This window comes from Streptomyces sp. NPDC048636 (genome assembly GCF_040650655.1).
Lineage (GTDB): Bacteria > Actinomycetota > Actinomycetes > Streptomycetales > Streptomycetaceae > Streptomyces.
Window position 1 is genome coordinate 1 of the sequence record NZ_JBEZHR010000006.1, and the last position, 57,002, is coordinate 57,002.

Consider the following 57,002-nt stretch of genomic DNA (forward strand, 5'->3'; position numbering starts at 1 on the left):
GTGGCGCGGGCGGCGACGAGTCGGCAGGCGTCGGGGAGGTCGAAGACTCCGGCGATATGGGCCGCGGCGACTTCTCCGATGGAGTGGCCGATGACCGCGTCGGGATGGACGCCTACGGAGGCGAGCAGTCTGGTCAGGGCGATGTGCAGCGCGAACAGACCTGCCTGCGCATACGTCGTGTGATCCAGCAACCCGGTCCGCTCGGCATCAGGGTCGAATACCACCTGCCGTAGCGGGTGTTCGAGATGCGGATCGAGGAGTGCGCACACCTCGTCGAAGGCTTCGGCGAAGACGGGGAAACGCTCGTAGAGCTCGGCGCCCATGCCCGCTCGCTGGCTGCCCTGGCCGCTGAAGAGGAACACCGTCCGGCCTTCGCCGGCCGCGGCGTCGCCCGGCCCCACCACACCCGGGTGCGGTTCATCTGCGGCCAACGCCGCCAGGCCCGCCGTCAGCTCTTCGCGGTCGGCTCCCACCACCACGGCCCGGTGGTCGAACAGCGTCCGTGAGGTCAGCAGTGACCAGCCCACGTCCAGTGGAGACAGCTCCGCGTCGCCGCTCACACGACCGGCCAGTGCGGCCGCCTGTCCGCGCAACGCCTCCGTGCTTCGCGCGGACACCACCCACGGCAGTGGTCCGTCCCCCACCCCGGACACCTCGGCCGACACCTCCGGCTCGGGTGCCTGCTCCAGGATCAGATGGGCATTGGTACCGGAGATCCCGAAGGAGGACACTCCCGCCCGGCGTGGATGGCCGGTCCATGCCCACGGTGCGGCCTCGGTGAGCAGCCGGATGTCCCCGGCGCTCCAGTCCACGTGCGGAGTCGGTTCGTTGATGTGCAGTGAGGCGGGCAGCAGTTCATGCCGCATCGCCATCACCATCTTGATCACACCTGCCGCACCCGCGGCCATCTGCGCATGGCCGATGTTCGACTTGATGGACCCCAGCATCAGCGGTTGCCCGTCGGGGCGTTCCTGGCCGTAGGTGGCCAGCAGCGCCTGGGCCTCGATCGGGTCGCCCAGGGGGGTCCCGGTGCCGTGCGCCTCGACGGCGTCCACTTCCGAGGGGGACAGCCGGGCGTTCTCGAGTGCCTGTCGGATCACCCGCTGCTGCGAGGGCCCGTTGGGCGCCGTCAGACCGTTGCTCGCACCGTCCTGGTTGACGGCCGTGCCCCGGATCACGGCCAGTACCCGGTGGCCGTTGCGCCGTGCGTCGGACAGCCGCTCCAGCAGCAGCACCCCTACGCCTTCGGACAGCGTCATCCCGTCGCTGTCGGCCGAGAACGCCTTGGACCGTCCGTCCGGGGCGAGGCCCCGCAGCTCGCTGAAGCCGATGAAGGGTGCCGTCGAGGACATCACGGCGACACCGCCCGCCAGGGCCAGTTCACATTCGCCCTGCCGGATCGCCTGGCATGCCAGATGCATGGCCACCAGCGACGAGGAGCAGGCGGTGTCCACCGTCACCGCGGCTCCTTCGAGACCGAGGGCGTACGCCACCCGGCCGGATACCACACTGGCCGAGTTGCCGATGGTGAAGTAGCCCGCCGAACCCTCGGGCACCTGTGAGGCATCGGAGCAGTAGTCGAGGTGGTCACAGCCGATGAAGGTGCCGGTGCGGCTGGACCGCAGCGACTCGGGGTCGATACCGGCGTGCTCGATGGCCTCCCAGGACGCCTCCAGGGCCAGCCGCTGCTGCGGTGCCATCCCCAGCGCCTCGCGCGGGCTGATGCCGAAGAAGGCGGCGTCGAATCCGGCCGGGTCGTCGAGGAAACCGCCCTCGCGGCAATAGCTGGTGCCGGGGTGTTCCGGGTCGGGGTGGAAGAGGCCGTCCAGGTCCCAATTGCGGTCCGCCGGCAGCTCGGTGATGGCGTCCCGCTCCGCGGCCACCAGCTCCCACAGTTCCTCGGGGGACCGTACGCCCCCGGGGAATCGACAGGCCATCCCGACAATGGCGACCGGCTCGTGCCCGGCCGACTCCGCGTCCTTCAGACGGCGCTGAGTCTGACGCAGGTCCGCCGTGACGCGCTTCAGGTAGTCGAGAAGCCTCTCTTCGTTGTTCGCCATTGGCGGCGTACCCACTTCCCTCGACGAGAACCGGCGGAACGTGTTGTCGGGACCGAGCGGTGAACGCGGTGAACGCGGTGGTGCGGGGGCCGGGCGGGGCCGGAACGCGCCCGGTCAGGGCCGTGCGCCCGGCCCCTGTGCCGCGTCAGCCGCGGCGGCAGTCGTAGCTGCCCCGCAGCACATTTCCATCGGGGAAGGTGAAGCTCGTGTTGTCCCTGAAATGTCCCGGTCCGAGGATCTGGTAGTCGTCGACCAGCCCCAGTTTGATTCCCTCGGTGCTGCCGCTGGCATCCGGAGTCACCACCTGGTTGAGCGGGCCCTTGAAAATGAGGTGACCGTTTTTCCAGCCAGCGGAGGTGTAACTGCCCGAGGAGCCCCAGTTGTCGTGGTACTGGTTGAGGAAGGTTTTGTCGACGGGATTCCAGCCGAAGGAGGAACGCCCGACAACCTTTCCCGGTTCCAATGTGGCGTCCGTGTAGTAGTAATGGCCGCCCATGGCCTTTTTCGTGGTCATGCGCAACACCGCGGGCTTTCCGCCCGGCGGCGGGGTGTAGTCACAGGTGTAGGTGCCGAGCAGGAAGTCCAGATCGCGCATCTGGGGCGGCGCGGGCAGCGGATTGGTGGACCGCGGCGGCTTCTTGTGCTTGCTGTCGGGTTCGGCGTTCACCGGGCTCACGGTGAGCGCGACCACGCTCACGGCGGCCAGGCCGACCACGCCGACGGGGACATGCCGCCGGATCCACCTCGCCCCGCGGGCCGGGTGATGCGGATCCTGTCCTTCTGTTCTGTGGGTACGCACACTCAACTCCACCATTAATCGGGGCCTGACCTCCGGTCCGGCGCCCGCGATCCCACGGAGTGCCGATACCGCGACCATCATTTGCGTCGTCACTAAAGGTGAGCTAACGCGCGGCTAGGTCCATGGCCTTAGCCCAGCTTTAGTGATATCGCCGACCATGAACCGGACGTTCGCGATGAGGAGGATGGCGATGGGCGATTCTGGCGGACTGGGCGAGTCCTCGGTCACACACGGCTGGCCGGCCCTGGAAAAGTACATCGACCGGGCACCCAGCTCGAAGGAGATGATGAGCTGGATCGAATTGATCGTCGGCCAGGGCATTCGCCGGGCGGGATATCCGGCCGACAGCTGGACCGAGCAGTGGGCCGCCGACCAGTTCCGGGAGACCGGTCTCGAGGACGTCCGGCTGGAGCCGCTGGACACGCCGATCTGGCGGCCGCGGTCCGCCACCTTCGAGATCTGGCCGACTGACCGGCCCGACGACATCACCCGCTTCTCCGGGCTCGCCCTGCCGTACACCACCCCCACCGAGGGGACCGAGGGCCACCTCGTCCGCATGGAGGAGGGGGAGGTACGCGGGCGCATCGCCGTACAGGAGATCGGCTTCACCCGGCTCCCGCAGACGGAGGTGCAGGCCCGCGCCACCGACTGTTACGACCCCGAGGGCGTGTTCCCCGATCTCGTCCAGACCGTCCCGTTCGACCTTCCCCATGTGCTCGACTTCGACATCGCCATCAAGAACGGCGCGACCGCCTATGTCGGTCTGCTCACCGGACTGCCCTGGGAGACCAGTGACTTCTACTGGCCGTACGACGCCGAGCGGCGGTCGATCCCCGGTATCTGGCTGAGCGGCCAGGACGGGGCGAAGGTCCGTGAGCTGATGGCGTCCGGGGCGTGTGAGGGGCGGATCGTCTCCGATGCCACGATCACCGAGGAGACCACCCATAACGTGGTGGGAACACTTCCCGGCGCCTCGGACCACTGGGTCATCGTCGGCTCCCACCACGACGGTCCGTGGGCCTCGGCGGTCGAGGACGCCTCCGGGGTCGCCCTCGTTCTGGCACAGGCCAGGTTCTGGGCGTCGGTGCCGCGGGAACTGCGGCCGCACAACATGCTGTTCGTGCTGACGTCCGGCCATATGGCGGGCGCCGCGGGCACCCAGGCCTTCATCGCCGCGCATCCGGAGCTGTTTCCGGACGTCGTCCTGGAGATGCATCTGGAACACGCCGCGCGCGAAGCGGTGGTGGTCGACGGGGAGGTCGTACCCACCGACGATCCCGAGGTGCGGTGGTGGTTCACCACCCAGGCGCCTCAGCTGGAGCAGCTGGTGGCCGAGTCCATCGCGGCGGAGGACCTGCGGCGCTCATGGATCCTGTCGCCGACGGCCTTCGCGCCCAACCCCGCCACCGATGGCGCGTACTTCTACTACACCGGTGTGCCACTGGTGCAGTTGATCACCACACCGATGTACATCTTCGATCCACGGGACACCCCGGACAAGGTCGATCAGCAGAGCCTGGTGCCGCTCACCATGGGAGCGGCGCGCATCATCGCCGGGACCGTCGGCTGCGAACCGGACACCCTACGGGTGCCGATCGAGAACGCGCAGGCCCCGACGGGCCCGCAGGCCACGACGGACGCCCAGGACGCGACGGGGTAGCGCGCGGGGAGCGGCGGAGAGCGTGCGAGGACGGCCCGCCGAAGACCCCGCGGGCCGTCCTCCGTTGTGCCGGCGCGGCTAGCGGCCGCCCGACGCCGTCAGTGCGCAGCGGGCCGTGGCGGTCTTGTCCGGGTCGCTCTCGGAACGCGCGGTGAGAACCACCGTGCCGTGCCGGGCGGCCCCCTTCTTCGCGGTCGCGGCCACCTCCACATCCGTCGAGGCCCCGGCCTCGGCGGTGGCGAGCCGGCTGGGCAGCCAGGCGGACCAGCCGCGCCCGGTGGCCGTGGCCGACAGCCGGTACACATCGGATGTGGTGGAAGCGTTGGCCTTCCCCGGCCGGTCGCCCTGAGAGGACGTGGCGTCGCCGGTGTTGGCGAGGTCGAAGGTGCACCGGGCCCGGCCGCCGGACGGTTCGCCCGTCGCCTGGCCACGGCCGACGGTCAGCCCCCGCCGCTGCGCCCCGTCACCGTCGAGGGAGCGGACGGCCACGGTGTACGACAGCACCCCGGACCGGCTGCGGTGCGGATCGAGGACGTAGAAGTGCAGCCGGTTCGCCTTGTCGATGTACTCGTACTGGCTGCCGGAGTCGGCCCCTGCGTGGAAGAGGGCATCGCTGAGCTGGCGGTAGTCCCCCATGGTGATCTTCTGCTGGGTGCCATCGGGGCGCTCGAAGTCCACCAGGTCGATGTCTTCGGGGTGTGCGTCGACGACCCAGGCGAACGGTGCCCGGTCCTGCTCCTTGGTCTTGCTGAGCAGCACTCCGTTGTCCGGGGTGAAGGAGTCCATGCCCATCCGGTCCACGACCTCGAGCGTGTAGTGGTCGTAGCCGCCGCCGTCGCACAGCGGATCGGTGCCGCGGTCGCAGGACGGGGAGAGATCCTTGTCCATCGCGACGGTGACACCGGACAGCCCCTCTTTGCCCGGTGGCGCCGAGCGTGCGGTGACCCGGGCGGTGACGAGCCCGGAATCCTTGAGGGTGGTGCGGTCCAGACTCAGGACGTTGTCCTTGTCCACGATGCCCAGCTTCAGCTTGTCGCGCAGGACGTGCTGGGCGCCCATGGAACCACCCGCAGTGGCGGGTATCCGCCAGCGGGTGTGCGGCCCTCCGGGACCGTTGAACGAGCCCCGGGACAGCATGCCCCAGATACCGGTGTAGGAGCGGCTGAGCGGGGTGCCGTACGGGTTGTTGTAGTTGTCCCCGATGCCCAGGATGTGGCTCAACTCATGGGCGTACACGGCCATACCGGAACTCTCGGCCTGGAGGGACGAGCCGTCCGCGGCGTTCGGCCAGATACGGGCGGCGGCCTGCCACGAGGTCCACGGGACATAGCGGGTCCTGGCCGTGTTGTTCCCGGTGGGGATCGGCGGGCCCCACGCCGCGGGGACGTCGCCCGCGCTCGCGAACTTCATCTGCCCGAACTCCTGCCAGGTGGCGGACTCGTCCTCCCCGGCCGTGAGGTAGAAGACGAAGTCGAACTTCCCCGCCTCGCCGGAGCCGATATCGCCGGTCCACGCCGCCTTGGCGTCCGCGCGGATGTCCTTGCCACAGGTGTCCCCGGCCGGGCAGGCGCCCGGGTTCATCGACCCCTCGACGCCGTACTGGTACGACTTGGACGGCATGCGGTACACACCGAAGGAGGTCAGATCGACACCTATGCGGCCGCCGGAGTCCTCCATCCAGTACTCGTTGATGGTGTGACCGTGGTTCAGCGGACCCGGTTCATTGAGGAAGTCCCGGTAGAAGGCGGGGAGGCGGTCACGGGGGATCCCGGCGGCGGTGGGCTGCGGATTGCCGAACCGGTTCGATCCGGCGGGCCGGCTGACCGTGAACTGCTCATCGGGATAGTCCAGGAGCACCAGCGCGCCCTTGAAGGTGCGCTGGGTGGGTTCGACCGATGGGTCGGCCCAGTCGGTGCCGGGGACCGCGCGGTAGTCGGCCCAGGTCATATCGTCCGGATTGCGCCAGTTCTGAGGGTCGATCGGCTGGACGAGCGGTGTCCCGGCGGGCCGGGCCGACGGTGCGTTGTCGGCGGTGGCGCGGGCGGGTCCGGCGGCGACTGCCGCCAGGGTGGCGAGGACGGTGGCGACGAGCGCTGAGCGACGGGCTCGTCTTCGGCGGAGGAACAAGGCTCACCTCTTGTCGTGCGGCTTGGGGCTCAGACATGACAAGCCATGCGAACGGTATGCCTTACCGCTGCCAAGGTAAGCCGGGGGAAGGGGTGGCGCCAGAGTGCCGCTGTGGCGGGCGCGCGCGGTGAACCGAGGGATCCGGCCGCCGAACCCGAAGGACCCTGCCGCGGACCCCGGGGGACCCGCCGCGGGCTCACACCGGCCGCAGCCGCCGGACGCGGTCCAGGTCCCCCGCGAGCAGATCCTCGTGCGCCAGCGTGAAGTCCCCATTGGGCAGGGCGTCCTGTCCGTAGTAGGCACCCATCACGGTGTCGGGGAGGAACCCGCGGAGCTCATGGCGCATATCCGCGGGATAGTCGACGGGTTCGCCCCAGCCCTCCGGAGCCTCGTCGGTGCCGAACAGCACCCAGTGGTCCACCGGCACCTCGGCGTCGAGATCCGGGGGCCCGCCGGTGTGACAGTCCAGCGCGGGCAGCGTCAACTGGTCCGGCTCCAGCGGCTCGTACCACATCAACAGGGGCTTGGCGCGCTGCGCGTCGGCGTTGTCGAAGCAGCACACCGCGATGGTGTGGCACGGATACCGCTCCGCGTAGAACTCCAGCAGCCGCGGATCGAGCCGGGGCCGTCTGCGGGGCTCCACCCGGTACAGCGCCTCGGGGATGGCGGTGGCATCGCGAGCGAGCAGCACCGTGTAGACGTCGTGGTCGAACACCTCTACCTGAGGTGCCGAGTCCGCGCCCATCCAGTCGATCGTCGAGCGCGTGGCCACCGGGACCGGACGCACCGCCTCCACCATGCGCTCCAGGATGTCATCGGACCTCCCCGCCGAGAGGAAGTTCTCCCGGGTCATGGGGAGGGCGGGCAGATGCAGCAGCATCGCGTTGGGCCCGGTGGCCAGATTGGCCGAAGTGTTCTGATAACCCAGGACATGGATCAGACCGTGCTCCGGATGGTGACGGCGCCCCGTGTACACCGTGGTGCCGGAGAACCTGGCGGGGGCCATCGAGATGCACATGGGAGACACGCTACCCACGCCGTGAGCGGTGCGGCGTACCGGGATGTCCGCCGATGAGACCGGGCCTTGCGGGCGTTGGGGGCGAAGCGGACGCTGATGGGTGTCATATGGCCTTCCGCTACCCGTAGACCGCTGCCGAGCAGCTCATAAAGCGCGATAGCGTGTACAAGCCAACGGGAGGCTGCCGAACGGCCCGGGAACGCGGTCCCGCCCACCCGGGATCAGCACACCCGGGAGGCGAGGTGCGCCCGCGCCCCTCCGGTCCGGGCGGTCTCACCCACCGGCTTCCCGTCCGGCGCGACTCGTGGATACCAGCACTAGGAGCCCTCTTGACCAGCCCGGAACAGCGCATGGCTGACCTGCTCAAGACCTTCGGTGAGCCAGCGGCGAGCACCGCGTACCTGCTGTGCGACAGGCACCCCGCCGACGCCGTGGCGTTCACGTTGGTGGGCAAGGACCTGACCGGCCACGACATGACGTTCGGTGAGTTGCGCGACCGCTCGGCGCGCATGGCGAGCGCGCTGGCCGGTCTGGGCGTCGGGGTCGGCGACCGCGTCGCCACCTTGATGGGCAAGTCCGCCGAGCTGCTGGTCGCGACGCTCGCGATCTGGCGCCTCGGAGCCGTCCAGGTACCGCTGTTCACCGCCTTCGCACCGCCCGCCATCGCATTGCGCACCACGGGCAACGGCACCAAGGTCGTGATCACCGATACCGATCAGCGCGCGAAGCTGAACCCGGAGTCCGGCTTCACCGCGGAGCGGCCGTGGCGGATCGTCACCGCCGGTCCGGTCGAGGGGGACGACCTGGGCTTCGCCGAGCTGGAGGCGGCACACGACCCGCAGGCCGAGCCGGTGGCCCTGGGCGGTGACGCGATCATCGTGGAGCTGTTCACCTCCGGTACCGCGGGCAACCCCAAGGCCGTCCCGATCCCACTGCGCGCCGTCGCGGGCTTCGCCATGTACCAGGAATTCGGCCTGGATCAGCGGCCCGAGGACGTGTTCTGGAACGCCGCAGACCCGGGCTGGGCCTACGGTCTCTACTACGCCCTCATCGGACCGCTCGCCCTCGGCCGGCGCAGCCTGCTGTTCAACAGCCTGTTCTCCGCGGAGTCCACCTGGGCGGTGCTCTCCCGCTTCGGCGTCACCAACTTCGCCGCCGGACCGACCGTTTACCGTAAGCTGCGCGCCTCGGACCTGCCCGTCCCCGATGACCTGCGGCTGCGCTGCTGCTCCGCGGCCGGTGAACCGCTGCCCCCGGACGTCGTGGAGTGGGCGCGGGAGACGCTCGGTGTCCCGGTGCGCGACCACTACGGCTCCACCGAACTGGGCATGGCCGTCTGCCATGCGTGGCATCCGGCCCTGCGCACCGATATCAAGCCCGGAGCCATGGGCCGTCCGATGCCCGGCTGGGAGGTCAAGGTGCTCCGCGAGGACACCAACTCCGCTCTGGCCAGGACGGATGTCCCCGGGCGCGTGGTGATCGATATCCCCGCCAGCCCGCTGATGTGGTTCCAGGGCTATCGGGAGGCCCCCGAGCAGACGGCCGAGAAGTTCAGCCCCGACGGACGCTGGTTCTACACCGGTGACACCGCCGCGCGCGACGAGGAGGGCGACCTGTTCTTCTCCGGACGCGGTGACGATGTGATCCTCATGGCGGGCTACCGCATCGGCCCGTTCGAAGTGGAGAGTGTGTTGCTGGAACACCCGGCGGTGGCGGAAGCGGCCGCGGTCGGTGTGCCCCACGAGGAGTACGGCGAGGTCGTGGAGGCGTTCGTGGTGCTGCGCCCCGGCGCCGCGGAGCCCGGCGACACGCTCGCCGCCGAGCTCCAGCGGTTGGTGAGGGAGCGGTTCGCCAAGCACGCGTACCCGCGGGCCATCCACTTCGTGGCGGAACTCCCCAAGACCTCCAGCGGCAAGACACAGCGCTTCCTGCTGCGTCCACAGCAGAGCTCCGGCCGGGGCCGCTGAGCCACCGGAGCCCGACCGCCGCCCCGGCTTGCCGTACACCGCACGCGAGCCGGGGCCGCTTCCACGGGTGCGCGGCCGCGACCGGGACAGGCCACCCGCTTCAGGACCGGGAGCGTGCCAGCGCCTCCCGCACCGCCTCCTCCGAACGCCCGACCACGGCCGAGCCGTCGTCCGCCGTGATGAGCGGCCGCTGAATCAGCTTGGGGTGTTCCGCGAGCGCCGCGATCCACCGGTCCCGCGCGCCGTCCTCGCGTGGCCAGTCCTTCAGCCCGAGCTCCTTCGCGGCCGCCTCCTGGGTCCGGGTGATGTCCCACGGCTCGAGCCCGAGCCGCTCGAGCACCGCCCGGATCTCGTCCTGGCTCGGCACATCCTCGAGATAGCGGCGGACGGTGTAACCCGCGCCCTCCGCGTCGAGCAGGGTGAGCGCGCTACGGCACTTCGAGCACGCCGGGTTGATCCAGATCTCCATACCGCACACCGTACCGCGAGACCGCCAAGAGCCGGTCTGACCAGGACGCTTGTCAGTGCCCGGCAGTAGAATGGAGGCAGTGAAAGGGAAGGTTCCCCACTGTCTCAGGAGGATGCCGATGGCCACTGCCGCAACACCTCTTCCGGACCTGCCGAGCTTTCCGACCCTGCCGAGGAAGCGGATGCCCGCGGGCCGTCCGCGCGAGTGGTACGAGTCCCACAACCGTCGGCTGAAGGCCATGCGCCTGGCCATCGCCCTGCTCAACTCCGGGGTGTACCGCGCCGAGCAGGCGCCCAACCGCAGGATACGCACCACCGCGGTCCGGATCGGAGTACATCCGCCCTCCGACACCACCTGCCGGATGGTGCGCTCCCTCATCCGCCACGACAACCGCTGACCACCCGTGCTGCCCGCCGCGCCCCTCCCGGGAGCGGCGGGCAGGACCCCGGCGGGCCAGCACCCGCGCCGGGGGTCAGCCGAACCCCGGCAGGCTCCGCAGTTCGCCGATGCGCAGCACCCGGGCCAGCACGACGAACAGCAGCGCCATGGTGACGCACCCTCCGGCCAGACCCAGTACGGGAGCCCAGGCCGGGGAGTCCACGGCGGTGGCGAAGGTGTGGGCCACCAGCCAGCCGAGCCCGGCGGCCGCCACCGCGGCCGCGGTCAGCTTGCCGTACGTGCGGCACAGCCGTTTGCCGTCCAGCCGTCCTTCCAGCCTGCGGCGCAGCCGCAGCGCGGTGAACAGCAGCCCCACCGCGTAGGACACGGCGTAGCCCGCCGCCATACCGGTCACCGACCAGCGTGCCGGGAGCAGCAGATGGCAGGCCACGGCCAGGGCGATGTTCACCCCGCTGATCCACACCGCCATCCAGAACGGAGTGCGGGTGTCCTCGAAGGCGTAGAAGCCGCGCAGCAGCAGATACTGGGCGGAGTACGGAATGAGCCCGAGGCCGAACGCCTGGATCATCTGGCCCAGTGGCAGGGCGTTGGCGGCGTCCGAGGAGCCGTGCGCGAACAGCAGTTGGGCGATCTGCGGACCGAAGGCCAGGAAGAAGAAGGCGGCGGGCACGATCACCACGCCACTGGTCCGCAGCGCGCGGGAGAGGTCATGGCGCAGGTCGTCCAGCCGGTGTTCGGCCACCGCCAGGCTCATCCGCGGCAACAGCGCCGTGACCAGCGATACCGTCACGATCGACTGTGGCAGCAACCAGATGGTCTGCGCATAGGAGTACGCGGAGTAGCCCACCCCGGAGGTGGGCATCCGCTGGTCGGCCGCGTTGGCGAAGTTGGTCACCACCGTCAGCGCCACCAGGTTGGCCACCACGAGCAGCAGCGTCCAGCGGGCCGCCACCAGGCTCTTGCGCAGCCCCGTACCCCGCCAGTCGAAGCGGGGCCGGAAGCGGAAGCCCGCGGCACGGACGTACGGAACGAGTGCCAGGGCCTGGAGCGCGATGCCGATGGTGGTGCCGACCCCCAGCAGCCGTACCTGCGCCCCGGTGATGTCCTCCACCCGCTCGGGCACGGCGAGCAGTCCGACGTACCACCCGAACATGGCGATGAGCACCACGTTGTTGAGCACCGGGGTCCACATCATCGCCCCGAACTTGCCCCGGGCGTTGAGGACTTGGCTCATCATGAAGTACACGCCGTAGAAGAAGATCTGCGGCAGCAGGAAGCGTGCGAAGACCACGGTCAGCTCGAAGGCGGCGTGGGTTTCGGGGGAGTCCTGCCGGTAGATGCTGACGATCTCCGGAGCGGCCCATACGGAGAGCAGGGTGCCGACCCCGAGCACACAGAGGACCAGGGTGACCAGGCGCTGCTCGTACGCCTGGCCGCCGTCGGGCTGTTGGGCGCGGGCGCGCACCAGCTGGGGCACCAGTACGGAGTTGAGGGCCCCGCCGATCAGCAGGGTGTACAGGCTCATCGGCACGGTGTTGGCCGTGTTGTACGTACTGGCCAGCAGACCGGTGCCGAGCGCGGCGGCCTGGAGCACCTGCCGGATCAGCCCCGTGGCCCGGGACACCATCGTGCCGAGCGCCATCAGCAGGGACGACCGCATCAGCCCGTTTGGGGCCCCGCCTCCGGTCCGGGCGGCGTGCCGTCTCCGTGCCCGCTTCCCCCGTGACCGTGAATCCGTCTCAGCCCCTGTCTTCTCGATCATGAGGGGCAATGTACCGGGGCGCGCGAGATGCCTTTTCCGCGGGGAGGCCATTCCGCGAGGACCGGCAAGGGGAGAAAAACGCAGGGAGACGACGCGCGGGGGAATGCCCCGGAATTCCGTCGGCAACGGGATACCGGAAGGCGGTGGCGAGCCGTGTCGCTGCTTCGAGTGCCGAGGCATTGTAGGTGATATATGCCGCTATGTCGCTTCCCGTTGCGAGGGGAGCGGTGTGGACGCAGGCTCTCCTTGACGGAGGGAGTCCTGCGATGACCACCCAGCAACCGCCCTCGGCGGTGGTCGACCGTCCTGTCGTCGGCTCGTACGCGACCTACGCCGGAGCCCAGCGCGCGGTCGACTTCCTGTCCGACAGCAAGTTCCCGGTGGAACACACGGCGATCATCGGCTCGGATCTGCGCATGATCGAAACGGTGCTCGGACGGCTCACCCGTGGCCGTGCCGCGCTGGCCGGTGCCGGTACCGGTGCCTGGTTCGGTCTGCTGATCGGGCTGCTGCTGTCGGTGTTCGCGGCCGGTGAGCACAACGTGATCGTGCTGATCATCAGCGGTCTCGTCTACGGTGCGGTGTTCGGCGCGATCTTCGGCTTCGTGGGCCACGCCCTCAGCGGGGGGCGGCGCGATTTCGCCTCGCGCAGTCAGATCGTGGCCGCCAGGTACGACGTGGTCGCCGATACCGAGGTGGCCGAAGAGGCGAAGAACATGCTGATCAAACTCGACTGGCGGGAGGGCTGACCGGCCCCGGCCGCCCTTGTGTCACCCCGCTCGTACGTACTAATCGCTTTAGGAGTACGGTGTCCCTCCGGGGCGGGACGTGCCGGTAGCGGAGGGGACAGGAGTGAACATCGGCGGACGGGTGCGCGGGGGAGTGGTCCCGCGGCTTCTGCTGGTGGTCCTGCTGGCCATGGGCGTCTTTGTGATGCACACCGTGGGCCATCCCGATGGTGGATCCGGCTCGGGCACGGGCGGCTCGGCGCATCATGTCACCGCTGCCTCGTATGCGGCCCTCAGTCGCGGTGAGCACGGTGGTCACGGCCACGTCGCGGCCGTCCAGGGCGGAGGCCATGGCGCGGCGCCCGTGGCCGCGGAGCCGCGTGGGCCCGTGGCCGAGACCCGAGAGCCCATGGCCGTGATGGACATGGCCTCGCTGTGTGTGGCGGTGCTCGGTGCCTGGGTGCTCATGGGGCTGCTGCGCGCGGCCCTCACGCGCCGCCGTGGGTCTCCCCCGGGGCCTTCCGCCCCGCCCTCCGTCGCCGTGCGACCCCGCCCTCCTTCACCCGGGCCCGACCTCGTCGCCCTGTCAGTTCTGCGGATATAGGCCGAATCGCGTCACCCCGCCGGAAAAGCCACAGAACCGACCCTCACCGACAGACGAGGTACCTCGACATGACCGCAATCACCCATGCCCGCCGACGGCCGCTCCGCCGCCGTGTCGCGGTGGCTGGCGCCGCCATCACGGCGGGGCTGCTCCTTGCCGCATGTGGCGGCCAGAACGGCAAGGAGGATGCCGGGCACGGGGGCGCACACCCCTCGGCGTCCTCCTCGGCGGCTCCCCGCTCCGCGAAGGACGCCTTCAATGACGTGGATGTCCATTTCGCACAGATGATGATTCCGCATCATCAGCAGGCCCTGGACATGGCCCGGCTGGCGCGCGGCCGGACGTCGGACGCGCGGATCGGGCGCCTGGCCGGAAGGATCGAGAAGGCTCAGGGGCCGGAGATCAGGACCATGAGGTCCTGGCTGAAGTCCTGGGGCGCTCCGCGGCCGTCTGCCGGGGACGGTATGCCGGGCATGGACCACGGCTCGGGCGGCGCGCACGGCGAGGGCGGCATGATGTCGCGGAAGGAGATGGACCGGCTCAAGGCGGCCGACGGCGTCGCCTTCGACCGTACCTTCGCCCGGCTGATGATCGAGCACCACAAGGGCGCCATCGCGATGGCGAAGGACGAACGGCGGAAGGGGCGAAGCGCCGCGGCCACGAAGCTCGCCGGTGACGTCATCGCCGGTCAGTCCGCGGAGGTGGCGACCTTGCGCACCCTCCTCGACCGGATCTGAACCACATCGTCCCTGTCGCTCCGGGCCCACCGGGTCCGGAGCGACGGCGCTCGCGGTCGCGGATTCGTGGCCTAGCCGAGGCCCGGAAGGCAGCAGGTCACGAGCGGAAGCAGCGGTACGGCCCCGGCCCCGGCGGCCACCGCTCCCCGCACCACCGGATGCACCGGTCCGCGCGGAGCCAGCATCCGACGCAGCCGGACCACGGCGTCCGCGCCCCCGGCCGGGAACGCGCCCCGCGGCGCTCGGCCCTCCGCCATGGCGTACAGGGCCGACGCGAGCACCTCGCGTGGATGGCGGCGCAGCGCCCGGTCGTCCGCGGCCATCTCGAGCAGCAACGCCGTCTGCTCCCTGACGACGCGCGCCAGGGGCAGCCACCGGAAAACCGTCGCGAACGCCTCGGCCGCGGCCAGCGCCAGATGGTGGCGGCCCGCGACATGTGCGCGCTCATGCTCCAGCACGGTGTCCAGCTGGGCGGGTGACAGCACCCGCAGTGCGCCGGAGCTCACGACGATCCGGGGGCGGCGGCCCGGCAGCGCGTACGCCACCGGTGTCTCGTGGTCGAGCACCGTGGCACCCAGCCGCGCCGAGCGTCGGCCCACCAGGTCCAGCATGCCGCGGTGGCGGGTGCGGGCGCGCCGGGCCCGCAGGAGGTGATGGCCGAAGCACAGCAGTGGGAGAAGAGTCACGCCGAGCGGTACGGCGATGGCCGGAACGCCCGTGAAAACAGGGACATATGTGTTCAGTGCCAGACCACAGAAGCGGAGCAAGCCGGACATTCCATTATGAAGATGCCCGGTTGGGGCGATGAGGTGGTAACTGGCCAATGACGCCGCGAGAGTGAACGAGGCGGCCAGACCCTGCCACATCGCGACAGCCAGGGCGGGGAAGCGATACGACCAGGTGCCGCGGGACAGCGCTCTCGGGGTCAGAACGCCGACCACCGCCGCGTAGCAGACCAGCGCGAGCGCGTCGGTCACGTCTGCGGCCGCCGTCCGGTGCCCCGCAGCGCCTTGCGGAGGGCGTTGACCTCCTCCGGCCCCATCTGCCGCACGAAGTGGGCGAGGGCGGCCGTCCGGTCGTCGCTGGTGCCGAGCGCGTCCTCCATCAGCGCGGCGGTGTACTCCTCGCGGCTGCGCACCGGCGAGTACACCCAGGCGCGGCCCTCCTTGGCGCGCAGCAGCCAGCCCTTGTTGTAGAGGATGCCGGCCACCGTCATCACTGTGGTATAGGCGACGGGACGGTGCTCATTGATGTCATCCACGATCTCCCGCACCGTCGTGGGACGCCGCCATGCCCAGAGGCGGTCCATGATCTCCGCCTCGAGCTCCCCCAACCTTCGCATGGCCGCTTCCTTCCTCCGTTTGTACGCAGCTCCATAGTAGAGACCCCTCATCGGCGCCCTGCGGGCGGCTCCCGGAAATGCTCAACTCCCCTTGCCGCGCGATAGGATTGACGGGATCCGTACGCGACATCGGAGAACGATCCGAGGAAGGGAAGTCTGGGTGACTGGTCTCAGTAAGGGTCTCCGGAAAATCGAGGTGGCACTCAAGTGGGATCCGAGCCCCACGGGTGAGGCGCCCAATGATCTCGACATCGTCGCCGCGACCTACCCCGCCGCCGATCCGTTCGGCGAGCCCGCCTATCTTGTCCACTTCGACAGCCGCTCTCCCGACGGCACCATCAATCTCAACAGGGACAGCCGTACCGGTCAGGGCTTTGGTGTGGACGAGGCCATGACCCTGGAGCTCGACCGGCTGTCGGCCGAGTACTCCCGCGTCGTCGTGGGCGTGGCCATCCAGCAGGGGGCCGGGCGGAAGACCTTCGGCGACGTCGCGAGCACCAGCGTCCGCATTGCCGAGGGGTACACCGAGCTGATAAAGAGCGACTTCTCCGGTGTCTCCGGGGCCACCGCCGCCACCGTCGCCGTATTCACCCGTGACGACGCGGGGGAATGGGTAATGCGCAGCACCATTCGCGGTTTCGATACCGAGCCGGGGGAATTCGCGCGGCTGATGGGCAAGGATTATTCCTGAGCGACGACTCGCCCGGTCGCCCTCACGGTCCGATAGGAATCATTGACGCCCGGAACCACGGTGCCTGGTATTCCGGTTGGGTGCGCAGCGTGTGGGTCGCCCGGTGCGGGGCGTACGCCTCGGCGCCACCTCGCATGGCCCCGCCGTCCGGGGGGCGTTCGCGTCGTGGATGCCGAGGGCGGTCACGCGGGAGAGCGGGAAAAGTGGCGGTGCCGCTGTTCCGCCCGGCACAGGCGGAACAGCGGCACGTACGGGAGATCCGGTCAGCCGTCGGCCGGTGGGCGGCCCGAGCCCGTGCCCGCGGCGCGCGGCCCCCGGGTCAGGGTGTAGCCGCCCACCGCGGCGAGCGCCCCGAGCGCCCCGCCACTCGCGGTCCACACCCAGCGGTCGGACCACCAGCCGGAGCCCCAGCCGTCCTCCGGCTCGGCGACCGCCCGCGGCGGCTCCTCACCGGAAGCGCCGGAAGCGCCGGAAGCGTCTGCATCGCCGGAATCATCGGCATCCGTGGAATCGTCGGTGCCGACCGTACCCGCCCGCAGCGACGGGTTGAGCGGCTCGGCCAGCTCGCCGCCGTCCGCGTGCTTGCCGCCCGCGTCCCGCGCCGTCGCCGTGACCTCCGCGTCGATGGGCAGTCCGAGGTCCTGTTCGGGCAGGTCCACCACGGTGAGCCGCAGGTAATAGGCGCCGGGCAGCGGATCGTTGGCCCAGCGCTCGGACCACGACCGCACCTGGCGCACCGTGCAGCTCAGGCTCACGGAGGTGTCCTGCTGGTCCGCGCGGTGCGTCGGGCCGCCCGACGCACACGGCTGGTGACGGCGCAGTCCGTCGTAGACGTCGAGCTGCCAGGTGGCGCCGCCGTGCCGGGCGGAGCCGTCCGGCAGCTTCACCTTCGCCTCGACGGCGGGGATCTGCCCGGCTGCCACCGGGACCACCCAGTACAGATAGTCGCCCGTGGAGGCCGGGGCGGTGGCCTTCTCACCCTGCTCGAGCGCGGTGGCGGTACGGAAGTTCGTCCCCGCCTCGGTCAGACCGTCCTTGCCGCCCCGGTCGTCCTTGCCGCCGTCGCCGTCCGCGACGGCCGGGGCGACGGCGGTGAGCAGCGCCGCCGCGCACAGGGCGAGCACGGCGCCCGCCTTACGAAGGGCTCGCATCAGTTGGACCTCCAGACGGTGATACGCCAGCGGGCCACCCAGCCCCAGATCAATCCCACGACCAGGCCGGTCACCGCGAGCACACCCAGCAGCACCCAGCCACGGCCGAGACCGAAGGCGGCCACATCCGCCGGAGGCTCGTCGTTGTCGACCACGTCCACGGCCAGCTCGACCGGCAGCCCCGGAGTGCGCTTGACGCCCGCGGGCGCCGAAAACGACTGGCTCAGCTCCAGACACACCGTCCGTGCCGTGGTGTCCTCGTCGTCATCCGCGTCGGCGACGGGATAGCGCAGCCCGGTGGAGATGACGTCCGTACGGCCGCTGCCCGCCTCGCTGCCGCGCACCAGCTCCCGGCCGCCCGGTGTCACCGCGCGCAGCAGGATGCCGTAGTCGGGGTCGACGGCACGGTCGGCGGCCACGCTCACCGAGGCCCGCAGTTCCTTGCCGGGCGCCACCTTCATGCGGTACCAGCGGTGTTCGCCGAACCGCTCACGGTCGTTGTACAGACCGGTCCCCAGCTCGGGGGCCTTGGCGCACTGTGCCGCGCCCCGCACCCCCGTGGGCGTCTGCACCGGGGTCTCGGCGGAGCGGCGCACCAACTGCTTGATCCGGGACGAGAGCTGATCGGTGTGCTGGATCGCCGTATAGGTGCCACCGGTGGCCTCGGCGATACAGCTCAGCTGCTCACGGACCTTGCGGTCCAGGGTCAGCCCCAGGGTGTCCACGACCAGGTGGGTGCCGTCGGCGGCCAGCTCACGCGCGACATCACACGGGTCGGGCTGTCCGCAGGAGTCCTCGCCGTCGGTGATCAGCACGATCCGTCGGGTGGCGTCGTCGCCGGCGAGGTCCTTGGACGCCCCGCGCAGCGCCAGACCGATCGGGGTCCACCCGGTGGGGCGCAGCGTGGCCACGGCGGCCTTGGCCTCGGTACGGTCCACCTGGCCCACCGGATACAGCTGCTTGCTGTCCCGGCAGCCGACCTCGCGGTCCTTGCCCGGGTAGCTGGCGCCCAGGGTGCGGATACCGAGCCGGACCTCTTCGGGCGTGGCGTCCAGCACCTCGTTGAACGCCTGCTTCGCCGCCGACATCCGGGAGGCGCCGTCGACGTCGCGGGCCCGCATGGAGCCGCTGACGTCCAGGACCAGTTCGACCTTGGGGGAGGGGCGCGACGGTTCGTCGGCGGTGGCGGTGGGTGGGAGTATCAGGCCGCAGGCGAGGGCCGCGAGCAGCCCGGCAGCGCCTGTCACCAGACGTTTCTTTATGATCACCGCGGCATCCTATGGAGCATCATATGACTGCTCCAAAAGCCGTGACGCGGGGGCGGTGGCGCCACGGCCCGTACCGCGTCGGGTGTACGGCGCGTGTCCGGATACTCCCCCGGGAGGGGGTGAGAATCCGACCGGTGTCAGCTCCGCCGACGGCCTCACATGCCTAGGGTGCAGACATGGATCTCCGAAAGACCCGGTTGCGGCTACCGTGGCGCCGGCCGGCCCGGCCGCGGGGCCGACGGCTGCTCGCCTCGGCGGCGGCCGTCACCGTTCTCGCGGCGGCGGGCACCTTCGCGGTCGCCGCCTCCGGTGGCCAGCCGTCCGTGCACCGCGAGGACCGGGTGCTGACCATGCCGGGCGCGCGCCTGGACACCTCCTACTTCACCGAGGGCGGCGGACGCCGGCCCGCGGTACTGCTCGCCCACGGCTTCGGTGGCTCCAAGGCCGACGTCCGTGAGCAGGCCGAGGAGCTGGCCCGCGACGGCTACGCCGTACTGACCTGGTCGGCGCGTGGCTTCGGCCGCTCCACGGGGAAGATCGGGCTCAATGACCCAAACGGTGAAGTGGCCGATGTGCGTCGGCTGGTCGACTGGCTCGCCGAACGGAGAGATGTGCGGCTCGACCACCGGGGCGATCCGCGGGTCGGTGTCGCCGGTGCGTCCTACGGCGGGGCGATCTCCCTGCTCGCCGCCGGGTACGACCGGAGGGTCGATGCCATCGCGCCCGCCATCACCTACTGGAATCTGGCCGACGCGCTCTTCCCCAACGGGGTGTTCAAGAAGCTGTGGGCCGGGCTCTTCTTCACCACCGGTTCGGCCGGCCCCTCCGGGCCCGGCGAGGACGGGGGCGAGGACGGGGGCGAGGACCGGGACGGCGAGTCGCGGGAGCGGGGCGGACAGGGCACCGGGGACGGCCCGGCGGCACCCGGCGGGCCGGGCCAGGAAGGTCCGGCGCGCGGCGGGGACGGGGGCTGTGGACGGTTCGAGAAGCGGCTGTGCGAGATGTACGAGCGGGTCGCGGTCGCCGGAAAGCCGGACGCCGCGGCCCGGCGGCTGCTGGAGGAGCGCAGCCCGTCCGCCGTGGCCGACCGGATCAAGGTCCCCACACTGATCCTCCAGGGGCAGACCGACTCGCTCTTTCCGCTCGGGAACGCCGACGCCATGGCGAAGTCCGTCAAGTCCCATGGCGCACCGGTCGCCGTCGACTGGATCGCCGGTGGACACGACGGCGGTGACAGCGAGGTCTCACGTGTCCAGGGACGTGTCCGGGCCTGGTTCGACCGCCACCTCAAGAACGACCGGAGCGTGGACACCGGGCCCGCCTTCCGGGTCACCAGGACCGGCGGTGTGGACTCCACCAACGGCTCCGTCCAGATGCGCGGCGCCACCGGCGACCGCTATCCGGGTCTCATGGACGGCCCACGGACCGTAGGGCTGCGCGGACGTGAGCAGTCGTTCGCCAACCCGCCCGGTGCGGGTCCGCCGTCGGTGTCCACGGTGCCCGGGGTGGCCGGTCTTTCGCAGGCGGCCTCCCTGGGCGTCGGCCTCTCCAGCGATACCCCCGGACAGTTCGCCCGCTTCGACTCCGCGCCGCTGGACCGGCGCCTGCGCATCACCGGATCGCCGGAGGTCACCCTGCGGGTGAAAGCGGACACGGACGACGCCGTGCTCTTCGCCAAGGTGTACGACGTCGGGCCGGACGGCAAGCAGGTGCTGCCCTCGCAGCTCGTCACCCCCGTCCGGGTCTCCGACGCCACGGACGGGCGTACCGTCACCGTGCGGCTGCCCGCCATCGACCACGAGGTCATCGCGGGCCACCGGCTGCGGCTGGTGCTCGCCTCCACCGACCTCGGCTACGCCTCCCCGGCCGAGCCCGCCACGTACACCGTGGCGCTGTCCGGCCGCGGGCTCACGGTGCCCACCGCGCCCGATGTGCACACCCAGCCCGCACCGCTGCCCTGGTGGGTGTGGGGGCTGCCGCTCGGCGGAGCCGTGGTGGCGCTGGCGCTGCTGGTCACCGGGAGGCGCCGGACGGCCGCGCCCGCCCCCGACGCCCAACGGGCCGATGTGCCCCTGGAGATCACCGGTCTGAGCAAGCGCTACGCCGGGTCCGACGACCGGTACGCGGTACGGGACCTGTCCTTCCGGGTCGAGAAGGGACAGGTGCTCGGACTCCTCGGGCCGAACGGCGCGGGCAAGACCACCACGCTGCGGATGCTGATGGGGCTGATCACCCCCGACGACGGTGAGATCCGGGTCTTCGGCCAGGCCATCCGGCCGGGAGCCCCCGTGCTCTCCCGGGTCGGCGCGTTCGTCGAGGGAGCGGGCTTCCTGCCGCATCTGACCGGCAGGGCCAATCTCGAGCTCTACTGGCGGGCCACCGGACGCCCGGCCGCCGACGCACACCTCGAGGACGCGCTGGAGATCGCGGGCCTCGGCAGCGCCCTGGAGCGCGCCGTACGGACCTACTCCCAGGGCATGCGCCAGCGGCTCGCCCTCGCACAGGCCATGCTCGGCCTGCCGGATCTGCTCATCCTCGACGAACCCACCAACGGTCTCGATCCGCCGCAGATCCGGGAGATGCGCGAGGTGATGATCCGGTACGCGGCCGCCGGCCGTACGGTGATCGTCTCCAGCCATCTCCTGGCCGAGGTAGAGCAGTCCTGCACCCATCTGGTGGTCATGGACCGCGGGCGGCTGGTGCAGGCGGGGCCGGTCGGCGAGATCACCGGCACCGGTGGCAGTGTGCTGGTGGGCCATGAGGGGGAGCTGAGCGACGCCCTCGTGGACAAGGTGGCCGCGCTGCCGGGCATCGCCTCCGCCCGCCGTACCGGCGCCGGACTGCTGGTGCTGCTCGACGGGGCCGCCCCCGCGCGGCTGCTGGCCGAACTGGTGCGACTGGAGATCCCGGTGTCCAGCTTCGGGCCCCAACGGCGCCTGGAAGACGCGTTCCTGACGCTGATCGAAGGAGGAACCACATGAGTTCCGCGACGGAAGCGGCTCCCGGCTACCGGGCCCGTCACACCCTGCCCCTGCGGGTCGAGGCGGTACGGCAGCTACGGCGGCGCAGGACCCTGGTGATGGGCGCGGTGCTGGCCGCGCTGCCGTTCGTCCTCGTGGCGGCGTTCGCCGTCGGTGGCGCGCCCGAGGGGCGGAACGACCGGATCACCCTGATGACCACCGCGACCGCCTCCGGCGCCAATCTGGCCGCCACCGCGCTGTTCGTGTCCGCGGCCTTTCTGCTGGTACTGCCGGTGGCGCTGTTCTGCGGGGACACGGTGGCCTCCGAGGCCGGATGGTCGTCACTGCGCTATCTGCTGGCGGCCCCGGTACCCCGGGCGCGGCTGCTGGCGAGCAAGCTGACCATCGGCCTCGTGTTCAGCGCCGCCGCCATGGTGCTGCTGCCGCTCGTGGCGCTGGTGGTGGGCACGGCGGCCTACGGATGGGGACCGCTACGGCTCCCCACCGGGGGCGAACTGGCCGTCGGGGACAGTCTGGCCCGGCTGGGGCTGGTGGTGGCGTATCTCTTCGTGTCCCAACTCGTCACCGCGGCCCTCGCGTTCTGGCTCTCCACCGTCACCGACGCACCGCTGGGCGCGGTGGGTGGGGCGGTCGGGCTGACCATCATCGGCAGTGTGCTGGACGCCGTCACGGCGCTGGGTTCCTGGCGCGAGTTCCTCCCGGCGCACTGGCAGTTCGCCTGGGTGGACGCCCTCCAGCCACATCTGGAGTGGGGTGGCATGGTGAAGGGGGCGGCGGTGTCCGTGGCCTATGCGCTGGTGCTCTTCGCCCTCGCCTTCCGTGGCTTCGCCCGCAAGGACGTGGTGTCATGAGCGTGGGGCCGGTCAGTAGTCCTTCAGGGTGAGCGAGTTGATCACTTCCTGGAAGTCGGCCGGCCCGTCCACCAGCGCCTCGGCGCCCGCCGTGGCCGGATCCTGCTCCATCATGGCGTCCATCCGCTCCTTGTTGGACAGCGCGAAGTCCTGGTTGGCCGTCATATACGGACGCAACTCCCGCTCATAGGCGGCGAAGGCCGCGGTGTGATCGCCGCCCGCGGCCTTCAGCTCTCCCGCCAGGACGTACGCGCCCACCAGGGCCATACTGGTGCCCTGGCCCGACAGCGGTGAGCCGCAGTAGCCCGCGTCGCCCAGCAGCGCCACCCGGCCGCGTGTCCAGGAGTCCATCCGGATCTGGGACACCGAGTCGAAGTGGAAGTCGGGTGCGCCCCACATGTACTCCAGCATCCGTGGCATTTCCCAGCCCACGTCCGCATATGCCTCCGCCACCAGCCGCTTCCGGTCCGACACCGTCGAGTCGCGCAGCAGCCGGGTGGGCGGCTCGTCCGAGTGGAAGCCGATGAACACACGGGCCTCGGTGTTGTCCCGGACACTCATCACCATCCCGCCCCAGGTATTGCCACGGGTCCGGTAGATCACCTGCCAGCGGTCCAGCTCGAGGTAGTTCGGCACCGTCCACACGCCCAGATAGACACCGAGGTGGCGCAGGAAGTCCTCCTCCGGTCCGAAGACCATCGCCCGGGTGCCGGAGTGCACACCGTCCGCGGCCACCACGATGTCGAAGGAGCGCCTGGCGCCACGCAGGAAGGTGACCGCCACCTCGTCGCCGCCCTGGGCGATCGACGCGATCGAGTCGTCGAAGAGGTACTCGATCCCGCTGCCACCCGCGCTGAAGAGGATGGAGGCCAGATCGTCCCGGAGGATCTCCACATCGGGACTGTCGATATCTCCGCCGGTGGCGGTCCGTTCGGTGGTGCTGAACAGCTCCTTGCCGTCGTCGTCGACCACGGACATCCCGCGCAGCCCTGTGCTCCGGCGGCGGATCTCGGGGAGTACGCCCATGCGTGCACACACGTCGAGTGCCGGACCCCGCACATCGATCGCCTGCCCGCCCGGGCGCAGCCCCGCGGCCCGTTCCACCACGGTGACCTCGTATCCATGGCGGTCCAGCCAATAGGCGAGCGCCGGTCCGCCGATGCTGGCGCCGGAAATCAGAACCCTGGTTCCGTGCATGTGTTCCTCCGTCTCGGCCCAGGGTTTTTCCCTGGTCCCCGAAGGCTGCGGAAACACACCGACAGATCACCGACGTCGGGCCGACGTCCGCCGATTCCCACCGACGTGGCGCCGACACCTCACCGACACGCCTTCCACACCCTCGACACACCACCCGCACAACGGAGTTGGAAACGCACACGGTGGCGTGTGGGGACATCATGGGGAAGTGAGCCATTAATGAGAGTGTTACGTCGATGTGTTGTGTGGGTCCCCTGTGATCGATGAGACTTGGCTTTCCGACCGGCGAGCCCAAAAACGCCGGTACGGTCGCACTGGTGATGTTCGGTCCGCCCCCCACGATCCGAACAGGATGGGACCACATGATGATTTCACTGGAGCACGTTCGCGTGTCCCGAGGGCCTGACGCCGCGGCGCTCGCCTATCCCAGACCCCGCCGGAGAGCTCACCTCTCCCCGCGCGGATCGGTCATGGCCACGGCGTAGCCGCCGCGAAGTCCCTGCCGAACGGCAGATTCACCGCGAGACCGGCACCGTCCGGGCCGCGGCGGCACCTCGATGTGTCCGCCGCCCCCCACCCCCGGCGCGTCGGCCTCTTCGGCCATGCCATATCCGGCCCGCCCGTCCGCAGCCACGACGGGCCCGGCGGTCTGTTCCCGCCCGGCCGGTGATTCCGCATGCCCGCGGCCGTTCGGTGACGCACATCTGTGAGAAAGGAACGGAACGGTGCTCATTTCGCACCAGCCACGAACACGCGAATCGTCCCCACGGGCCGTGCCCGCCCCCCGAAACGGCACACCTGGCCAGAGCGGACACGTACTGGCCGTCGGCACTCCCGGGCCACGGCTCGACGAACTGACCCGCACCCTGCGGTCAACCGGGCATGAGGTGAGCCATGCGGCGCCCGGCGATGTCGTCCGCCAGGTGCGGCAGTCGCCGCCGGACGCCATCGTCGCCCTCGACGACAGCCGGCACGGTCTGGAGGTGATACGCGAGGTCCGCGCCGCCCCCGCCGGCCGGGCCCTCCCGCTGGTCATGGTGACCACCACCCGCGGTCCCGACGATGTCGCGGACCTGCTGCGCGGTGGCGCCGACGACTGCGTACCCGACAGCTCCGACCCCGTGGAGCTGTCCGCCCGGATCGAGGCCAAACTCCGCCGTGTCCCGGTGCCGGTCGAGAACCTGCTGCTCGATCCGCGCACCGGTCTGTACTCCCAGCGCCACTTCCTCGGTGAACTCGACCGTGAGCTGCGCCGGGTGGAGACCAGCCGCACCGGCGGTGTGGTGGCCATGGTGGCCGTCGCCGAGATGTCCGCCCTCGAAGCCCGGCTGGGCTCGCGGGTGCGCCGTGAAGTGGCCGAGCGGCTGGCCGGAGTGGCCGAGAAGCTCGAGGACTTCTGTGACCGGCTCGGCTGGGACGAGGAAGGCCGACTGCTGATCCTGATGCCCGGTGTCGACGAGGACACCGCACGTGGCAGGTTGCAGAAGTTCGCCAACGCGGTGGCCGGCACGCGCTTCGTCGTGGCCGACGAGAACGTCCGGCTGACCCCGGCGATCGGCTGGGTCCCGCTGGCCGACTGCTCCGACCACGGCCTGGCCGTGCAGTGGGCCCGGGACGCGGTGAACGAGGCGATGCGCCACCGCGATCTGCGTCCGGTGAAATACGCCCCGTGGATGCGCGGCGCCCCCCGTGTCCGCCGCGCTTTCGCCGAGGCCGTCCGCGGACTGCTCTCCGCGCTCTCGCCGTTACTGGTTCTGGTGCTCGGAGTCGGCATCCCGTTCCTGGTCTACCAGCAGGCGTACGCGACACTGGGCTGGGACATCGGCTCGGCCGCGTACTGGGTGGTGGTGTCCGGCCTGGTGCTCTCCGCCGGGATGATCGTGCTGGAGTGCCTCTTCTCCCTCGACGCCACCCCCCGCCCCGAGCGCCCCTCGCAGCCGTACCCTCCGGCCAGCGCGGTCATCGCCGCGTACCTGCCGAACGAGGCGGCCACCCTCGTGGACACCGTCGAGTCGTTCCTGCGCCTGGAGTACCCCAACGAGCTGGAGATCGTGCTCGCGTACAACACGCCGCACCCCATGCCCGTCGAGGACACCCTGCGGGAGATGGCCCGGCGCGATCCCCGGCTGGTGCTGCTGCCCGTGGCGGGCAGCACCTCCAAGGCCCAGAACATCAACGCGGCGGCCACCCGGGTGCGCGGTGAGGTGGTCGGTATCTTCGACGCCGACCACCACCCGGCCCCCGACGCCTTCCAGCACGCGTGGCACTGGCTCTCCAACGGCTATGACGTGGTCCAGGGCCACTGTGTGGTCCGCAACGGCGAGAGCTCATGGGTGGCCAAGCTGGTGGGCGTGGAGTTCGAGGCGATCTACGCCGTCAGCCACCCCGGCCGCACCCGGCTCTACACCTTCGGTGTGTTCGGCGGTTCGAACGGGTTCTGGCGCACCGATCTGCTCGCCCGCACCCGTATGCACGGCACGATGCTCACCGAGGACATCGACTCCACCATGCGCGCGCTGCACGAGGGCGCCCGGATCGCCACCGACCGCACCCTCGTCTCGCGTGAGCTGGCGCCCACCACCGTCAAGGCGCTGTGGAACCAGCGCTCCCGCTGGGCGCAGGGCTGGCTCCAGGTGTCGCTGAAGTATCTGTCCCGGGCGCTGCGCTCCAAGGCGTTCACCGCCCGTCAGAAGGCCGGACTGCTGGTGCTGCTCGGATGGCGTGAGATCCAGCCCTGGCTGACCCTCCAGATCCTGCCGGTGCTGCTGTACTCGGCGTGGCGCGCGGGCGGTGTGGACCAGCTCGACTGGACGGTGCCGATCTGTCTGCTGGCCACCCTGCTGACCCTGTCCGCGGGTGTGGTGCAGGCGCTGTTCGCCTGGCGGCTGGCCGTACCCGAACTGCGCCGCCGCAAGGCGTGGTTCTGGCAGTACCTGCTGGTGTCCACCTTCTTCTACAGCCACTTCAAGAACATCGTGGCCCGGCAGGCGCTGCTGAAGGAGGTGCTGCGGGACCGTCAGTGGCGCGTCACCCCGCGGCTCGGTGACGACAAGGCGCCGTCCGCCGACGAGGAGGCGGTGAGCCGCTCGTGAGCACGGTGTCCACGGCGCCGGTCCGCCGCAATGCGACCGCCCAGCCGCGGAAGCGGCCGGAGACGCCCGCCCGCGACCGCAACGGCGAGATCCAGGGGTTCCGCGGGCTGGCCGCTCTCTCCACGGTCGTCTTCCATGTCTGGCAGCAGTACTTCATCTACGACCGGGACGGTTCACACCCACCGGTGACCAACCGGTACGCGAACGCACTGGTCTCGCTGGAGGTGATCGATTTCTTCTTCGTGCTGTCCGCGTATCTGCTGACGCTGTCGTACGCGAAGGCGGCGATCGAAGGGGGATCGACGCGGCCCGGCCGTACGTTCCTCTTCCGGCGGGCGGTGCGGATCGTGCCGCTGTACTTCCTGGCGGTCGCGTTCGTCTGGGCGACCCGCAACCCGACCCTGCCCGGTGAGTGGACGGACCTGGTCCGCCACCTCACCTTCACGCAGGTGTTCGACGAGGAGCAGATCTTCTACACCATCGGCCCCACCTGGTCGCTGTCGCTGGAGATCATGTTCTATCTCGCGCTGGTGGTGCTCGGCCCGCTGGCCGCCCGCGCCACCCGGCCCCTGCGCCGGAGGTCGGCGCGGGTGGCGGTGTGCGCGGCGGGATGCGCGCTGCTGTACATCGGTCCGTTCGTCTGGATCGCGGTCGCCCGCTACGGGTTCCACGTGCCGCATACCGAATGGCCGGTGTACTTCGGGCCGCAGGCCCGCTTCGGCGGGTTCGCGGCGGGCATGGGGCTGGCGGTGGCGGCCGTCGCCCTCGGCGACCGCGGAAAGCTCGGCCCGCGGCTGGCGGTCACGCTGCGGCTGGCCGCGGCGGCGGGGCTGTACACACTGTCCCTCACCGGTGAGGAGGCGGAGGACCCCGCCACCACCTTCTACCATCCGCTGGCCGCCCTGCTGTGGGCCCTGCTGCTGTTCAGCACGGTCCATGTGGAACGCCACGGACGGTGGAGCAGGTGGCTGACGACCCGCTGGCTGACCCTGGTGGGACTGGCCAGTTACAGCCTCTTCGTCTGGCATGAGCCGATCATGCTCGCGCTCTACCGCGGCGGGCTGCTGCCTCCGTCGGGCCAGGAGGGTTTCCCCCTCGCCGTGGTGGTGGTGCTGGCCGTGGCCGTCCCGGTGGCGCTGCTCAGTTACTGGGCCATCGAGTACCCGGCGAGTCTGCTGGCGAGGCTGAAGGACTCCCGCGGCCGTCCGCGGGAGTTCTACCCGGAAGCGACCGCCCGGACATGAACGCGCGGTCCCCGGTGTGTGCCCGTCGCACACCGGGGACCGCACACCATGTCCTCCCCGCCCGCTGCGGAGCGGTGTCGCCACGGGATACCATCCGCGAAGTTGTTCAGCATGTAACAACTGCGCATCGGGCTGTCCTTCACCGCTGTGATCAGGCTTTACTGGTGCGCCGCAACAGCCACGCGCACCACCGTGCACAAGCCACGCACAACGGGGAGACAGCGACACAATGGGCCGACACAGCCGAACGACACCAACGCAGCAGGCGCGTGCCAATACGCTCAAGGCGGCCGCCGCCCTCGGTGTGGCGGGCACCATCGCCTTCGGTCTTCACTCGTCGATCGGGGGTGACCGGTCCGTCGAGGCGCGCTCCGATGTGAACTCGGCGCAGAAGCAGTCCCCGGACGTCGACCCGGTGGAGGACAACACGCCCTCCGGCAGCCATGTGAGCCCGTCCGCCTCCGAAGAGCCCAAGCCGGTACCGGACACCCCGGGCGCACCGGACACCCCGGACACCGCGTCGTCCCGTGGCACCCACACCGACGGTGGCTCAGGACGGCACGCCAGGCCCGCCACCCCGTCCACGAGCGCCCCGGAGCACACGCCGTCGGACGCCGCCACCCCTCCGGCCCAGCGGGCCGATCAGGTGCCCACCGAGCACACCGATGTGAGCCAGGAGCCCAGCGCCGCTCCGACCGGTTCCTCGGACGAGCCGGGCGAACCGTCGAAGTCGCCGCAGAACGACGGCGAGCACGGCAAGGGTGTCGTGGGCGGTGTGGTGGACGGTGTCGGCGACACCCTGGACGGTGTCATCGGTGGCATCGGCGGTGTGCTCGGCGGCTGACGTCCGGCTGTGTCCGGCGGTTGACGCCGAGGTGTGTCCGGCGGTCGACGCCGAGAGGTGTCCGCGGCGGGCCGACGTCTACCCCTCGGCCAGGGCCTTGAGGGCGTCCAGATCCCCGTTGAACTGGTCGTGGTCGCCCACCACCGGCCCGGTCGCGGTGTACTGCCAGAGGGTGTGCGACGGCCATCCGGCCGGCATCGGCCCGGGGGTGGCGGCGTAACGCGCCAGCCACAGCGGGTTCTCCGCCAGGTCCGGGCTGTTTCCGGTGCAGCTCGCCCACCAGTTGGTGGTGGTGTAGATCACCGGGGTACGCCCGGTGCGCTCCGCCACCGTCTGGCTGAAGTCCTTGATCCAGTCGACCATTTGGGCCGGAGTCAGCCCGTAGCACTCCGCTCCGTACGGGTTGTACTCGATGTCCAGTACGGGTGGCAGGGTGATGCCGTCGTCCGCCCAGCCGCCACCGTTGCTCACGAAGTAGTCCGCCTGGGCGGCGCCGCTGGACCGGTCGGGCAGTGCGAAGTGATAGGCACCGCGGATCATGCCTTGTTCCGCCGCGCCGTTGTACTGCGCGGAGTACGAGGGGTTCTTGTAGCCGGTGCTCTCGGTGGCCTTGACATAGGCGAACCGGACATTCGAGTTCCAGAGGGCGGCCCAGTCGACCGTTCCCTGATAGTTGCTGACGTCCACACCCTCCACACCGCCCGCGAGCGTGGCCTTGGGGGCGGCGTCGGGGTCGGTGGCCTCGTGTTCGGCGATGGTGGAGCCCATCCAGTCCCGCCCGGGATGTGCGAGGGGTGCGGGTGACGAGGACCCGGTGGCGGGCCCGGGCCCGGGGGGCTCCGCGGAGGCCATGGCGGGCGCCAGGGTGGCGAGGACGGCGGTGGTGACCGCGGCTCCCAGTCCGCCGAGGGCGTAGGGCGAGCGCAGCCGGGACGCGGCCCGGTGTGCGCCCTTACCGGATCTCAAGGACATGTGTTCCTCCGTTCCGCATTCGAAGGTACGCGCGTAGATCCGCGGAAGGGAAGCCGGTCGCGGGGCGTGGCCCGTGAACGAGGGGTTTCCGTAGGACTCCACCGGGTGGGCGGGGGAGCAATGACCGCTATGCGGTGGCGAAACCGTGAAATCACCTGCTGGTCGGAGAATTTCGCGGAATGTTCCGCCATCCGTGGCAGTGGGGGATCCCTCAGCCGTCCTGGATGCCGGCCGCCGGTGGGCCGTCCGGTATGCAGTAGCCCGCCACCAGCGCACGCGCCGCCCGGATCGCGCGGGTGGCGATGGCCTCCGCCACCTCGCCGGGCTCACCGAACTTGCCGTCGAGCAGCAGGGTCACATAGCCCCGGGCGAGTGCGTGCAGCGCGTCCAGCAGCGCCACCGCGGTCTCCGCCCCCCGGCCGGGCGGCAGCACCTCGAACGCGCTCGGCAGCAGCAGATCGACGAACTCCCTGGTGGAATTCTGAAGTTCGGGCCGGGCGGCAAGCAGTCCGGGGACGTTGAGGATGGCGAAGGCGCTCCGGTAGCGGGCGGCCGCATGCACATAGCTGCCCGCCACCATGGCCAGCCGCTCCCGCGGGGTGTCGACGGTGGCGAGGGCCTCCTCGTGGATCGTCCGCAGCCGCCGCGAGGCCTCCAGGGCGGCGGCCGCGAGCAGGGCGTCACGGTCGGCGAAGTGACGGTACGGCGCACCCGGGCTGACCCGGGTGCGGCGCGCGGCCTCCGCGACGGAGAAGCCACGCACCCCGACCTCCTCCACGATCTCCAGGGTGGCCTGCACCAGCGCCGCTGCCAGATCGCCGTGGTGATAGGTGTCGCGTCCCTTCCCGGCGCCCGTCATCCCTGTCGTCTCCCGGCGCCCGTCATCCCTGTCATCCGGCCGACCCTACCCGACCCGGTCCGGCCGCCCACCCCGCGCCGGCCTGGGCTTTCCGTCCTCCGGACGGGGCGCCCGCAGGGCCTCGCGCGAGCGTTCCAGACGGATCGGCAGATCGCGCACCCGCTGCCCGGTCGCATGGTGGAAGGCGTTGGCGATCGCCGCCGCCGCACCCACGATGCCCAGTTCACCGATGCCCTTGCCGCCGAGCGGATTGGGGCTGTTGTCCCGTTCCTCGAGCCATGCCACCTCCAGCTTGGGCACATCGGCGTGGGCGGCGATGTGATAGCCCGCGAAGTCGTGGTTGGCGAAGTCGCCGAAGACCGGATCGACCTCCCCGATCTCCAGCAGGGCCATCGACAGACCCATCGTCATCGCGCCGAGGAACTGCGAGCGCGCCGTGTGCGGGTTGATGATGCGTCCGGCCGCGAACATCCCCAGCATCCGGTCCACCCGGATCTCGCCGGTGTCACGGTCCACCCGCACCTGGGCGAATTGGGCGCCGAAGGTGTGCCGGGACATCTCCGGCCGGTTGCCCAGGTCCTCGCCGGTGTCCGCCCGCACCTCCAGACCGCTGTCCGGGGCCACACCGCCGAAGGCGTCCAGCTCCTTCAGCAGCGCCCGGCACGCCTTGTCCACCGCCCAGCCCCAGGACGCGGTGCCCAGCGAGCCGCCGGCGAACGGGGCCATGCCCAGCGACGCACGGCCGATCTCCAGCCGCAGCCGCGACAGCGGAATGGACAGGGCGTCCGCCGCCACCTGTGTCATCGCGGTACGGGCCCCGGTGCCGAGGTCGGCCGCGCCGATCCGCACCAGGAACGTCCCGTCCGGCTCGGCCCGCGCGAACGCGGAGGAGGGGAAGGTGTAGTCGGGGTGGTGCGAGGCGGCCACCCCGGTGCCCACCAGCCAGCGGCCCTCGTGCCGGACGCCCGGCGCCGGGTCCCGCCGCTCCCAGCCGAACCGGGCGGCTCCCTGGCGCAGACACTCCACCAGGCTGCGGCTGCTGAACGGCTTGCCGGTGCCCGGGTCCACCTCGGGTTCGTTGCGGATCCGCAGCTCGATCGGGTCCATGCCCAGCTCTTCGGCCAGTTCGTCCATGGCCGACTCCAGCGCGAACATGCCCGGTGTGTGGCCGGGGGCGCGGAACCAGGCCGGGGTCATCACATCGAGCGGCGCCACCTTCACCGTCGTCCGGGCGCTGGGCGCGGCGTACATCATCCGCGAGGAGCTCACCGTCTGGTCGGCGAACGGCACCAGACGCGCGCGCTGCTGCACCGACTCGTGCTCGAGCACGGTCAGCCGGCCGTCCCGCTCGGCGCCGAGACGGACCCGCTGGATGGTGGGCGCCCGGTACGGGATGAGCGCGAACATCTGCTGCCGGGTCAGCGCGATCTTCACCGGCCGTCCCACGGCACGCGCGGCCAGCGCCGCGAGGACCACGGGGGACCGCGGAATGCCCTTCGACCCGAAACCGCCGCCGATGTGCTCGGCCACGACCTCCACCGCGCCGTCCGCGAGCCCGAAGAGCCCGGTCAGCAACTGGGCGCTCATGAACGGACCCTGGTCGGAGTTGTACAGCGTCAGCCGGTCCTCGTCCCACACCGCGATGGTGGCGTGCGGCTCCATCGGGCTCACATGCTCCACCGGAGTGGTGTACGTGTGGTCCACCCGGACCGGGGCGGCGGCCCAGGCGGCGTCGGTGTCCCCGCGCTCCTCGAAGCCGGGACCGCCGTCCGTCATCGTCTCGGGGATCTCGGCGGCCTCGTCGTCGGCGCGCAGCACCACATCGTGCGGCTCCCGCTCATAGCTCACCCGCACCGCCGCCGCGCCCTCGCGCGCCGCCTCCAGCGAGGTGGCCACCACCGCGGCGACGATCTGGCCGTGGTACGCCACTTCGGGGGACTGGAGCACGAACAGGTCCGCGCTCACCTCCGCCTCCGCGTTCAGCCGCGGGGCGCTCCCGGAGTCCAGCACCGCCAGCACACCCGGCCGGGACAGCGCCGGAGCGGGGTCCACCCCGGTCACCCGGCCGCGGGCGATGGTGGCCTGCACCGGCCACACATAGCCGACGTCCCCGATCGGGAACTCATAGGCGTAGCGCGCGGCCCCGGTCACCTTGTCGAGGCCGTCGACCCGGGTCATCGGGGCGCCGACCGTCCGCTCGATGGTGGTCATGCGCGGTCCTTCCTCGCGATGAGGTCGCGGATCCCCGCGACGATGAGATCCACGGCCAGATCGACCTTGAAGGTGTTGTCGGGGAGCGGGCGCGCGGCGGCCAGTTCGGCCCGCGCCGCCTCGCGCAGCGTCTCTTCGTCCGGCCGCCGCCCGCGCAGCCGCTCCTCCGCGACGACGGCGCGCCACGGCCGCGGCGCCACTCCGCCGAGCGCGATCCGGACGTCCGCGAGCGAGCCGTCGTCGGCCACCGACACCGAAGTGGCCACGCTCACCAGGGCGAAGGCATAGGACCAGCGGTCCCGGACCTTGCGGTAGCGCATCGCCGCGCCCGGCGGTGGCGGGGGCAGCTCGACGGCGGTGATCAGTTCGCCGCGCTCGAGCACGTTCTCCCGCTGCGGGGTGTCACCGGGCAGCAGATACAGCTCGGCCACCGGCACCGTGCGGGTGGCGCCGTCCACCGACCGCAGATGGGCCACCGCGTCCAGCGCCACGAGGGCCACCGCCATGTCCGACGGATGGGAGGCCACACAGTGGTCCGAGGTGCCCAGTACGGCCAGATCGCGGTGGGCGCCCTGGACCGCGGGACACCCGGTGCCCGGCTCGCGCTTGTTGCACGGCTTGGTGATGTCCTGGAAGTACACACAGCGGGTGCGCTGGAGCAGGTTGCCGCCCACCGTGGCGACCGTCCGCAGCTGCCCGGAGGCGCCCGACAGCAGCGCCTGGGACAGCATCGGGTAGCGGGCCCGGATCCCCGCGTCGCCCGCCAGCTCGCCGTTGCGCACCGTGGCGCCGATCAGCACGGAGCCGTCGTCGCGGTGGTCGATCCGGTCGTACGGCAGCCGGGACACATCCACCAGCAGACCGGGGTCGGTGACCCCCAGCTTCATCAGGTCCACCAGATTGGTGCCGCCGCCGAGATAGGTGGCGTCCGGGTGCTGCGCGATCAGCTCGGCCGCCTCCTGGGCGTCGCCCGCGCGGGCGTACGCGAACTCCTTCATCGCGCACCCCCGGCGGTGCTCGCGGTGGCGGTGGCGTCGCCGGGCGCGCCCGCTGCCTCCAGGACGGCCTCCACGATGCCGTTGTACGCGCCGCAGCGGCACAGATTGCCGCTCATGCGCTCACGCACCTCCCGTCCGTCCAGCTCCGCCGGGTCGGCCACGCCCGCCGCGGTGTCCTCGGTGACATGGCTCGGCCAGCCGCGCCGGGCCTCACCGAGGGCGCCGATGGCCGAGCAGATCTGGCCCGGGGTGCAGTAGCCGCACTGGAGCCCGTCGTGGTCGAGGAACGCCCGCTGCACCGGGTGGAGTCCGGAGCCGCCGTCCAGCTCCGCCACGCCCTCGATCGATACGATCTCGCTCCCCTCGGCGGCCACCGCGAACATCAGGCAGCTGTTCACCCGCTCGCCGTCGATCAGCACGGTGCAGGCACCGCACTGGCCGTGGTCACAGCCCTTCTTGGTGCCCGTCAGACCGAGCCGCTCGCGCAGCACATCGAGCAGGGTCGTCCGGTTGTCGATGGTCAGAGGATGGTCCGTGCCATTGATCCGCAAGGTGATGTCGCTGCTCGGTGAGTGATGTGAGAGCCTCATACATTGAATGTATCAACCTCTTACATCCAGTGCGAGGAGAATGGGGTTCCATGCGAGACGTTGTAGCTCAGATGCACCGGTGGTGGCGTGAGGGCGAGCCCTTCGCCCGCGCCACGGTGGTCGCGACCTGGTACTCCTCGCCGCTGCCGCCCGGTACGAGCATGCTCGTCGGACCCGACGGATCCGCGGTGGGCAGCGTCTCCGGCGGCTGTGTCGAGGCGGCCGTCTACGAACTGGCCCAGGAGGTCACCGCCGGTGGTACCCCGGTGCTCCAGCGCTACGGGGTGAGCGATGACGACGCCTTCGCTGTGGGGTTGACCTGTGGCGGTGTCATGGACGTCTTCGTGGAGCGCGTCGACCCCGAGGGCTTCCCCGAGTTCGGGGGAGTGGCCGAGGCGGTGGCCGCCGGAGAGCCGGTGGCCGAGGTGACCTGTGTGGCCGTCAGCGGCCCCGACCCGGACGGGCGCCTGGGGCGGCGGCTGGTGGTCGGTACCGACGGCTCCGCCGGCTCACTCGGTTCGGCACGGCTGGACGCGGCCGTCGCCGAGGACACCCGCGGGATGCTGGCGGGCGGCCGTACCGGCACCCTGGCCTACGGCTACGACGGCACCCGCACCGACGAGGAGTTGACGCTGTTCGTGTCGGTCCACGCAGCGCCGCCGCGGATGCTGGTCTTCGGCGCGGTGGACTTCGCCGCCGCGATGGCCCGGATGGGCGTCTACCTCGGCTACCACGTCACCGTCTGCGACGCCCGGCCGGTGTTCGCCACCGAGCGCCGGTTCCCCGAGGCCCACGAGGTGGTGACCGACTGGCCGCACCGCTATCTGCGCGCCGAGGCGGAGGCGGGCCGGGTGGACGGGCGCACCGTGGTCTGCGTCCTCACCCACGACCCCAAGTTCGACGTACCGCTGCTGGAGGAGGCGCTGCGGCTGCCGCTGGCGTACGTCGGCGCCATGGGCTCCCGTCGCACCCACGACGACCGGCTCCGGCGACTGCGCGCCACCGGACTCGGCGAGGACCGGCTGGCCCGGCTGGCCTCCCCGATCGGTCTCGACCTGGGCTCCCGGACCCCGGAGGAGACCGCGGTCAGCATCGCCGCCGAGATCATCGCCGACCGCTGGGGCGGCAGCGGCACCCGGCTGACCTCCCTCGGCGGCCGCATCCACGGCGACCATCCGATGTCCTCGGCGGCCGGTGGCTGAGACGGTGTCCCCGCCGCCCCGGCCGGTGGTCACAATGGTCCCCGACCGATGGGCACCTGGACGCAGGAGGACACACCACCGCCGTGGAGACCGCGCGTAACACCGACGACGACACAGGCTCCCCCGAGGACCGCGCCACCGCCCCGCCCGCCCCGCCGAAGACCGGCTGGCGCCGCTGGGTGATGGACACCCGGCCGCTGCGCCACCGCCCCTACCGGCGGCTGTGGAGCTCCACGACGGTCACCGCCGTGGGCAGCCAGCTGACGGCCGTGGCCGTGCCCAAGCAGATCTACGACATCACCGGCTCCTCGGCCTGGGTGGGCTACGCCAGCTTCGCCGGACTGCTGCCGCTGGTGGTCTTCGCGCTGTGGGGCGGGGTGATCGCAGACCGGATGGACCGGCGCACCCTGATGCTGATCACCAACGCGGGCATCGCCGTCACGTCGTTGCTGTTCTGGGCGCAGTCCTTCGCCGGACTGGACTCGGTGGTGCTGCTCATGGTGCTGCTCGCCGCCCAGCAGGGCTTCTTCGGGATGAACTCCCCGGCCCGGCAGGCGTCCATCGCCCGTCTCGTCCCCGCCGACGAGCTGCCCGCGGCCGGTGCCCTCCAGTCCACCGTGGCCCAGACCGGCATGATCGTCGGGCCGCTGCTCGCGGGCGCCCTGATCCCCGTGCTCGGGCTGCCGGTGCTCTATCTGATCGATGCCATCGCGCTCTGCGCGGCGCTGTGGGCCGTCTGGCGGCTGCCCGCCCTGCCGCCGCTCTCCGAGCCCGCGGGGGAGGGCGCCGACGGGACGAGGCGGCGGGCCGGATGGCGGGACGTGGCCGACGGCTTCCGCTACATCGCCGCCCACCGGATCCTGTTGCTGTCCTTCCTCGCCGACATCATCGCCATGGTCTTCGGTATGCCCCGGGCGCTCTTCCCGCAGCTCGCCGCGCACACCTACGCGCCCTGGGGCGAGGGGTTCGCCCTGGGTCTGCTCTTCGCGGCCATCCCGCTGGGCGCGGTGACCGGCGGACTGATGTCGGGCACCTTCTCCCGGGCCCGCCGGCACGGCCTCATGGTGACGGCCGCCGTGGTGGCCTGGGGCGTGGCCATCACCGGATTCGGGCTCAGCGCCAACCTGTGGTGGGCGGTGGCGTTCCTGGCGCTGGCGGGCGTGGCCGACATGGTGTCCATGGTGTTCCGCGGAGCGATACTCCAGTCCGCGGCCACCGATGAGATGCGCGGCCGGATGCAGGGTGTGTTCACCGTGGTGGTGGCGGGCGGCCCGCGCGTCGCCGATCTGCTGCACGGCACCGCCGGTTCCCTGATCGGCCCGCGGGCCGCGGTCACCGCGGGCGGACTGCTCGTCGCCGTCGGCACCCTGGGTCTGGCCGCCGCCGTACCGTCCTTCCGGCGCTATACGGCCTGAGCCGCACACCGGCGCAGCCGGACGCACGGCCGGTCCCGGCCGTGCGCACGCCCGCGCCGCGGAGGTGCGCACGACCGGCGCCGCTCAGGCCGGGTGCTCGCCGCGGTCCCCGCCCCAGAGCGTGTGGAACGTGCCGTCGCGGTCGGTGCGCCGGTAGGTGTGCGCGCCGAAGAAGTCCCGCTGCCCCTGGACCAGCGCCGCCGGAAGCCGCTCGGAGCGCAGCGCGTCGTAGTACGCCAGCGCCGCGGAGAACCCCGGAGCCGGTACGCCCAGCTCGGCCGAGGTGGCGACCACCCGCCGCCAGGCGTCCTGGGCCGCGCCCAGGGCTTCGGCGAAGTAGTCGGCGGTCAGCAGGGTGACCGGGGTCCGCTCCCGCGCGTACGCCTCGGTGATCCGGTTCAGGAACCGCGCCCGGATGATGCAGCCACCGCGCCAGATCCGCGCCACCGCGCCCGGGTCGATATCCCAGCCGTACTCCTGGCTGCCCGCCTGGATCTGGTGGATGCCCTGCGCGTACGCCACGATCTTCGACGCGTACAGCGCCTGCTCGACATCGTCGGCGAACCGCTCCGCCGCCGCGCCGGTGAGCCCCTTCGCGGACGGCCCGGGCAGCCCCTGCGCCGCGTCCCGCAGATCCGCGTGGCCCGACAGCGAGCGCGCGAACACGGCCTCGGCGATCCCGCTCACCGGAACGCCCAGGTCCAGCGCGGTCTGTACGGTCCAGCGTCCGGTGCCCTTCTGCTCGGCCTGGTCGAGCACCACGTCCACGAAGGGCTTGCCGGTCACCGCGTCGGTGTGCGCCAGCACCTCGGCGGTGATCTCGATCAGATACGACTCCAGGCGCCCGCTGTTCCAGGTGCGGAACACCTCCGCGATCTCGCCGGGCGCCATGCCCAGGGCGCGCCGCAGCAGGTCGTAGGATTCCGCGATCAGCTGCATATCGGCGTACTCGATACCGTTGTGCACCATCTTCACGAAGTGTCCGGCGCCGTCCGGGCCGATATGGGTGCAGCAGGGGGTGCCGTCCACCTTGGCGGAGATGTCCTCCAGCAGCGGGCCCAGTGCCTCGTACGACTCCTTCGAGCCGCCCGGCATGATGCTCGGGCCGTTCAGCGCGCCCTCCTCACCACCGGAGATCCCGCTGCCCACGAAGTGCAGTCCGCGCTCGCGCAGCGCCGCCTCACGGCGCCGGGTGTCCTCGAAGTGCGCGTTGCCACCGTCCACGATCATGTCGCCCGGTTCCAGCAGCGGGGCGAACTCCTCGATCACCGCGTCGGTCGGCGCCCCCGCCTTGACCATCATCACCAGGCGCCGCGGGCGCTCCAGCGAGGCCACGAACTGCTCGGCCGTCTCGGCGGGCACGAAGTGGCCCTCGTCGCCGAACTCCTTCACCAGGGCCCTCGTCCGCGCGGGCGTCCGGTTGTGTACGGCCACCGTGTGGCCGTGCCGGGCGAAGTTGCGGGCCAGATTGCTGCCCATCACCGCCAGTCCGGTCACTCCGATGTGAGCCTGCTCCGCCATGGTTGGCCACTCCTGCCTGTGTCAGTCGTCGTCATCTCGGAAACGCGCCGTGCGCACAGCGTCCCGGGTACCCCGCCCGGGCGCCACTCACGACGCGGAACCGGCACGGCCCCGGACCACGGCTACGAGGGCCGCCGTCCCCCGCGGACGGCCGCCCTCGTATCCGTCGGTGGACGGGCCGTGCTATCTCGGCATCTCGGAGGAGGCGCCGTTCACGGTTCCGGTGGCCCGGGTGGGGCGCTCCAGGATGCCCCGGGCATCGGCGGGGGCCGACTCGCGGACCGGAACCGGCTGCGGTCCGGCCGGGGTCTCCGCGGACTGCGGCCCGGCGCCGCCGGGCGCCGAGGTCGAGCCGTTGATCTTCTCTATCGCCTGCCGGGCCTGCTCACCGGGGGAGCGGGCGGCGAGCGGTGGCGGGGTGTGGCCCGCGGTGGCCGCGGGCTGGCTGCGCTCCTGCGCGTGCTTGGCGTGGGCGCCGCCGCCGAACTGGTTCCGCAGCCGGTGGCTCACCGACTCGTCCAGGCTCACCGGACGCCCCAGCTGGGCAGCGAGCCGACCCGCCTCCTGACCGAGCGCGGCGACGACCTCCCAGGGCAGATGGAGTTCCAGCCGGACCTCGGCCTCTCCGTCGGGGAGGGCTTGGATGGGCGGGGTGAACCGGTCGTTCGAGTTGAACCGGTCATTCATGTGCGGTCCTCCGGTCTCGGATGGTCCTGCGCGGCGCGGCGCGCGCCCCGGTGCCAGGACCGCGCCTACCCAGGAATACGGAGAAACGGCTCGTCCCGTTCATCCGCGTGACGTATCCGAGCCGGAAAAAAGATCAGGTTTTGCTCAGCACGATCGTGATCGCCGCCAGGATGGCCGCCAGCACCAGCGCCGCCACCCCGTAGATCAGCCGCTGCGAGCGCAGTACGGGGAGCAGCGCGTCGACGGAGATCCGGCCCGCTCCGGTCAGCGCGAGACCGGCCGCGCCGACGCCGATCAGCATCGGGAACTCGAAGCCGCCGAAGAAGCCGAGCTCCCAGGCCACGGCCACGGCGTTGGCCATCGTGCCCGCGACGGCGGCTCCGGCGAGTGGGGTGATCAGCCCGATCGCCAGGCCGAGACCGCCGAGGGTCTCGGTCAGCCCGGCGATGACGGCCATCGCCTTCGGCGCCGGATAGCCGAACTGCTCGAAGGCCACGGCCGTCTTGTCGATCCCCAGACCGCCCCACCAGCCGAACAGATGCTGTGCGCCGCGCGCGGCGACGGTCAGGCCGATGCCGAGACGCAGCACCAGCAGACCGACGTCATGGGCGGTGAGCACGGCTGCGGTGGACCGGGAGGCGTGGGAGTGGCCGCGGCCCGCGTCCGGTTCCGGTTCCGGTGAGGCGGCGTTGTCGCGGTGAGAAGAAGACATGGCGCCCTCGTCTGGTCGGGCCCGGCGGGCTCGCCGAGCCGGATGTGCGATATGCACCTTAAGTTCTTTTTATTCCACCAAGCGGGTGGCTTCAACCCGGGCCCGGTCGCCCGCCCGGCGAGCGGGCTCGAAGTGGCCGTCGGCCGCCGTTGCCGAGACGATGGGGATGACGTTGGGGAGATCGACGTCCTGCTGCCGCGTCGTGCCCGGTCCCGCCGCGGCCGTGATCAACTGGTCAGCGGCGTGGTGGGAGCCGGCGCAGATCGACGGCGGTCAGCCGCCCGGCCTCGATCGTGGCCGTCATGAACGTGCAGTACGGCTGTCTGCGCCGGTCCGTGGGGGAGCCGGGATTGAGCAGCCGCAGCCGCCCGTCGTCGGTCGTGGAGTCCCACGGGATGTGGCTGTGGCCGAACACCAGCACCTCCACATCGGGGAACCGCTCGGCGCAGCGCCGCTCCCGCCCTCGCGCCTCCCCCGTCTCGTGCACCACACCGAACCGCAGCCCGTCCAGCTCCACCCGGGCCACCTCGGGCAGCCGCGCCCGCAGGTCAGGACCGTCGTTGTTGCCGTACACGCCGATCAGCCGCGCCGACCGCGACTCCAGCAGATCGAGCGTGGCGGTGTCGACCCAGTCGCCCGCGTGGAAGACCACATCGGCGTGCGGCAGTTGGTCGAGCAGTTCCCGCGGCAGGGCCTTGGCGCGCCGGGGCAGATGGGTGTCGGACATCAGGAGGAGACGCACGGGGTGACCGTACCTCGCGTAACCGCCCCCGGCGCTTCCCGGCGGTGTCCGACAGATGTGAAATAGTGTGCCAAGCGGACACCGGCGCGCGGGAGGCGGCGATGGCGGACACCACGGGGGACCGGTATCCCCGGCCACCGGTCACGGCAGCCGAGGCCGAATGGGTCTGGCGGCTGCTGTCCGTCCAGGCGCTGGAGGAGGGAGCCGGACCGGAGACGGTGCGGCTCGCGGTCGTGGTGGGGCTCGCCCGGGCCAGCGGCGCTCGGTACGGGGGCCTGCTGCGCTGCACCGTCCGGGCGCTCGACCTGGATGCCGGATCGGTGACGCTCGAGCACGGTAAGCACCGGGTGCCACGCCGCCACGGCCTGGACCCCGGCACGGTCCTGGTGCTGCGCCGCTGGCTGCGGGTGCGTCAGGAACTCTGCGCGGAGCTGGAGGGTTCGGTGCCGGAGGCGCTGCTGCTGACGGTGCACCACACCCATGACCACGGGGTGACGGTGGCGGCCGGACTGCCCATCACCCGGCAGGGGCTGGTGCTCTCCTGGCGCCGGTTCGCCCATCGCACCAACGCCCGGTACGCGGCCGGGCGGCCCCCGCTGCCCACCCGCTTCGAACAGGTCCGCCGCGCCTGGGACACCTGAGCTCCGCGACGCCTCAACTCCCGTGGCCGGGGCGACGCCAACTCCCGTGGCCGGGGCGGGGCCGTCCGTACGGCCCCGCCCCCGCCGCCGGTTACGCGGCCGACGCCCCCGCCACGGCCCGCGCGGTCACCGTGAACCGCGCCTGTGCGCTGGCGCCGTTGACCTTCACCGTCAGTGTGCCGATCCCCGGACGCAGTGCGGTGAGCGTGCCGCTCACCGGGTCGTACGCCGCCACATGGCGGCGCCCGGCGTGGGAGGGATCACCGATGAACACATGGGGCGATCCGCTCCAGTCGGCGCTGACCGGGAAGCGGACGGGCACCCGACGGGCGCTGGGGCCCTCGCCCTGGATCACGTCCGCCGTCACCGTGGCGTCCTGCCCGGCGCGCAACTCGGCCGGGGCGGTCACGGTCAGCCCGTCCACATGCGGCCGGGTCTGGACCGACACCCAGTCGGGCCCGCCCTTCCACGGTGTATGACGCGCCCGCGCCTGCTCCTTCGCGGACACATGGTCCACCCCCACCATCGACCAGCCGGTGAAACCGCCCCGGTCGGCCGGGGTGGCCGGGTACTTGCCCGAGTTGCCGTTGATCAGATACGGGACGCCGTCCACCCGTGAGGCGTGGAAGGTGCCGACATGGCTGCCGATGAACGCGGCGCCCTTGCCGGAGGTCCGGCGGAAGTCGGCGAGCCAGTTCTCCAGCAGCGCGGCCTCCTTGCGGTCGCTCAGCTGGCTGCCCTGCTGCGGGGTGGGATCGCGCGGCGGTACGTGCTCGACCACCATGACCGAGCCGACGCTCCGGTCGTGAGCGGCGGCCTCCAGCTGGGCGCGCAACTCCTCGATCTGGTCGAAGCCCCCGCCGCGCAGCCCGAGACTGGAGGTGTCCAGGGTGATGAAGCGGGTGCCCCGGTGGTCGAAGGTGCGGTGCGCGGGCCCGAACTCGGCCGTGAAGTTGTCGATCCGTCCGCCCATGACCTCGTGGTTGCCGGGGACGTAGGTCCAGGGCACGGCGTCGCCCAGCTCCTGCGTCAGCACCGTCCGGGCGAAGGAGAGGTCCTCGGGTGAACCCTCGTCGACCAGGTCACCGTTGATGACCAGGAGGTCGGGCCGGGCCGCCCTGATCTCCCGCAGGGTGCGCCGGGCCTGGGCGACGATCGGGCTGTTCGGCTCGCGCGCCACGAACTGCGCGTCCGACATCACCGCGAACCGCCAGTCCCGTCGCCCGGTCCGGGCCGCGCTGTCGATCAGCGGATCGGGGTCGGCCTTCTCCACGGGCAGGTCGACGGCGGGTGGCACCCGTGCGGTGAGGTCGTCGATGACGATGCCGCCGCTGTACTGCCGGGCCGGGCCGGTCTCGGCGAGATAGAAGCGGCTGACCGTCAGCGGACGGGCGACCCCGGCCGGGACGGTGAAGTCGACATGTCGCCATCCGGTCCAGGTCACATACGGCCCGCGCAGCAGCTGGTCCGAGCCCGCCGCGTCCTTGAGGTGCAGTGTCGGCCACGCGCCCTTGCCGTCCCCCTTGATCCACAGGCCGAACGACTGCGGCTGGCCTTCCACGTCGATCGGCCGCGGCGGGGTGACGTAGGCGGCGCGGGTGGCGGTCGACTGGGTGAAGTCGTAGGTGAGTTTGAGCCCGGTGCCGCTGTGGCCGTCGGGCGTGGCCTCGGCCGAACCGGAGGCGCGGGCCTGGCTGAAGGTCCACTGTCCGGCGTCGTCGAAGGCCGCCTCCCGCTGCTCGCGGAGTCCGACGGTGACCGCGAGCACGGTGCTGGTGTGCCCGACGCGGACCGTCACCCGGCCCGCGGCCTCCGCCCCGTGCGCCGTGACGGTGAAGGTGCCGGTGGCCGGGTCCGGGGTGATGGTGAACAGCGAGTGGTCGTAGTCGAGTTGGACATCGGACGGCTCGACGGGGGCGCTGGCGCCGTGCGCGTCCAGGCCGACGATGCCGAACCGCCCGGTGGCCCGGGCATCGGCCAGTCCGAGCAGCCGGGTGGTGGGCCGGATCCGGTCGAGGCGGTCCAGCACGGTGAGCTTCAGCGCGCCATGGGCGGTGCCGTGCCGGGCGGTGACCGCGGTCGTACCGCCGTGGCGGGCGGTGAAGGTGCCGTCGGCGGAGACCCGGCCGACGCCCGGATCGGCCGTCCGCCAGTGCGGCGCCCCCTTCGCGGGGCCGTAGGTCTCGTCGTAACCGGCGGCGGTGAGACGGCGGGTCAGCCCGGGGAAGACGCGCTCGGGGTGGCCACCGCGGACCGGGTCCACGGTGGGCGTGTCGGCGGCGTCGGCAGCCGTCTCCACCCAGAAGCCCTTGAGCCGTCCGCTGCCGTCGGGGGCGGTGAAGGCCAGTCCGTTGGGCACGATGCGTTCGCTGCCGTCGGACGGGCTGTTCTCCACCTGGGCCCGGTCGCTGCCGGGTTCGCGGGCCACCAGGGTGGACGAACCGCCGCCGTCCAGGTTGAGCGCGCCGTAGGAGCCCGCCTCCTTCATCATCAGGCCCAGTTCGGTGAGGGTCACGCCGCCGCTGTCGGCCTGCCGTCCGTCGACGGTGATGACCTGCATACGGTGGCCGTCCCGGGAGAAGCCGACGGCCGTGCGGGGGGCGGCGAGGTTGTTGCCCTCACCCTCGTGACCGATGGGTTTGCCGTCCACGACAAGTGGCTCCCGGCCGCTGACGGCGGTGCGGGGCAGATCGCCGTCGGCCGCGCGGGGCCGGTACGTCATCTCCACGCGGTCGCCCACGGCCAGCGAGGTGAGGGCGTCGGCTCCCTGGTCCCGGCCCACCAGCAGGGTGGTACCGGCCGGGACGGCGCCCTTGCCGGGAGCCGAGGCCGCCCGGCCGACCTTTCCGTCCACCACGGCCACCTCGGCGGTGCGCCGTGCGCCGTCGACGGTCTGGGCCCGGTCCGCCTCGCCCCACTGGGCGTTGTAGGCGCCGATGCCGCCCGACGGGACGTTGGCGGCGTTGAGCGCGGCGAGCGGATGGTCGCCGTCCGGGAGGGTGAGCGTGCCGTCGAAGTAGAGCTGGAGGAGACGGCCCGCCGCCCGCGGGCCGATGCCGACGGCCCTGCCCGGACCGGCGGCGGACGCGGAGTTGACCACGTGGCCGCCGCCGATGCCGATGCCTTCGGGGGCTCCGGTCTGATTGATGTCGAAGAAGTCGCCGTTGATCGCGGCCACTGTGCGGCGGCCGGGCCCCGGGTCGTGTCCGGCGGCCAGTTCGGAGACGGGCGCGCGCTTGGCGACCTTGTCCGGGTGCAGATAGTCGACCTCGGACCCGCCGTTGAGGTCCACCGACAGCGAGTCGACCCGCAGCCACTTGTCGGACTCCAGGCGGTCGTACGAGGTCAGCTTGATCCCGGGGGCGACGGGACGTTCGGCGCGGGCGGTCTGTAGACCGTCCCCGTCGGCCACGGACGCGGTGTCCGCGGCGCCCTTCTCGCCCTCGGCGGCGGCGGGCGGTGGTGGCGCCACCGGGCGCAGCATCTCGGCCGCGTCGCGGGCCAGCGGTTCGGGGGCAGGGGCGGGGGTGTTATCGGCGGTGGCCGGTCCCGCGGCGCCCGCCACGAGGGCGGAGACCGCGGCCAGAACCGCCAGGGGTCTGGCGAACGCGACAGGACGCATGGCAACTCCCTGAGGCCATGGGACTCGCGTGGTTCCCACGCACAGCGCCCCAGCATCGCGGTGGAGTTGACCGGGCACCAGAAGGCGTCGGCGACATCCTGGGGAACATCTGTCCGTGCCACCCCGGTTCGCCGCCGGTGCGTGGGGGTCAGCCGCTGGTCAGGGCGTGGAGATAGACCCAGGCGCCCTCGTGCCGCGCGAACCGGCTGTTCTCGTGCAGCTCACCCGCATGGCCGCCTTCGGCGTAGTGCGCGCGGAACTCCACGGTGCCGGTGGAGTGGAACGCCGTACCGTCCGTGGTCCCCAGGATCTCCAGACCCGTCCAGCGTGTCCCGGCGTCCAGGACCACGCGCGGCGGCCGGGTGGTGGGGTGCCAGCTGCGCAGCAGATACGCCTCGTCCCCCACGGCGAAGGCGCTGTAGCGCGAGCGCATCAGCTGTTCCGCGGTGGCCGCCCGGGCCTCACCGCGGTGCAACCGCCCGCAGCAGTCGCCGTATGCGGCGGGCAGTCCGCAGGGGCAGGCCGTGGGGGTGGTGCGGCGAGGCGGCGGTGACGGTCGCTTGCGTCGGGACATGGGCCCATTGTGACGGGTGGGACCGGTGGGGCCGTCCCGGGTGGCACCCCGGCCCGGGACGGCGTCCCAGAGTCAGCGGCGCGGCAGCTGCCGGGTGAAGAACGCGCGGACCCGCTCGCGTACGGCCGGTACCGAACACACCGGGTCCGCCGCGCCGATCAGCCGGGTCCGGGCCGCCACGGACATCAGTCCGGCGGTCTGGATCCGGGGTACGAGGGCCGCGTAGTCGGTGAAGACCCAGTGCGCCGCGTCGTCCAGCCCCGCCCGCGTGGCACATCCGCGTGAACGTGCGAGCAGGGCGGACCAGGAACGTTCCAGCGCCGCTCGCTCGGTGAAGCCGTCGGTCTGCAACAGAAGCAGCGGCCGGTCCGTGCCGTGGCGGGCGACGGGCAGCAGTTCCCCGGGCCGGTCCGGTGCGGACGGCGCCTCGTCCAGGAACCCTTCGAGGTTGACCGCGGCGGCGATGCGCCGGTCCTGGTACAGCGTCTCGGCCGCTGTGGTGCCACCGGCCGAATGCCCGTAGACGCCCACGCGTTCCAGGTCCAGCAGACCGGGCAGCCCGGCCGGGAGGGGGCGGCGCTCCGCGTCGGGGTGGTGGCCCGCCGCCAGGGCCGTCAGCCGGTCCAGGACGAACCGGGTGTCGGCGATCCGGGTGGCGATCGCGGTGTGGAACTGATGGGTGTCCATCCGGGGGTCTCCGCGGAAGACGGTCCGGCGCAGCAGCTTCCTGCGGTACGCGGCAGGACGCGGGAAGACCACCTCGCTGGCGTCGCCGGGATGGTCGACGGCCACCACCACGAAGCCGTGGCTCGCCAGGTCCTCCGCGAGCCCGGTGCCCAGGGTGCGGGGGTCACCGCCGCCGGGGCTGTACAGCAGCACCGGGCAAGGGGCGCGCCGCGCGGGCGCGTCGATGTACGCGTGGGCCCGGGTGGCGGCCCAGTCCACACCCTCCGCCGGCAGCCCCGGACGCAGCAGCGGCGCCATCTCACCGAACGAGCGGGCGGCGCGCGCGGTCATGTGGCGCGCCGGCGGGCGGTCGTGGCCGTCCCGCGCCGGGTACCACGCCGTCACCATCACCTCCCGGACCGGGATCCTGGCATTCCACGGGTCGCGCCGGGTGCGGTCGACCAGATACAGGGTGGTGACGCCGATCCGGTGCGGTCCGGTCGGCGCGGGCAGCCGCACGGTCAGCCCGCCGCCGCGGCCGGCGGCCCGGGCCCGGGCCGCGCCCCCACCTCCGCTGAGCAGTGCCGCGGTGGCCAGTACGGCCGAGGTGGTGACGGCCCGTCGGCCCACTCCACCGCTCTCCCCGTCGATGACATTCCTGAACGACATGACTCGCTCCCCTTCGGTGTCCCCTGTGGCTGATCCGGTGTGATTCCGGCCCTTGCGCCGTCGGGCGGTGAGCTGAATCCTGGCCGCGGCGGGGTGCGACGGGCGATCGTTGAGGCCCTGGCCTCAAAGGTGGTGCGGTGCCGTCAGGGGGAGTACGTGATCCGGATCCACGCCACGGCCGCCGATGTCGCCCGGGTGCGGTTCGCGCCCCGGCCGGCTCCGTTGCAGGAGCTGAACGTGGCCCTGGCCATGATGTGCCGGGCGGACGGGGAACTGCTCTTCGGCCGCTGGCGGCGGCGGGCCCTGCGCGGTCTTCCGGCCGCCGTCCAGCCACTGGGCGACCTGGTTCCGGCGGCCATCGCACCTGGCTTCCTCGATGTGTTCAGCGACGATCTGGACGAGGGTCTGGCGAGCGTCCGGGCCACACCGCGCGCTCTGGTCCGCGCCGAGTTGGAGCGGGTCTACGCTCCGCATCCGCGCCCCGCGCCCGTATGGCTCCACGATCTGCACCGGGGGCGGGCCGGGGCCTGGCAACTGCTGCGCCGCGCCCAGCGGGAGGCGTTCGAGAGCCTGGTGCGCCCGGTGTGGTCGCAGGTCCAGGATCTGCACCGGGCGGAGTTCAGCCGTCATGCCCTGGCCGTGGCCGAACACGGGGTCGGCATCGCGCTGGCCGCCCTCGTGCCCGGCGCCCGCTGGTGCGAGAGCGGCTGGGTGATCGAGGCGCCGGTGGAGCGGGACATCACCCTGGGCGGGCGTGGTCTGGTGCTGCTGCCCACCTTCCACTGGACCGGGGGCCCGCTCCTCTCCGAACTGCCCGACCGTCCGGTCACCCTGACCTACCCGGCGGGGCCGGGTGTTCCGCTGTCGCCACAGGTGGCCGGGGTGGGCGAGGACGCGCTGGCCGCGGTGGTGGGCCGTACCCGTGTCGAGATGCTGTCCTTGCTCGAGCGGGAGCACACCACCACCGGGCTGGCCCGGCGGCTGCGCGTCAGCAATGCCACCGTCTCGGCGCACGCCGCCGCGCTGCGCGGCGCGGGGCTGATCACCACGGTGCGCGCCGGGCGGGCGGTACTGCACCAACGCACCGCGCTGGGGAGCCTGTTGATGCGGCGGTGCGGGGCGGGTGAGGGGAGAGGAGTCCGGGCCTCGTCCGGTGGGTCTTCTCGACAATGCGGCGAGGTAACGGTGCCGGGCGTCGCGGGCCCGAGGAGATCGACCGGCCCGGGCCCCGGGGCCCGGACACGATCAGGCGCGTAGCGGGGCAAGCAGGGATTCGTCCGCCGGGAAGGGGCGTTCCTCGGGCAGCAGCGCGGCCGCCGCCTCCAGCTCGTCCTTGCGCACCAGCGCGTGGATCTCCTGGGCGAGCGGGGTGACATCGGTGATGGCCACCGTCCACTCGTCCGCGTAGCGGCGGGCCGCCTCGCCCGCGAGCCCGAGCTGAAGGGAGCGGTACGGCAGTGGGCGCAGCCGCAGATCGCGCTCCGGATCCCACTGGACACGGGACGGCGCCTGCCTCAACTGCCGCTTCCAGGAACCCTGATCGGGGTGCAGCCCATGCGCGTAGTGCGACAGGCAGGCGTTGCGCAGTGCCCACTCGAAGCCCTCGCGGGTGATCTCGACGGCGAGGACGGTCTCCTGACCCTCCTTCTCGCCCCAGCCGCAGCGGTACATCATCCACAGGAACGACGGTTTGATCCAGGTCATCCGGTCGCGCTTCCAGGCGGCCGGGAAGCGGCCGTCGCGGGCCGCGGGTCGGCCGATGTGCGGTCCGTACGCCTGGTACACGGTGACCGTGGAGGCGGTGTGCAGTGCGCGGATCTCATGGCGGGGCCGGGGGTGCCGCTGTTCTTCCGGCCCCTGGTGCTGGGGTTCTTCCATGGGTCCCAGGGTCGCCGTGTCCGGCACCGCCTGGCCAGCGAATTTCGACGCCACGGCTCAGATGGGCCGTGCTGATCGCCCCCATGCCCCGTCGGCGTGGTCGGATACGGCCCATGGGTTCCCGACGTGATGTCCCGCAGCCGGCCCCCGGCCCCGGCGGTGGTGCCGCCCCGACCGTCGTGGGGGTGGACGCCTGCCCCACCGGCTGGGTCGCCGTGACGCTCCGCGCGGGCGCGTTCGCCGGTGCCGAGACCGGCAGTGGACTGGCAGAACTGGTCTCCCGGGTGCCGGACGCGGCCGTGGTGGCCGTCGACATGCCGCTGGGACTGCTGGAGACCGGTCTGCGCCAGGCCGACACACTGGCCGTGTCGATGATGGCCCCGCACCGGTCCCGGGTCTTCCCGGTGCCCCCGCGCGAGGTCTGGAAGGAGGAGGACTACGCCGCGGCCAATGAATCCTGCCGACGGATCACCGGACGCGGTATGAGCCGTCAGACCTGGGGTCTCGCGGTCAAGCTGCGTGAGGCCAACGCCTGTCGCGACGGCGGTGACTACCGGCTGCACGAGGTCCATCCGGAGGTCTCCTTCGCCGCCATGAACGACTCCCAGCCGGTGGCCTGGAGCAAGAAGAGCTGGAACGGCCAGGCGGTGCGCCGCGGGCTGCTGGTGGCCGAGGGCATCGCCCTGCCCGACGATCTCGGCCCGGCCGGACGGGTGCCGACCGACGACCTGCTGGACGCCGCCGCCGCTGCCTGGAGCGCCCACCGCATCGTACGGCGCACCGCGCGGAGCCTGCCGGATCCGCCCGAGCTGACGGACGCCGAACTGCCCGTGGCCATCTGGTACTGACCCGCCCTGGCCGCGGGGGAGCGAACGGCGGTGGGACGCCGCCCGAGCCGTGCCTCGGACGGCCTCCCTTTCCCCCACCCCCGGGATGTGGTCACTGGGGCCGCGGTCGCCGCGGTGTCACGGGTGCGGGTGCGGGTGTCGCCGGAATCAGCCGCCGACGCCGTGCGCGCGCAGATAGGCGAGCGGATCGACATCGGATCCGTAGCCCGGACCGGTGCGCACCTCGAAGTGCAGATGCGGTCCGGTGGTGTTGCCGGTGTTCCCCGAGCGGGCGATCCGCCGCCCCGCCTCGACGGTCTGCCCGGCGCGTACGCTCACCGAGGACAGATGGGCGTAGTGGGTGTACAGGCCCCCGGTGTGCCGGATGACCACCTGATAGCCGAAGGCGCCGCCCCATCCGGCGGCCACCACCTTGCCCCCGGCGGCCGACTGCACCGGGGTGCCGATCGGGACCGCGAAGTCCACGCCCGTGTGGTGGCCGCTCGACCAGCGTCCGCCGCGCGTGCCATAGGCCGCGCTGACCGGGCCGCTGACGGGGGATACACGGCGGTGGGTGACGGACTTCCGCGCGGCCGAGTGACGTGAGGCGGCCGAGTGGCGCGAGGCGGCCGACGCGGCGCGCCGGGTCGGGGCGGCCTTGTGCGTGCGGCCCGACGCCGAGGACAGCGCCAGCCGCTGACCCGGGCGGATCAGATCCGGATTCGCGCCGATGGTCGGGCGGTTGGCCTGGTAGAGGACCCGCCAACCACCGCTGACGGAGGACCGCCGGGCGATGCCGGATAACGTGTCGCCGCGCACCACCGCGTACCACCCCGACGACGCGGTCCGCTTGGCGGGGTGTTTGGCGCGTGGCTTCCCGATGCCCTTGCCCGGTGCCTTCCCGGACGATGTGGCGGAGCTCTTTCCGGACCCCTTCGCGGAGCTCTTTCCGGGGGCCGCGGCGGACGGTTGGTGACGGGGCGACGCCGGACGCCCGGCACGGTGTCCGGACGGCGGTTGGGCGCTCCGGGAGCCGCCGCGGTTCGCCACCGCGGCGGGCGGGCCGGAGCGCGTCAGCCGGCCGCGGACCGAGCACACCGGCCAGGCGCCCGGACCCTGTGCGGCCAGGACCGCCTCGGCCACGGTGATCTGCTGGCCCCTGGTGGCCAGATCGGCCCGCGGAGCGTAGGCGAGGCCGCCGTACGCGGCCCAGGTGTGCTGCGAGAACTGCAACCCGCCGTAGTAGCCGTTGCCCGTGTTGATGCGCCAGTTGCCTCCGCTTTCGCAGGTGGCCACCCGGTCCCAGGCGTCGGCCGGTGCCGCGGTGGCGACGCCGGTGCCCAGGATCGGCAGGACGATGCCGACGCTGCCCGCGGTCAGGGCGGCGCGCAGCGGGGTGACCCGGCCGGGCGCCGTGGGGCGACGGTGACTTCCTCGTACGGCCATGGGGCTGGTTCCTCTCCACAACGGCTCTCGACTCGCCCTCCGGAGGCCCCGGTGGGCGATACGAGTAGCGCAGCCGGGCTCGGGCGGTCACAAGGCGCAGGGGGCCTCATGAACCGCCGTGCGCCGCCGGGTTCCACCCGTTCTGTGGCTGATGCTCCCTCAGTCGCGCATGAGCGGGCGCGTGGAGGGGTGGGGGCGCACGGTCGCGGCGGCGGGGGAGGGGACGGGGCTCGGCGGCGCCGGTGATCTCCGGTCGGCGGGCGGTCCGGGGAGCCACTGAAAATGATTTTCGGGTGGCTTCGGGTGGGGATGCTATTCCGCCGCATCGGATTCCCGGTGATCCATCGCGGATGTCCGCGAACTGCCGGGCTAATTCACTGTCCTGTGGCGGCGGTTGGGCCCCCGGTTCGGAGTTCGGCGTCCAATGCGGTGCCCGGTATGGGGCGTTCCTCAGGGGCTGGATCTTCCGCGGTGCTATTGCCGCGCTCGGCGGGACAAGATCGGTCGCTTGGCGGACCGGGTCGGCCGGTCGTCCGTCACCACTGCGAGCGGCGGCGGAGCCGACCGTTCCGTGCCCAGTCCCGGAGCCGCCGAAAGCGGGCGGGATGAGGAGAAGGGGGAGAAGCCGAGGACGTGGAGAAGGCGGGGAGTGCGGAAGAGGGGGAGTGCCGGGAAGGGTGACGGCCGTGCGGCAGGAGGAGGCGAGCGCGGCGGGAGAAGAGCGGGGCCGGACCCGGTGGCGGCGCCGGGCGCGCGGGCCGCTCGCGGAGTTCGCGGCCGGGCAGGTGACCGGGGCCGGGCGGACGAGCGCCCCGGTGACTTGTACCGGGCGCGGGATCCCACCATTCCCGGAGCCTGAGTGGGCCTGCGGACTGGATCCTGCGGCGGGCCGGGCGGGATCGCGGGCCGATGCCAGGGAACCGGCCGTCGACACTGTGTCGGTGTACCCCGGGCCAAGGCCGGAGAGGAAGGTGGTCCGGGCATCGGGCTCACCGTCAAAGCCCAGGTGGGATTGGTGACGTGACGTCCCGTTCGCCAAAACGTCCGGCCGTGCGTCGTCTCCCGTACCGGCCGCGCGCGTGCGTCCCTTCTCCGGAAAGCCGCCTGTCGGCAAGGCAGGTGGGAACTGGCGGAGAATCACAGGGTCCGTGTATGGCGGGAACCGCGCCGCCGGTCATATCATTGCCTCACATCCACTTCTCCCCGTCATCCCGGGGACCGCCCGTTGGAGCGGCCCCGAGAATTGCGTCCCCTCGCCCCGCGCGATCGGGAGCCGAGCGATACCGGTGCCGTGATTTCCGTACGGCCCGTCCATCGCTCCGCGAAACCGTGCGCCGTTGGGATCTCGACACCGGGGATGCGTAGCGCGTCTACGACGTGCGCCGGTCATCATGGGTCTCCGCTGTCTGCCACCTGTCGTATCCGGCGCTACGTCCTGTGGGTGGACGCGGCCCCGGGGGCGCACAGGGCGTCGGAGCTTGCCGTGACACGCCTGCCGAACCCCGGGCAGTGGCGTCCGACGCACCCGCCGACGGCCCGGCCGGGATGGCGGCCCTCCGTGATCAGGGCCACGCCGCCCCGGCCGGAGCGGCGGGTAAAGTGCCCATGTGGCTGAAGTCGTTGAGCTGATCACGTATCCCATCAAGGGATGCGCCGGAGTGTCCCTCGCCGAGGCGTCGCTGACGGAGGCCGGTCTGCCGCATGACCGGGCGTTCATGGTCACCAACGAGGACGGGGTCTTCCGCACCCAGCGGCGGGATCCGGGGCTCGCGCTCATCCGCCCTCAGGTGGACCCCCGCGGTGAGCGGCTCACCCTGTCCGCGCCCGGCGCCGAGGAGCTGACCGTCGCCATCGACACGGTGTCCGCCCGGCGCGATGTCGTGCTGTTCGGCGCGCCGTTCCAGGGCATCGACCAGGGCGACGAGGTGGCCGCATGGCTGTCGGACACGCTGGGCGTGGCCTGCCGGCTGGTGCGGGTGCCACCGGAGCACGACCGGGTGGCGGACGGACTCATCCCCGGCCCCTCGGGCTACGCCGACAGCAACGCGGTGCATATCGTCTCCCTCGCCAGCCTGGACGAGCTCAACCGGCGGATCACCGGTGAGGGCGGTGAGCCACTGCCGATGGCCCGCTTCCGCCCCAATGTGGTGGTCGACGGATGGACCGAGCCGCATACGGAGGACGGGGCCCGTCAGATCACCATCGGCGACACCGAGCTGGGCTTCGCCAAGCTGGCCGTACGGTGTCTGGTCACCATGGTCGACCAGGCCAAGGGCATCAAGGCGGGCCCGGAGCCCCTGCGCACCCTGGCCCGCTACCGCAGGGCCCCCGAGGGCGGTGGCACCGTCTTCGGCGCCAAGTTCTCCGTGACCCGCACCGGCACCATGGCGGTGGGGGACACGCTGGCCGTCGGCAGCTGGGACGGGCCGCCCCCGGCCCGGTGACCGGCCGGCCCTTCCGCCACCACCGTGGCGAAGGTGCCGAGCGGCTGAGCGGCGTCCTCCCCGGCCCGGGCTCACCCCCGGCGTTCGTCCCGTTCCGTCATGATTTCTCTCATGGACAACCGCCGCCCCTTCCGGGAAGGATCTCCTCGATGACGCCCACCGAGCTCGCCGCCGCCACTCAGCGGGCACTCCCCGAGATGATCGAAGACCTCCGGACCCTCGTGGAGCTGGAGACGCCGAGCAACAACAAGAGGCTGCTGGCCGCCGGACTCGCCGCGATCAGCGATTGGATCGACGAGCGGCTCGGCGAACCGGACGGGACCGAGCGGCACGACTGCGGGGAGTACGGCGATGTGCTGGCGGTGACCTATCGCGGCACCGCACCGGGGACCGTGCTGCTGCTGTGCCACTACGACACGGTCTGGCCCGCCGGGACGCTCGCCGAGTGGCCCTTCGAGGTGGCGGACGGCCGGGCCAGCGGACCGGGTGTGTTCGATATGAAGACCGGCGTCGTCCAGGCGGTGTGGACCGTGCGGCTGCTGCGTGAGCTGGCGCTTCCGCACCCCTCGGTGCGGCTGCTGCTCACCGGCGACGAGGAGATCGGCAGCCCCGCCTCCCGGCGCCACATCGAGCGGCTGAGCGAGGACGTGCTGGCCACCCTGGTCTTCGAGGCGTCGCTCGACGGGGCGGTGAAGACCTCGCGCAAGGGTGTCGGGCTGTTCGATGTGACCGCCCACGGTGTGGAGTCGCACGCGGGGCTCGACCCGTTCGCCGGGGCCAGTGCGATCCATGCCCTCGCCGAGGTCATCCCGCATATCGCCGCGCTCGGCTCGGCGGAGCGCGGGACCACCGTGAACGTGGGACTGATCAGCGGCGGTACGGGCCGCAATGTGATCGCCGCGCGGGCGAGCTGCGGCATTGACGTCCGGATCGCCGCACCTGCCGAGATGGAGCGGATCGACGCCGCGCTGCGGGCTCTCACCCCGTCCGATCCACGGGTCCGGCTGACCGTCACCGGTGAGTGGAACCGGCCCCCGATGGTGCCCGACGACGGATCCCGGCGGCTGTACAAGCTGGCCCGTGATGTCGCCGCCGAGCAGGGCTGGGCACTGGAGGAGACGGCGGTCGGCGGCGCCAGCGACGGCAATTTCGTGGCCGGGCTCGGACGGCCGGTGCTCGATGGTCTGGGCGCTCTCGGCTCCGGTGCCCACGCCCGCCATGAGCACACGGTGCTGGCCCCCGTCCCGGCCCGTACCGCGCTCACCGTCGGCCTGCTGCGGGCCCTGGCGGTGGCTCCGGAGAGCGCCTAGTGGGCAGTGGCCGCCGCCGCAGGGAAACGACGGCGGCCACGGCGGCCGGATCCCCGGCTACGGCTTGCGCGCGAGTCCCGCGTACACGGTGACCTGTTCACCCTCGGTCAGCAGGGTGTTCTCGGAGGTGTCCGGTCGCCAGTCCGAGACCCGGACCAGTCCGGAGCCCACCGGTTCGAGCCCGTCGAAGAACCGCGCCACCTCGGTGTGTGAACGTGGCCGCAGGGTCACACCGTATTGTCGGTACAGCTCGACCACCTCCTCGCCCGCCGTCGTGTCGACATCCGAGGTGGCGTGCGAGAGCACCAGATGGCTGCCCGGCGCGAGCGCGCCCACAAGACGGCTCACCAGCTCATACGCACCGTCCTCGTCCTCGATGAAGTGCATCAGCGAGATGAGGGAGAGGGCGATGGGCCGGTCGAAGTCCAGTACCTCACGGGCCTGTTGCACGATCCGCTCCGGTTCGCGCACATCGGCCTCGAGATAGTGGGTGACCCCCTGCGGTGTGCTGCGCAGCAGCGCCTCGGCGTGACACAGCACGATGGGGTCGTTGTCCGTGTAGACGATCCGGGCGTCGGGGACGATGGCCTGGGCGATCTGGTGCAGATTCGGCTCGGTCGGTATTCCGGTGCCGATGTCGAGGTACTGATGGATGCCCGTGTGGGCGAGCCATTCGGTGGCGCGCCGCATGAAGGCGCGGTTGGTCCGCGCGGAGGTGGTGACCGTGGGGTCGATGGCGAGCATCCGCTTCGCCAGCTCCTCGTCCACGGGATAGTTGTTCTTGCCGCCCAGGATGTAGTCATAGACGCGGGCGGGATGTGGTCTGCTGGTGTCGATCCGGCTGGGCCCTGGCTCCAGTTCCGTCATGCTGCGCTCCATGGGGGTCGGCGCGATCTGCGGAGTTGTACGGGTGGACGATGTGCGGGTCAGGCGACGAGGAAGTCGGCCTCGCCGGCCTTGGCGCCCTGGAGGAAGGCGAGGATCTCACCGCGGGTGTAGATCAGCGCGGGACCGTCCGGGTCGGTGGACTGACGCAGCGCCACCCGCCCGTCGTCCAGCTTCAGGGCTTCGACGCAGTTTCCGCCGTTGCCACCGCTCCACGGTTTGTGCCAGCCCTCGCTGCCGAGGTCGGACGCGCGCATGCCGTTGTGAATGCGATCCATCCAGATCAGAGCTCCTTGCGGAAATCCATCAGGATTTCCTTTGTGCGTCGTGCGGTTGCCGCCTGTGCGGCCATGCGGTCCATGGCCTCCAGATGGGCGGCCACCTCGATACGTTCATCGAGGTAGACGGCGCCGGTCAGGTACTCGACGTAGACCATGTCCGGCAGTTCGGGGACAGCGAAGCGGAAGAGGACGAAGGGACCGTAGGTGCCCGGGTGGTGGCCGGAGGCGAACTCCGTGATCTGGAGCGTGATGTGCGGTTGCTCGGTGGACTCGAGCAACCGGTCGACCTGGCGGCGCATGGCTCCGTCGGCGCCGACCTGGCGGCGCAGCACCGTCTCGTCCATCACCACCCACAGCCGTGGCGGATCCGGGCGGGTGAGCAGCGTCTGACGCTCCATCCGCAGCGCCACATGGCGCTCGGCGTTCCCTTGCGCCGCCCGGCCGACGGCGCCGGTCTGCATCACGGCGTGGGCGTACTCCTCGGTCTGGAGCAGTCCGGGGACGAAGTGGGGCTCATAGGCCCGGATCATCTCGGCCGACCCCTCCAGGCTCACATGCACGCTGAACCAGTCCGGGAGGATGTCGTGGAACCGCTGCCACCAGCCGGGCCGGTTGGCCTCCTCGGTCAGGGTGATGAACGCCTCGAGCTCCGCACCGCCGATCCCGTAGGCGTCCAGCAGCAGTTGTACGTAGGGAACCTTCAGCGCGACCTCGGCGGTCTCCATCCGGCGGACCGTGGCGGGCGCGACCCGCAGCACCCTGGCCGCCTGCTCACGCTTGAGCCCCGCCTTCTCCCGCAGGTCCTGCAACCGCCTGCCGAGAACGACTTGGCCCACGGTCGGGGCCGACCGCGGTTCGC

The 57,002-nt window shown here is 71.5% G+C and carries 46 protein-coding genes (1 of these 46 running past the window's edge); 18 read left to right on the forward strand and 28 right to left on the reverse strand.

The genetic code is table 11. From position 1 onward, the window contains the following. Positions 1 to 2,060: type I polyketide synthase (locus AB0C66_RS18015; protein ID WP_362438853.1), on the reverse strand; the 2,060-nt coding region annotated here is incomplete at its 3' end. 145 nt (positions 2,061 to 2,205) lie between these two features. After that, entirely contained in the window at positions 2,206 to 2,757 is a 552-nt protein-coding gene (locus tag AB0C66_RS18020) for a hypothetical protein (protein ID WP_362438856.1), read from the reverse strand. Positions 2,758 to 3,049: 292 nt separating this feature from the next. Between AB0C66_RS18020 and AB0C66_RS18025 the strand changes: the two genes are divergently transcribed. Then, entirely contained in the window at positions 3,050 to 4,519 is a 1,470-nt protein-coding gene (locus AB0C66_RS18025) for a M28 family peptidase (protein ID WP_362438859.1), read from the forward strand. Positions 4,520 to 4,597: 78 nt separating this feature from the next. On the opposite strand, the gene AB0C66_RS18030 is transcribed toward AB0C66_RS18025, so the two are convergent. Then, positions 4,598 to 6,646: a M6 family metalloprotease domain-containing protein gene (locus AB0C66_RS18030; protein ID WP_362438862.1), complete on the reverse strand. Its 2,049-nt coding sequence runs from the start codon at positions 6,644 to 6,646 to the stop codon at positions 4,598 to 4,600. A gap of 196 nt (positions 6,647 to 6,842) precedes the next feature. Continuing rightward, entirely contained in the window at positions 6,843 to 7,664 is an 822-nt protein-coding gene (locus AB0C66_RS18035) for a hypothetical protein (protein WP_362438865.1), read from the reverse strand. A 350-nt stretch (positions 7,665 to 8,014) separates the two neighbouring features. Here AB0C66_RS18035 and AB0C66_RS18040 point away from each other — a divergent pair, with 350 nt between their 5' ends. Continuing rightward, entirely contained in the window at positions 8,015 to 9,631 is a 1,617-nt protein-coding gene (locus tag AB0C66_RS18040; RefSeq protein ID WP_362438868.1) for an AMP-binding protein, read from the forward strand. 100 nt (positions 9,632 to 9,731) lie between these two features. Here AB0C66_RS18040 and AB0C66_RS18045 read toward each other — a convergent pair whose 3' ends face one another. Further along, positions 9,732 to 10,100: an arsenate reductase family protein gene (locus tag AB0C66_RS18045; RefSeq protein WP_362438871.1), complete on the reverse strand. Its 369-nt coding sequence runs from the start codon at positions 10,098 to 10,100 to the stop codon at positions 9,732 to 9,734. A 118-nt stretch (positions 10,101 to 10,218) separates the two neighbouring features. Between AB0C66_RS18045 and AB0C66_RS18050 the strand changes: the two genes are divergently transcribed. After that, positions 10,219 to 10,497, forward strand: coding sequence for a hypothetical protein (locus tag AB0C66_RS18050; RefSeq protein ID WP_362438874.1), 279 nt, complete (start codon positions 10,219 to 10,221; stop codon positions 10,495 to 10,497). Positions 10,498 to 10,572: 75 nt separating this feature from the next. Here AB0C66_RS18050 and murJ read toward each other — a convergent pair whose 3' ends face one another. Continuing rightward, complete coding sequence (gene murJ / locus AB0C66_RS18055; protein ID WP_362438877.1) at positions 10,573 to 12,159, reverse strand: murein biosynthesis integral membrane protein MurJ; 1,587 nt, start codon at positions 12,157 to 12,159, stop codon at positions 10,573 to 10,575. A gap of 368 nt (positions 12,160 to 12,527) precedes the next feature. Here murJ and AB0C66_RS18060 point away from each other — a divergent pair, with 368 nt between their 5' ends. Further along, on the forward strand, positions 12,528 to 13,010 hold the full coding sequence (locus AB0C66_RS18060) for a general stress protein (protein ID WP_362438880.1): 483 nt from the start codon (positions 12,528 to 12,530) through the stop codon (positions 13,008 to 13,010). 651 nt (positions 13,011 to 13,661) lie between these two features. Then, the gene (locus AB0C66_RS18065; protein WP_362438883.1) at positions 13,662 to 14,330 is read left to right on the forward strand and encodes a DUF305 domain-containing protein; all 669 of its coding nucleotides are present in this window, start codon (positions 13,662 to 13,664) and stop codon (positions 14,328 to 14,330) included. Between the two features lie 71 nt (positions 14,331 to 14,401). On the opposite strand, the gene AB0C66_RS18070 is transcribed toward AB0C66_RS18065, so the two are convergent. Continuing rightward, entirely contained in the window at positions 14,402 to 15,307 is a 906-nt protein-coding gene (locus AB0C66_RS18070; RefSeq protein WP_362438886.1) for a M56 family metallopeptidase, read from the reverse strand. Further along, entirely contained in the window at positions 15,304 to 15,672 is a 369-nt protein-coding gene (locus tag AB0C66_RS18075; protein WP_362438889.1) for a BlaI/MecI/CopY family transcriptional regulator, read from the reverse strand. Before AB0C66_RS18075 ends, AB0C66_RS18070 begins: the two co-directional genes overlap by 4 nt. A 139-nt stretch (positions 15,673 to 15,811) precedes the next feature. Between AB0C66_RS18075 and AB0C66_RS18080 the strand changes: the two genes are divergently transcribed. Then, complete coding sequence (locus tag AB0C66_RS18080; protein ID WP_362439939.1) at positions 15,812 to 16,363, forward strand: TerD family protein; 552 nt, start codon at positions 15,812 to 15,814, stop codon at positions 16,361 to 16,363. Between the two features lie 263 nt (positions 16,364 to 16,626). Here the strand turns inward: AB0C66_RS18080 and AB0C66_RS18085 are convergent, their stop codons facing one another. Further along, the gene (locus AB0C66_RS18085) at positions 16,627 to 17,514 is read right to left on the reverse strand and encodes a hypothetical protein (protein ID WP_362438891.1); all 888 of its coding nucleotides are present in this window, start codon (positions 17,512 to 17,514) and stop codon (positions 16,627 to 16,629) included. Beyond that, complete coding sequence (locus AB0C66_RS18090) at positions 17,514 to 18,782, reverse strand: VWA domain-containing protein (RefSeq protein ID WP_362438894.1); 1,269 nt, start codon at positions 18,780 to 18,782, stop codon at positions 17,514 to 17,516. The genes AB0C66_RS18085 and AB0C66_RS18090 overlap by 1 nt, the downstream gene beginning before the upstream one ends. 176 nt (positions 18,783 to 18,958) lie before the next feature. On the opposite strand from AB0C66_RS18090, the gene AB0C66_RS18095 reads away from it, so the two are divergent. Further along, positions 18,959 to 21,763 carry an alpha/beta fold hydrolase gene (locus AB0C66_RS18095; RefSeq protein ID WP_362438897.1) on the forward strand — a complete coding sequence of 935 codons (2,805 nt, stop codon included), beginning with the start codon at positions 18,959 to 18,961 and terminating at the stop codon, positions 21,761 to 21,763. Continuing rightward, positions 21,760 to 22,614 (forward strand): ABC transporter permease, encoded by an 855-nt coding sequence (locus tag AB0C66_RS18100; protein WP_362438900.1) that lies wholly within the window; start codon positions 21,760 to 21,762, stop codon positions 22,612 to 22,614. The genes AB0C66_RS18095 and AB0C66_RS18100 overlap by 4 nt, the downstream gene beginning before the upstream one ends. A 12-nt stretch (positions 22,615 to 22,626) precedes the next feature. On the opposite strand, the gene AB0C66_RS18105 is transcribed toward AB0C66_RS18100, so the two are convergent. After that, positions 22,627 to 23,811: an FAD-dependent monooxygenase gene (locus AB0C66_RS18105; protein WP_362438903.1), complete on the reverse strand. Its 1,185-nt coding sequence runs from the start codon at positions 23,809 to 23,811 to the stop codon at positions 22,627 to 22,629. A 773-nt stretch (positions 23,812 to 24,584) separates the two neighbouring features. Between AB0C66_RS18105 and AB0C66_RS18110 the strand changes: the two genes are divergently transcribed. The 3 genes from AB0C66_RS18110 (at position 24,585) to AB0C66_RS18120 (ending at position 28,991) form a co-directional block, all read left to right on the forward strand. Continuing rightward, positions 24,585 to 26,903 (forward strand): glycosyltransferase, encoded by a 2,319-nt coding sequence (locus tag AB0C66_RS18110; protein ID WP_362438906.1) that lies wholly within the window; start codon positions 24,585 to 24,587, stop codon positions 26,901 to 26,903. Further along, a complete protein-coding gene (locus tag AB0C66_RS18115) occupies positions 26,900 to 28,147 on the forward strand; it encodes an acyltransferase (protein WP_362438909.1) in 1,248 nt (415 codons plus the stop codon). Before AB0C66_RS18110 ends, AB0C66_RS18115 begins: the two co-directional genes overlap by 4 nt. Positions 28,148 to 28,376: 229 nt before the next feature. Then, complete coding sequence (locus AB0C66_RS18120; RefSeq protein ID WP_362438912.1) at positions 28,377 to 28,991, forward strand: extensin; 615 nt, start codon at positions 28,377 to 28,379, stop codon at positions 28,989 to 28,991. Positions 28,992 to 29,069: 78 nt separating this feature from the next. On the opposite strand, the gene AB0C66_RS18125 is transcribed toward AB0C66_RS18120, so the two are convergent. The 5 genes from AB0C66_RS18125 to AB0C66_RS18145 all read right to left on the reverse strand — a co-directional run bounded on the left by AB0C66_RS18125 (position 29,070) and on the right by AB0C66_RS18145 (position 34,621). After that, complete coding sequence (locus AB0C66_RS18125; protein ID WP_362438915.1) at positions 29,070 to 29,963, reverse strand: lysozyme; 894 nt, start codon at positions 29,961 to 29,963, stop codon at positions 29,070 to 29,072. 211 nt (positions 29,964 to 30,174) lie between these two features. Continuing rightward, positions 30,175 to 30,822, reverse strand: a complete 648-nt coding sequence (locus AB0C66_RS18130; protein ID WP_362438918.1) for a TetR family transcriptional regulator — start codon at positions 30,820 to 30,822, stop codon at positions 30,175 to 30,177. A 45-nt stretch (positions 30,823 to 30,867) separates the two neighbouring features. After that, complete coding sequence (locus AB0C66_RS18135; RefSeq protein WP_362438921.1) at positions 30,868 to 33,033, reverse strand: xanthine dehydrogenase family protein molybdopterin-binding subunit; 2,166 nt, start codon at positions 33,031 to 33,033, stop codon at positions 30,868 to 30,870. Continuing rightward, positions 33,030 to 34,031: a xanthine dehydrogenase family protein subunit M gene (locus tag AB0C66_RS18140; RefSeq protein WP_362438924.1), complete on the reverse strand. Its 1,002-nt coding sequence runs from the start codon at positions 34,029 to 34,031 to the stop codon at positions 33,030 to 33,032. The genes AB0C66_RS18135 and AB0C66_RS18140 overlap by 4 nt, the downstream gene beginning before the upstream one ends. Next, entirely contained in the window at positions 34,028 to 34,621 is a 594-nt protein-coding gene (locus tag AB0C66_RS18145; RefSeq protein WP_362438927.1) for a 2Fe-2S iron-sulfur cluster-binding protein, read from the reverse strand. Before AB0C66_RS18145 ends, AB0C66_RS18140 begins: the two co-directional genes overlap by 4 nt. Positions 34,622 to 34,671: 50 nt before the next feature. On the opposite strand from AB0C66_RS18145, the gene AB0C66_RS18150 reads away from it, so the two are divergent. Further along, positions 34,672 to 35,823 (forward strand): XdhC/CoxI family protein, encoded by a 1,152-nt coding sequence (locus AB0C66_RS18150; protein ID WP_362438930.1) that lies wholly within the window; start codon positions 34,672 to 34,674, stop codon positions 35,821 to 35,823. Between the two features lie 83 nt (positions 35,824 to 35,906). Further along, positions 35,907 to 37,238, forward strand: a complete 1,332-nt coding sequence (locus AB0C66_RS18155; protein ID WP_362438934.1) for an MFS transporter — start codon at positions 35,907 to 35,909, stop codon at positions 37,236 to 37,238. An 84-nt stretch (positions 37,239 to 37,322) separates the two neighbouring features. Here AB0C66_RS18155 and gndA read toward each other — a convergent pair whose 3' ends face one another. The 4 genes from gndA to AB0C66_RS18175 form a co-directional block, all read right to left on the reverse strand. Next, positions 37,323 to 38,759, reverse strand: a complete 1,437-nt coding sequence (gene gndA / locus AB0C66_RS18160; protein ID WP_362438937.1) for an NADP-dependent phosphogluconate dehydrogenase — start codon at positions 38,757 to 38,759, stop codon at positions 37,323 to 37,325. A 183-nt stretch (positions 38,760 to 38,942) separates the two neighbouring features. Then, entirely contained in the window at positions 38,943 to 39,446 is a 504-nt protein-coding gene (locus AB0C66_RS18165) for a hypothetical protein (protein WP_362438940.1), read from the reverse strand. A gap of 133 nt (positions 39,447 to 39,579) precedes the next feature. Next, positions 39,580 to 40,158 carry a DoxX family protein gene (locus tag AB0C66_RS18170; protein ID WP_362438943.1) on the reverse strand — a complete coding sequence of 193 codons (579 nt, stop codon included), beginning with the start codon at positions 40,156 to 40,158 and terminating at the stop codon, positions 39,580 to 39,582. Positions 40,159 to 40,393: 235 nt separating this feature from the next. After that, entirely contained in the window at positions 40,394 to 40,900 is a 507-nt protein-coding gene (locus tag AB0C66_RS18175) for a metallophosphoesterase (RefSeq protein ID WP_362438946.1), read from the reverse strand. 101 nt (positions 40,901 to 41,001) lie between these two features. Between AB0C66_RS18175 and AB0C66_RS18180 the strand changes: the two genes are divergently transcribed. Next, a complete protein-coding gene (locus AB0C66_RS18180) occupies positions 41,002 to 41,541 on the forward strand; it encodes a tyrosine-type recombinase/integrase (RefSeq protein WP_362438949.1) in 540 nt (179 codons plus the stop codon). A gap of 91 nt (positions 41,542 to 41,632) precedes the next feature. Here the strand turns inward: AB0C66_RS18180 and AB0C66_RS18185 are convergent, their stop codons facing one another. The 3 genes from AB0C66_RS18185 to AB0C66_RS18195 form a co-directional block, all read right to left on the reverse strand. Next, the gene (locus tag AB0C66_RS18185) at positions 41,633 to 45,163 is read right to left on the reverse strand and encodes a phosphodiester glycosidase family protein (RefSeq protein ID WP_362438952.1); all 3,531 of its coding nucleotides are present in this window, start codon (positions 45,161 to 45,163) and stop codon (positions 41,633 to 41,635) included. 148 nt (positions 45,164 to 45,311) lie between these two features. Next, on the reverse strand, positions 45,312 to 45,737 hold the full coding sequence (locus AB0C66_RS18190; protein ID WP_362438955.1) for a YchJ family metal-binding protein: 426 nt from the start codon (positions 45,735 to 45,737) through the stop codon (positions 45,312 to 45,314). Between the two features lie 72 nt (positions 45,738 to 45,809). Beyond that, the gene (locus AB0C66_RS18195; protein ID WP_362438958.1) at positions 45,810 to 47,072 is read right to left on the reverse strand and encodes an alpha/beta hydrolase; all 1,263 of its coding nucleotides are present in this window, start codon (positions 47,070 to 47,072) and stop codon (positions 45,810 to 45,812) included. Between the two features lie 156 nt (positions 47,073 to 47,228). Between AB0C66_RS18195 and AB0C66_RS18200 the strand changes: the two genes are divergently transcribed. Continuing rightward, positions 47,229 to 48,329: a winged helix-turn-helix domain-containing protein gene (locus AB0C66_RS18200; RefSeq protein WP_362438961.1), complete on the forward strand. Its 1,101-nt coding sequence runs from the start codon at positions 47,229 to 47,231 to the stop codon at positions 48,327 to 48,329. On the opposite strand, the gene AB0C66_RS18205 is transcribed toward AB0C66_RS18200, so the two are convergent. Beyond that, positions 48,318 to 48,950: a DUF4291 domain-containing protein gene (locus AB0C66_RS18205; RefSeq protein ID WP_362438964.1), complete on the reverse strand. Its 633-nt coding sequence runs from the start codon at positions 48,948 to 48,950 to the stop codon at positions 48,318 to 48,320. The genes AB0C66_RS18200 and AB0C66_RS18205 overlap by 12 nt on opposite strands. A gap of 113 nt (positions 48,951 to 49,063) precedes the next feature. Between AB0C66_RS18205 and AB0C66_RS18210 the strand changes: the two genes are divergently transcribed. Next, positions 49,064 to 49,798 (forward strand): DUF429 domain-containing protein, encoded by a 735-nt coding sequence (locus AB0C66_RS18210; protein WP_362438967.1) that lies wholly within the window; start codon positions 49,064 to 49,066, stop codon positions 49,796 to 49,798. 147 nt (positions 49,799 to 49,945) lie between these two features. On the opposite strand, the gene AB0C66_RS18215 is transcribed toward AB0C66_RS18210, so the two are convergent. Next, entirely contained in the window at positions 49,946 to 51,223 is a 1,278-nt protein-coding gene (locus AB0C66_RS18215) for a transglycosylase family protein (RefSeq protein ID WP_362438970.1), read from the reverse strand. Between the two features lie 1,607 nt (positions 51,224 to 52,830). Here AB0C66_RS18215 and AB0C66_RS18220 point away from each other — a divergent pair. Together AB0C66_RS18220 and AB0C66_RS18225 are read left to right on the forward strand one after the other, a co-directional pair. Next, positions 52,831 to 53,667: an MOSC N-terminal beta barrel domain-containing protein gene (locus AB0C66_RS18220; RefSeq protein ID WP_362438973.1), complete on the forward strand. Its 837-nt coding sequence runs from the start codon at positions 52,831 to 52,833 to the stop codon at positions 53,665 to 53,667. A gap of 149 nt (positions 53,668 to 53,816) precedes the next feature. Then, on the forward strand, positions 53,817 to 54,977 hold the full coding sequence (locus AB0C66_RS18225; protein WP_362438976.1) for a M20 family metallopeptidase: 1,161 nt from the start codon (positions 53,817 to 53,819) through the stop codon (positions 54,975 to 54,977). A gap of 57 nt (positions 54,978 to 55,034) precedes the next feature. Here AB0C66_RS18225 and AB0C66_RS18230 read toward each other — a convergent pair whose 3' ends face one another. The 3 genes in view from AB0C66_RS18230 to AB0C66_RS18240 are tightly spaced (at most 59 nt apart) and all read right to left on the reverse strand, a layout consistent with a single transcriptional unit that may run on beyond the window. After that, positions 55,035 to 55,844: an SAM-dependent methyltransferase gene (locus tag AB0C66_RS18230; protein WP_362438979.1), complete on the reverse strand. Its 810-nt coding sequence runs from the start codon at positions 55,842 to 55,844 to the stop codon at positions 55,035 to 55,037. A gap of 59 nt (positions 55,845 to 55,903) precedes the next feature. Further along, positions 55,904 to 56,140, reverse strand: a complete 237-nt coding sequence (locus AB0C66_RS18235; protein WP_362438982.1) for a DUF397 domain-containing protein — start codon at positions 56,138 to 56,140, stop codon at positions 55,904 to 55,906. 5 nt (positions 56,141 to 56,145) lie between these two features. After that, a protein-coding gene (locus AB0C66_RS18240; protein WP_362438985.1) for a helix-turn-helix transcriptional regulator crosses the window boundary here: on the reverse strand, positions 56,146 to 57,002 show its 3' portion. It continues 4 nt past the right edge of the window; the window shows 857 of its 861 coding nt (coding positions 5–861); its start codon lies beyond the right edge, outside the window; it ends in the stop codon at positions 56,146 to 56,148.

What these genes read in the sequence shown, in the direction of transcription:
- AB0C66_RS18025 (WP_362438859.1), top strand. Translation starts at nt 3,050, where the DNA reads ATGGGCGATTCTGGCGGACTGGGCGAGTCCTCGGTCACACACGGCTGG.
- AB0C66_RS18035 (WP_362438865.1), bottom strand. Translation starts at nt 7,664, where the DNA reads ATGTGCATCTCGATGGCCCCCGCCAGGTTCTCCGGCACCACGGTGTAC.
- AB0C66_RS18040 (WP_362438868.1), top strand. Translation starts at nt 8,015, where the DNA reads ATGGCTGACCTGCTCAAGACCTTCGGTGAGCCAGCGGCGAGCACCGCG.
- AB0C66_RS18045 (WP_362438871.1), bottom strand. Translation starts at nt 10,100, where the DNA reads ATGGAGATCTGGATCAACCCGGCGTGCTCGAAGTGCCGTAGCGCGCTC.
- AB0C66_RS18050 (WP_362438874.1), top strand. Translation starts at nt 10,219, where the DNA reads ATGGCCACTGCCGCAACACCTCTTCCGGACCTGCCGAGCTTTCCGACC.
- murJ (WP_362438877.1), bottom strand. Translation starts at nt 12,159, where the DNA reads ATGCGGTCGTCCCTGCTGATGGCGCTCGGCACGATGGTGTCCCGGGCC.
- AB0C66_RS18060 (WP_362438880.1), top strand. Translation starts at nt 12,528, where the DNA reads ATGACCACCCAGCAACCGCCCTCGGCGGTGGTCGACCGTCCTGTCGTC.
- AB0C66_RS18065 (WP_362438883.1), top strand. Translation starts at nt 13,662, where the DNA reads ATGACCGCAATCACCCATGCCCGCCGACGGCCGCTCCGCCGCCGTGTC.
- AB0C66_RS18075 (WP_362438889.1), bottom strand. Translation starts at nt 15,672, where the DNA reads ATGCGAAGGTTGGGGGAGCTCGAGGCGGAGATCATGGACCGCCTCTGG.
- AB0C66_RS18085 (WP_362438891.1), bottom strand. Translation starts at nt 17,514, where the DNA reads ATGCGAGCCCTTCGTAAGGCGGGCGCCGTGCTCGCCCTGTGCGCGGCG.
- AB0C66_RS18095 (WP_362438897.1), top strand. Translation starts at nt 18,959, where the DNA reads ATGGATCTCCGAAAGACCCGGTTGCGGCTACCGTGGCGCCGGCCGGCC.
- AB0C66_RS18100 (WP_362438900.1), top strand. Translation starts at nt 21,760, where the DNA reads ATGAGTTCCGCGACGGAAGCGGCTCCCGGCTACCGGGCCCGTCACACC.
- AB0C66_RS18105 (WP_362438903.1), bottom strand. Translation starts at nt 23,811, where the DNA reads ATGCACGGAACCAGGGTTCTGATTTCCGGCGCCAGCATCGGCGGACCG.
- AB0C66_RS18120 (WP_362438912.1), top strand. Translation starts at nt 28,377, where the DNA reads ATGGGCCGACACAGCCGAACGACACCAACGCAGCAGGCGCGTGCCAAT.
- AB0C66_RS18125 (WP_362438915.1), bottom strand. Translation starts at nt 29,963, where the DNA reads ATGTCCTTGAGATCCGGTAAGGGCGCACACCGGGCCGCGTCCCGGCTG.
- AB0C66_RS18130 (WP_362438918.1), bottom strand. Translation starts at nt 30,822, where the DNA reads ATGACGGGCGCCGGGAAGGGACGCGACACCTATCACCACGGCGATCTG.
- AB0C66_RS18135 (WP_362438921.1), bottom strand. Translation starts at nt 33,033, where the DNA reads ATGACCACCATCGAGCGGACGGTCGGCGCCCCGATGACCCGGGTCGAC.
- AB0C66_RS18140 (WP_362438924.1), bottom strand. Translation starts at nt 34,031, where the DNA reads ATGAAGGAGTTCGCGTACGCCCGCGCGGGCGACGCCCAGGAGGCGGCC.
- AB0C66_RS18145 (WP_362438927.1), bottom strand. Translation starts at nt 34,621, where the DNA reads ATGAGGCTCTCACATCACTCACCGAGCAGCGACATCACCTTGCGGATC.
- AB0C66_RS18150 (WP_362438930.1), top strand. Translation starts at nt 34,672, where the DNA reads ATGCGAGACGTTGTAGCTCAGATGCACCGGTGGTGGCGTGAGGGCGAG.
- gndA (WP_362438937.1), bottom strand. Translation starts at nt 38,759, where the DNA reads ATGGCGGAGCAGGCTCACATCGGAGTGACCGGACTGGCGGTGATGGGC.
- AB0C66_RS18165 (WP_362438940.1), bottom strand. Translation starts at nt 39,446, where the DNA reads ATGAATGACCGGTTCAACTCGAACGACCGGTTCACCCCGCCCATCCAA.
- AB0C66_RS18170 (WP_362438943.1), bottom strand. Translation starts at nt 40,158, where the DNA reads ATGTCTTCTTCTCACCGCGACAACGCCGCCTCACCGGAACCGGAACCG.
- AB0C66_RS18180 (WP_362438949.1), top strand. Translation starts at nt 41,002, where the DNA reads ATGGCGGACACCACGGGGGACCGGTATCCCCGGCCACCGGTCACGGCA.
- AB0C66_RS18185 (WP_362438952.1), bottom strand. Translation starts at nt 45,163, where the DNA reads ATGCGTCCTGTCGCGTTCGCCAGACCCCTGGCGGTTCTGGCCGCGGTC.
- AB0C66_RS18190 (WP_362438955.1), bottom strand. Translation starts at nt 45,737, where the DNA reads ATGTCCCGACGCAAGCGACCGTCACCGCCGCCTCGCCGCACCACCCCC.
- AB0C66_RS18195 (WP_362438958.1), bottom strand. Translation starts at nt 47,072, where the DNA reads ATGTCGTTCAGGAATGTCATCGACGGGGAGAGCGGTGGAGTGGGCCGA.
- AB0C66_RS18205 (WP_362438964.1), bottom strand. Translation starts at nt 48,950, where the DNA reads ATGGAAGAACCCCAGCACCAGGGGCCGGAAGAACAGCGGCACCCCCGG.
- AB0C66_RS18210 (WP_362438967.1), top strand. Translation starts at nt 49,064, where the DNA reads ATGGGTTCCCGACGTGATGTCCCGCAGCCGGCCCCCGGCCCCGGCGGT.
- AB0C66_RS18215 (WP_362438970.1), bottom strand. Translation starts at nt 51,223, where the DNA reads ATGGCCGTACGAGGAAGTCACCGTCGCCCCACGGCGCCCGGCCGGGTC.
- AB0C66_RS18225 (WP_362438976.1), top strand. Translation starts at nt 53,817, where the DNA reads ATGACGCCCACCGAGCTCGCCGCCGCCACTCAGCGGGCACTCCCCGAG.
- AB0C66_RS18230 (WP_362438979.1), bottom strand. Translation starts at nt 55,844, where the DNA reads ATGACGGAACTGGAGCCAGGGCCCAGCCGGATCGACACCAGCAGACCA.
- AB0C66_RS18235 (WP_362438982.1), bottom strand. Translation starts at nt 56,140, where the DNA reads ATGGATCGCATTCACAACGGCATGCGCGCGTCCGACCTCGGCAGCGAG.